Source organism: Bacteroides sp. 41_26 (assembly GCF_949740115.1).
GTDB classification, from domain to species: domain Bacteria; phylum Bacteroidota; class Bacteroidia; order Bacteroidales; family Bacteroidaceae; genus Bacteroides; species Bacteroides nordii.
Genome location: NZ_CATJGZ010000098.1, coordinates 1 through 42,975 on the forward strand (window position 1 = coordinate 1; position 42,975 = coordinate 42,975).

Consider the following 42,975-nt stretch of genomic DNA (forward strand, 5'->3'; position numbering starts at 1 on the left):
GAAACGCAGATGAACGCAGATTTTCGCAAAGGGAAATAACGATAAAATAAAGAACTACAGTTTTTTAATCTGCGTTCATCTGCGATCATCCGCGTTTCAATAAAGATTTAAAACTCTGAGCCCTCCGTGTCCTCTGTGGTGAACTGATTCATATCGGATCAGTTTTAAATCAATTCCACTAACAGGTATAGTAAATAGTTAAATCCTCACACACAATAACCACTTTATGAACCTAAAATCTTACTTTTGCGGACTAAACAACATAACCAGACTATGGCAGGTATCTACATTCATATTCCTTTTTGTAAAACCCGTTGTATCTACTGTGATTTCTATTCTACCACACGCAGTGAACTCAAAGAGAGATACATCCACGCCCTTTGCCGCGAATTGGAGATACGCCGGCAATACCTGCAAGGGGAACCCATAGAGACAATCTACTTTGGAGGCGGTACTCCATCGCAGCTTTCCGGAGAAGATTTTCAACAAGTTTTTGACACCATTGAAAAAACTTACGGAATAAAGCAGGTGCAAGAAATCACTTTAGAGGCCAATCCGGACGATCTCACTCCGCAATATGTGCAAACGCTTACCAAGTTGCCTTTCAACCGTATCAGTATGGGGTTGCAGACTTTCGACGAAGCGACCCTGCGCTTGCTCAACCGCCGGCACACAGCGGCACAAGCAATCACTGCCATAGAGCGTTGCCGGGAAGCTGGATTCCGGAATATCAGCATCGACCTCATCTACGGACTGCCCGGAGAAACGGCAGAACGCTGGGAACACGATCTGACACAGGCTATCGCACTGAACCCGGAACATATCTCTGCCTACCACCTGATCTATGAAGAGGGTACACCTATATATAAGATGTTGCAACAACACCGCGTCAGCGAAGTAGATGAGGAAAGCAGCGTATACTTCTTCTCCAGCCTCATTGACCGGCTCACGACAGCCGGGTATGAGCATTATGAGATATCCAACTTCTGCCGTCCGGGATACCATTCACGGCACAACACCTCGTATTGGCAGGGAATTCCTTATCTGGGTTGCGGCCCTTCGGCGCACTCATTCAACCGTCGTGAACGAGAATGGAACATAGCTTCCCTCAATAAATATCTCCAGGGAATTGAAAGCGGAGAACGGGCTTGCGAAACAGAGATTCTGGATACTACCACACGATACAATGAATGTATCATCACTTCCATACGTACCAGCCAGGGGCTTTCACTGACAAAGTTAAAAGAAGAGTTCGGTACAGAACTGTGGCAATATTGCCTCAACATGGCCGCCCATTCTATTAAAAACGGCATGCTGGAAGAGAGAGGAGACAATCTACGCCTCACCCGCAAAGGGATATTTATATCCGACAGTATCATGAGCGACTTACTTAAAGTAGAAGAATAAAACAAATACTCTCATCATGACCGAATCAGAAGTACGAAAACTACTACGGCAGATGAAGGAATGGAGTTCTCAAACTGCCTTCCGCCGTTTTTATGACCTGACGTACGACCGCCTGTTCCGCATTGCCTATTATTATGTGAAACGGGAAGAGTGGGCACAGGAGATTGTACTCGATGTGTTTCTAAAACTTTGGGAGCAACGCAGCACACTCCCTGAAGTGAGAAACATTGAAGACTATTGCTTTATCCTTGTCAAAAATGCATCCCTCAATTATCTGGAGAAGGAGATGAGACGGGATACCCTCACAAGCCATGAACTACCCGATGAAACAGAGGACTCTTCCCGTTCGCCAGAAGAAGAATTGATCAGCGAAGAGCTTTTTGCCCGTTATGTGAAAGCACTGGACCGCCTGCCTCAACGTTGCCGGGAAGTGTTTATACGCATACGCGAAGAGAAACAAAGTTATGCTCAGGTGGCAGAAGAATTGGGCATCAGCACCAAAACTGTAGACGCCCAGCTACAGAAAGCAACCGGACGCCTGAAAGAGATGATCATACGTGCCGAGATAGATTAACATTTATTTACCAGAACGGCATAGGGAATCCGTCAAAGACGCCTGTCTTTATGAGTGAATAATGTTTTTAATCAAAAATAGACTGACGTATGAAAAGATTCTATTCTCAGGCAGCCATGACACTGTTGGCAAGCCTCTTGTTGCTGGCATGCGACAACAAGAAAAAAGACTATCCTACAAACTATGTAGGGTTTGAGCGCTCAACACAAACCTACTATTACGACCCGGCCAATCAGGAAGAAACGTTGGAAGTAAAAGTAATTGCCGTTGACAAAAAGAAAGAAGACAGAGAAGTTAAACTAAACATTCACCAGTCCAACATACCAGGGATAGGTACGATTTATAAGCTGACCAACGACCGGCTGACTATAAAAGCCGGGAAGAAAGAAGCAAAGACAACCATCGTACTCTCTCCGAAGAAGGCTATCAGAGGGCAAGTCATCCAGATAAGCTGTACACCACTGTGGAAAGGTGGGCAAACATCCAAACTGGCTATTGAACTGATGCCCAAATAAAGGTGCTTCCCGCACGGGGAGGTGCGACAGGCGATGTTTAGGCATTGGCATATTATTCAAAAACAGAATGAAATATACAGAAACAGAAGCAGAGAAAATACTCGAAAAGCTCATAGCCTCTACCCGTTCTCCAAGAGGACGGTTTTCGGCAGAAGAGAGTTACAAATTGTTGGAAAGACGGCTGCCTGCCCTTAATAAACGCACCTTCGGGATGAGGGGCATGCAAATATTCTCAGCAGCGGCAGCAGTTATCTTACTTTGCGTGATGAGCTGGCTGGCATATGACTATATGGGTCCGGTGGACATGCAAACCGTCTCCACTTTTGCCGAATGCAGGAGCATACAGCTCCCGGACGGAACGAAGGTGACGCTCAACCACTTCTCTTCACTGACCTATCCGGAACGTTTTCGCGGAAAACGACGCGAGGTAACGCTAAATGGCGAAGGCTATTTTGAGGTAAGCAAGAATGCAAAACATCCGTTCATCGTACGGGCCGAAGCCATCAGAGTGCAGGTGTTGGGTACTCACTTCAACATAGAATCCTACCCCAATGATCCGGAAGTAAAAACAACTCTGTTTGAAGGGTCTGTAGCTGTAACCATTGCCAACAACCCGGAACGTATTATATTACACCCTAATGAAAGTGCTATATATAATAAGGAAAACGGAAGTCTGACCCTTGCAACACCCCAAAATGCTGCCGAAGAAATAGCCTGGCGAAGCGGATCATTCATTTTCAACCATCTGCCTCTACAACAAATCGTCCGGGAACTCAGTAATTCATTCGGAGTAGAAATAAAAATTGAAAATGAAGCATTGTACAACTACCACCTTACAGCACGATTCAGCAACGGAGAAAGCCTCGAAGAAATCCTGTATCTGCTACAGCAAGGAAGAGATTTTGAGTACAAACGAAACGATAAAGGTATAATTATCAATGCAAAGCAATAGCTGGAGTGCTTCCCGCACGGGGAGGTGCGACAAGCGATGATTTATTAAAACGCAGATGAACGCAGATTTTCGCAAAGGGAAACAAATAGATAATAAAGATCCACAGTCTTTTAATCTGCGTTTATGCGATCATCCGCGTTTCATCAAAGATTTAAACTCGGTGGAACTCTGTGTTACTCTGTGGTGAAATACATTCAAAACTGATCAATCATGAAACATATACATATATCTCTTATAAAAAGCCTGATGCTGATAGGCGGAGTGCTTCTTTTCGCATTACAGACACAGGCACAGAAAGCTGAAACAAAACTTTCGTTCAGCATTCGCAATGCCACACTGGAAGAGTTCGTCAAACGAATAGAAAACTCCACCGGTTTCTCTTTCATTTATGGAGAAGAAGTGAAGATTAACCACCGCATCACACTCGATGTCAAACAAAAAACAATACCGGAGATACTCGATCTGGCCTTTGCCAATGAACCCGTAAAATACCAGATAACCGGACGGCACATCCTTTTGCAAAAGAAAAAACAAAAACCTGTAAGCCGCAAGTTCACTATCAGCGGATATGTGACAGACGGAACGTCCTCCGAGACGTTGATTGGCGCTAACATCCTTGAGAGTCGTCAACAGCAAGGCACTACTACCAATCCTTACGGTTTTTATAGCATCACTTTACCCGCAGGAGAGACAGAACTAAGTTTTTCATATCTGGGATACACCACCCGACAGTACAAACTCGAATTGAGTAAAGACACTCTGATCAACGTTCTCATGCAAGACAACAACCAGCTGGAAGAGGTGGTCATTGTATCCGACAAAGCAGAAGCAGGCATAACCGCCACGCAAATGGGAGCCCAGGAAATACCTATTGCACAAATCAAGAATACTCCCAGTATTCTGGGAGAGGCCGATGTGATGAAAACCATTCAACTGATGCCTGGCGTACAGGCAGGTGTAGAAGGATCCGCCGGACTGTATGTACGTGGCGGCGGCCCGGACCAGAATCTTATCCTGCTGGACGGTGTACCGGTATACAATGTAGACCACCTGTTCGGTTTCTTCTCTGTTTTTACGCCGGAAGCAGTGAAAAAAGTAACACTTTTCAAGAGTTCCTTTCCCGCCCGCTTCGGTGGGCGGCTTTCGTCAGTGGTAGATGTGCGTAGCAATGACGGAGATATGAAGAAATATCACGGCACGCTCAGTGTAGGACTTCTTTCCAGCAAAATCCAGTTGGAAGGACCAATCATCCGGGACAAAACATCCTTTAATATTTCGGCACGCCGTTCTTATATAGATTTGATAGCGAAACCTTTCATGCCGAAAGATGATAAAATAAGCTATTACTTCTACGATATAAATGCTAAAATCAACCACCGGTTCTCAGACAGAAGCCGCCTGTTTCTGAACTTCTACAACGGAAAGGACAGTTATTATTTTAAAACAACGGATTCTTCTTCATCAATGTACAAAGACAAGATGTCACTCAACTGGGGAAACACTATCGCTACCGCCCGCTGGAACTATATATTCAACCAGAAACTATTCAGTAACACCACCGTAGCTTACAACAAGTACCGGATGGATGCTAACTCTACAGTATACACAAAAACAGATCTCATTGAAAGCACAAGTGAGAGTAATTACCACTCCAACTACCACTCGGGCATCTGCGACTGGAGTTACCTGATAGATTTCGACTATAACCCCACGCCTGCCCATCATATCAAATTTGGCGCAGGGTATCTCCATCACGATTTCCGCCCGGAAGTAGCTACCTCCAAAATACAGGAAAAGGAAGATGGAATAACCAAACAGGATACCCTCTACAACAGTATCTCCAACAGTACAATCCAGGCACACGAAGTATCTGCCTATATAGAAGATAATTTCGACATAGGTTCACGGCTACGTATGAATGTAGGGCTGCACTTATCGATGTTCCGGGTACAGAAGAGAAACTATTTCTCGGCTCAACCACGTGTTTCAGCCCGGTATCAGCTGACCAGACATACCGCCCTAAAAGCTTCTTATACAAAAATGAGCCAATACATACATCTGCTCTCCTCCACTCCCATCTCTATGCCCACAGATCTTTGGGTGCCTGTAACCAGCAAAATAAAACCGATGCAAGCCCACCAATATTCATTGGGAAGCTACTACACGGGACTTCCAGGCTGGGAATTTTCTGTAGAAGGATATTATAAACAGATGCGTAACGTACTGGAATACAAAGAAGGAGTCAGTTTCCTTGGCTCTTCTTCCGGATGGGAAAACAAAGTAGAGATGGGTAAAGGACGTTCCATGGGAATAGAGTTCATGGCACAGAAAACTACTGGAAAAACAACCGGCTGGATAGCCTACACACTGGCCAAAAGTGACCGGAAGTTTGCCGTAGGAGGTATCAACAACGGAGAACGGTTTCCCTATAAATACGACCGCCGCCACAACCTGAGCCTGGTGGTAAATCATAAGTTCAACAACCGGATTGATATAGGCGCTTCATGGATATTCTCTACAGGAGGCACAGCTACGATTGCCGAAGAAGTTACTGCCATCATCCGCCCGGGAGAGGATGCCATACAGCAAAAAGATTACATAGAGAAACGCAATAACTACAGATTGCCTGCCAGCCACCGGTTGAACATAGGAGTAAACTTCAACAAAAAGACCAAACATGGAGTACGCACCTGGAATATAAGCCTTTACAACGCTTACAATGCCATGAATCCAACAATGATATACAGTAATAACTCCGGAGGATATACCTCTTATATCAAAAACCAGGAAGATGGAAAGGTATATCTTCAATACATACCAGCCAAACGAAAGATCACCAAATTAACGTTATTACCCTGTGTTCCTTCAGTAACTTACACCTATAAATTTTGAGCATTATGACAACAAGATACATACTTCCACTTCTTATGCTAATAATATTCATCTGCAGTTGCGAAAACGAAATAGACTTCAATAAAGCCGCCCGTCCACCCAAACTGATAATGAACGCATTGATCAATGCCGACAGCACAAATAACATACTCTACCTGAATAAAACAGGGCAATATGTTATAAGCGACGTCACCAATGCCAGTGTAGAAGTGCGGGTAAACGATGTATTGGTGGAAACACCCCAAGCAATACCTATCCCCACCGGAGATTTTGTATCCTTACAGAAACGTTTCCTCATCACCACCAAATTTCATCCGGGAGACAAAGTACGTATTGATGCCCGCACCGGAGACGGAGAATTTCATGCCTGGGCAGAAGTAGTAGTGCCGCAACCACCAATGCCTATAGAAAAAGTAGATACCGCTACTGCTCTTGTCTGTGAATATGGTAACTATTACAACCGGTTGCTTCGCTACCGTATCACCTTCTCAGACCGTCCGGACGAAAAGAACTACTATCGTCTCGTTCTGGAACGTCGTTACACACTGTATGCAACCATGTACAGACGGGGTACAATAAGCGGCAGCCTGGCACTAAAAGATACAGTACTTACACAACAAAATTTCCGAATGCTCCCTCGTGAAGATGTAGTATTGACAGACGGACATCCCACCACCTCTGAAGATGATGAAAACGGCATGTTTGAACAAGCCCAGAACATATATGGAGTATTCGATGACAGCCGCTTCTCCGGACAGTCGTACACAATGACAGTGTATCCATCCGGCTCAGATAGCTGGCCCTATCTCTTTGAATCCCACGATGTCACGCGGAGAACACTAGATACTTACGTCCGGATACTTAGTATCAGTGAAACGGATTTCCAGTATTTAAAAGCACTGAATCTTAGCGAATCGGACTTTGCAGATGACGTAACCATGGAACCTGTCACTTTTGCCAGCAATGTTCATGGAGGACTTGGCATTGTAAGTATCAGTACAGAAACAAGTGTAAAAATCAACATATCCGATGAAGAATATGACCAATATAATCCTTATTAAAAGCCATGAAGACCATCTATCTATTACTCCTGACCAGCCTTCTCCTCTGTTCCTGCCGTAGTAGCCGGAGCATGCAGAAGGAGATAAACCCAATGAAGTCCGATCTGTTTTACGAACTTACCTCTCCCGCTTATCAGGGAGAAGCCAAACGAACCGTATATCTGGACTTTATTGACTACTCCAATCTGGACTACTATACCACAGTGAAAAAAAGAGGAGGATTTGCCGTTCCTCTACTCCTCTATATCTACGAAACCAACCGCTTCAACGTCCGCCTGGGTGAAGGCTCGCTGACACAAACTTATCGTGAATTTCTCACCGAAGCTTTGCTGACCGAATGTAATACTCCCGATTTCATCCTGAAACCATCTCCTGTGCGCCCCGTCAGGAAAAATGCACGCCGAATGCCCAGAGAGCTATTAGGAGACAGTATTCCAACTGCCCTACCCGACTCTGCATTAAGCCTGAAAGTGAAAATACTTCATAATGAAACCTACTCCGGAGTAAAACTGAAAGAAAGCAGTTACCTGTGGTTCGGTGGTGAATACATCACTTTCCCCAATCATCGTGCCAATGATGCCAATACCGACTTATCCATTGTTGTACGTTTATCAAGAGGAGACGATTGCCTGCTGGACAAAACCTATACCGTCCATTACCGGCAACAAGCCCCCGACCGTGGATACGAAAATTCCGTTCAGGCCAACGAAATTTGTCTGCGTACCATGACCGAATGTCTTTCAATAGCAACCAAAGAAATAGTAGAAAATATCTGTCAGGAATTAAACTTGATACTGGCTGCATCCTGAGAAAATAGTATCTTTGCAGCCTAATAATGTAAAAGATATGTTCACTATCATAGGAATAATGCTCACCGGGATGCTCACCGGCTATCTGCTACGCAGTAAAAAGCTTTCATGGATTCATAAAGTTATCACACTATTGATATGGTTACTGCTTTTTCTACTGGGCATTGATGTAGGAGGAAATGAAACCATCATCAAAGGATTGCATACCATCGGGCTGGAAGCCATCATTATCACACTGGGTGCTGTTGCAGGAAGTGTATTGGCGGCATGGGCATTGTGGTACTTTATATATATAAGGTATAGAAAGGAGATAAAACAATGAAAGGTAGTCTCATCATAGTCTCATTCTTCGTTGTGGGCACCCTTTGTGGCTTATACCACCTGATTCCATCTGATTTCATACATAGCAAACTAAGTTATTACGCCTTGTGCGCACTCATGTTTTGTGTAGGCGTCAGCATTGGCAATGATCCTAATACACTGAAAAGCTTCCGTTCGCTCAACCCACGACTGGTGTTTCTTCCCATCATGACCATATTAGGAACATTAGCTGGCTGTGCTGTAGTCAGTCTGTTCCTGAGCCATCGTTCACCGGCCGATTGTATGGCAGTAGGTGCAGGATTTGGTTATTACTCTCTTTCCAGTATCTTTATCACTGAATATAAAGGCCCGGAGTTAGGTACTATCGCACTCTTATCAAACATCATACGCGAAATTATCGCTCTGCTTTGTGCCCCATTATTAGTCAGATACTTTGGACGCCTCGCACCCATTTCTGCAGGTGGTGCCACAACAATGGATACTACCCTTCCGATCATAACCCGCTGCTGCGGAAAAGAATTTGTGATCGTTTCCATATTTCATGGTTTTATAGTAGACTTCAGCGTGCCCTTTCTCGTAACATTATTCTGTTCCGTGTAGGCAAACATATTACAATTAGATTACAAAATCTCCTCTATTTCACTCTTTTTATTAGCATATTCTTGATCTACATCAAGAAATGATGTTATATAGCATACTTTACTCCTCAACTTCTTTTATGTTCTAAAACATATCCTTATATTTGCATAGGTAAAAAGAAAGACTAAGCGCTTAAGTCGGTTTTCAATAGGTATTAGATTTAGTTTTAGGATTAGTTTTTAGGTATAACAATTAAAAAGTAGGTATTATGAAAAGATTAGGATTAACATTAGTGGCAGTACTCTGCCTGGCTGCGACTACTTTTGCAGCAGGAAACCAACCTACTACTGCAAAATGGGAAGGTAACATCAATGTAAATAAGTTAAGTCAATATTTGAATCTGAATTCAATGCAGAGCGAAGAGGTCTCTAATATCTGTGAATATTTCACAGAACAAATGAGCCGGGCTGCCTCAGCTAAAAAGAATAAGGAAGCAAAATTGCACAATGCAATTTACGGAAACTTGAAATTGATGAAAAGAACGCTCACAAATGAACAGTATAGCAAATATGCAGCATTACTGAACATTACCTTGAAAAATAAAGGTATCGAGCTGAACAAGTAAAATGATTATTATATAAATGTAAAAAGAGTGTCAACAGTTTTATCTGTCGGCACTCTTTTTTTTATCTATCTTCAGGTGCTGTTACCTTCATCACCGGATAGTCACCAATGTCGCCCCGAAACCATATTCCTGAAAGGAAGCATCCTGATAACGGCAGGTACTGTATTTACGTTTCAATTCGTCAAGCAAAGCTTTCCGGAGCACTCCATCACCCTTACCGTGAATGAAAACGATTTTCTGTTCGCGTTTACCCTTATACCTCTCCATTACCTCACGGAATTTATCCAGCTGATAATTCAAGATTTCACTGTTACTCATACCATGTGCATCATCCAACAATTCATTAATATGGAGATCTATTTCTATAATACCATTCGAGCTGCTACGTTTGACTATCGGTTGTGATCTGGGTTTCTCCACCTCTTTTTTCTGCAATAAAGCCACTTGAATATCTTCTGCAGAAACATAGACCTGTTTGACAGGCACATCATTCGTTACGATATCATACACCAGAGCCGGTTCTTCAAAGAAATCTGACTCGCGGAAAGTATGCAGTTTATAGAATTTCACCGTATCAATACGTAATTCCACACTAACGGCGGGTTTCATTGCAAAAGTCTTACCATCTTTAAAAGCAATGAATTGTACGGCAACACGTTCCATCTCATTCAACACATCTTTAGCAAAATCTTCCAGAAAGAGCTTTGTATTAGGATCTACTAACCCGTGTGAACGAACTTTCCATGCCTTTCCTTCGGCACTGAGGTATGTATAATAGAGATAGTAATTGCTATCATTCACCAGATAAGCCTCAAAAGAAGTACTGCTGATAGCTTTCACATCTTCGGGCACAAAAGCCAGCATCACATTAAGCATATCACCACCACGCGTTTCGGGTTGACGTTGCACCGCGGGCATCTCCGGTTTCATTGGCTTAGCCGGTTCTTCGGCTTTTGAGGGAGCAGGAGCTGCTTTTCTTTTCATATTATAATCGTCCGTATCAATCACCACACATTCACGCATCGGCATCGGGATATCAAACCCGTCTGCATCTTCTACCAAAACGATGTCTTTTCCCTGGAAACCTTTCACAATTCCTCCGCCTACTTCGCTGAGGAAACGTACTTTATCACCTATTTTCATCTTTATATTTACAATTTACCATTTACAATCTACAAATTAGGGCAAATATAGTTACTTTTGCGGTCGCAATGAAAGAAAAGATGAAAGAAAACCCAAAACATATCCGTATTAGCGAATACAACTATCCCTTGCCGGATGAACGTATTGCCAAATTCCCTCTCCCGGTGCGCGATCAATCCAAGCTACTTGTTTACCGTCGTGGCGAGGTTACAGAAGATGTCTTTACATCCCTTCCTGAATATCTGACAGAAGGTAGTCTGATGATATTCAATAATACGAAAGTCATCCAGGCCCGCCTGCATTTTCGTAAAGAAACAGGAGCACTGATAGAAGTATTTTGCCTTGAACCGATCCAGCCGAATGACTACGTATTAAACTTCCAGCAGACCCGGCATGCCGCATGGCTCTGCATGATTGGTAATCTGAAGAAATGGAAAGAGGGTGCATTACGTCGGGAAATGACTGTAAAAGGACATACACTTATGCTTACCGCTACACGTGGCGAATGTCATGGTACAAGCCATTGGATAAACTTCTCATGGGACAATCCGGAAGTTACTTTTGCTGATATTCTGGAAGTGTTCGGAGAATTACCGATCCCCCCATATCTGAACAGAGAGACACAGGAGAGTGATAAAGAGACTTACCAAACGGTATATTCAAAGATTAAAGGTTCTGTGGCCGCCCCAACAGCCGGGCTCCACTTCACACCGCGGGTACTGGATGCCCTTTGCGAAAAGGGTATAGACCTTGAAGAACTGACATTGCATGTGGGTGCCGGGACTTTCAAGCCGGTGAAAAGTGAAGAAATCGAGGGGCACGAGATGCATACGGAATACATATCCGTGTCACGCTCAACCATCAAAAAACTTATCGATCATAACGGTTGTGCCATCGCTGTAGGAACCACTTCTGTGCGAACTTTAGAAAGTCTATACCACATCGGAGTGACATTGGCTGCCAACCCACGAGCTACGGAAGAAGAACTGCACGTGCGACAGTGGCAACCTTATGAAAAGTATGATGAGATTCCGTCAACAGTTGCCCTGCAAAAGATTTTAGGATATTTAGATCGCAACGGTATGGAAGCTCTGCACACCAGTACTCAAATCATTATTGCACCCGGATACAACTATAAGATAGTAAAAGCAATGGTCACCAACTTCCACCAACCACAAAGCACACTGTTGTTGTTGGTTTCGGCTTTTGTAAAAGGAAACTGGCGGACGATTTATGACTATGCCCTGGATCATGACTTCCGTTTCCTTAGTTACGGAGATTCATCGTTACTGATACCCTGAAAAAGTTAATTCATTTAATCATGCAAAACGATAATAATGAAGAGATGTTTCCCATCGTTGATGAGGAAGGAAATATCACCGGAGCCGCTACCCGCGGCGAGTGCCACAGTGGAAGTAAACTGCTTCATCCGGTAGTGCACCTGCACGTATTCAATAGTAAAGGAGATTTGTACTTACAGAAACGCCCCAAATGGAAGGATATCCAACCGGGCAAGTGGGATACGGCCGTAGGTGGCCATGTAGATTTGGGCGAAAGCGTAGAAATAGCACTGAAACGCGAGGTTCGGGAAGAGTTAGGCATTACAGATTTTATACCGGAACACCTGACCTGTTATGTTTTTGAATCCGCCCGCGAACGCGAACTGGTTTTTGTGTACAAAACGGTATACGACGGAGACATCCACCCCAGCGATGAGCTGGATGGCGGACGCTTCTGGACCTTAGAAGAGATAAAAGAGCATATAGGAAAAGGGATATTTACTCCTAACTTTGAAGGAGAATTCAAGCGCGTCTCTTTCGACAAGTTATGATCGTTATTTCTTTTCTATCCACTGAACGATAGTTTCTGAGAACGGACTTTTTTTAGGAGGCACCATTCCTACCCAATTTCCGTTCTCATCAATCATAAACTTCTGAAAATTCCATTGCACGGGGGCATCTTGCACTCCGTTCAGTTTCTTTTCTGTCAACCATTGATAGAGGGGAGCTATGTTTTTACCTTTCACTGAGATCTTCGCCATCATCGGAAAGGTGACATCATAGTTCAGCGTACAGAATGTAGCAATCTCTTCATTAGTTCCCGGTTCCTGCCCCATAAAGTTATTGGCAGGAAAGCCGATGATAACAAAGCCATCGTCTTTATATTGATCGTATAACTCCTGTAGCTCTGCATATTGCGGGGTGAGTCCGCACTTTGAAGCAACATTTACGACCAGAACTTTTTTCCCTTTCAGTTGAGAGAGATTATAGGGTTTACCATCAATAGTGGTTACGGCGAAGTCATAGAAAGAGTTGCTCTGCGCAGCGGCAGCGATTGAAAGTACAAGAGCTACGATGAGGGAAGAAATGGTTTTCATACTTGTTTCTATTTGTGCTTTCCACACCGGAAGTTATGCTAAACGACAATAACGACTATCAGTGGAAAGCGAATGTTAGGACTTAGTTGATAATACTGTGAATCGGTTCACCACAGAGGACGCAAAGGGCACAGAGTTATTATCTGATTGATTTAAAAACAATTAAAGTTCTGTGCTCTCTACTTCCTCTATGGCGAACCAATTCACAGTAATAACAAATAACATAGGTACAAAGTTGCAACAATTCGCTATTTAGAATGCATAAGAAAGTCCTAAAGAGAGTTTTAACAGGCTACCTCCGTCACCTTCGATTACTACAACATTTCCTCCATAAGAGCATTGGAATTCAAGTAGGAACTTTTTCAGCTGCACATTGCAACCGACCTCTCCAAGCAATGACAATTGACCACAATAGTAATCAAGGCTCCCTGTGGAGCCACCAGAGTAACCACTTGTGAAACTCATTTCATCATAATTAAGCCCTATTCCTGCCGAAAGGTTAAAGATTTTACTGGCGCGCCAGTTCAAATGAGCAGGAACATAAAAGGCATGTTGGTCTGCTTCACCCGACATAAGATTAACTCCTGTAGAGTATTCATAAAAGGCACCAGTATATAGTCCTAATTTTGATTTACCAAAGTTCGTTCGTGCCCGTACACCAACCTGACACCCTATTGTACTAAAATCGACTAAATTCTTATATACGGCCGCTGCCGATATTCCTATAACCCACTTTCTATCTACATTATTCCAATAGTGTTTTTGCCCCAAAGAACTATCCGCTGTATGCAGCTCTTTACTTCTCTTTGCTTTTGTCACTCCATCAGGCAATTCAATAGAGCAGATAGAAGATGTCCTATCTCCTACTTTAAACCTCTTACTATTAGACCGCCCCATATAAGACACACTAATATCGTGCATTCCATAAGGAAGATTCACCGTATAAGGGGTTTTGCAGTTATCCAGCCGTTCGTTATTAATGTCGATGTCTGCTTCTACATTTTCTCCACCATATTTGGCAAAGATAGCTACCGCTTTCTTCTCTTTCATGGAGAAATTATGAGACATACGGCTATGCTCGTTAACATTCAGTTGCAACGTATCCCGGATATTTCCTTGTACAGCTACCAGTGTATGCGGTCCGTAGGAAAGAATGACACTGGCACGCGGTAATCTTCCATAAGGCTTGCCATCTACTTCAAGCAAAGTTCCTTCCAGTTCACTGCTTAGGCTCATAGAGTGTGTTTTACGCATATCGTAATCAAAATAAGCACGTTCGTCGGAAACATTGATCTCTTCTTCTTTTGTCAACCCATCCAGCGTTAACGTTACTGTGTGTTTTCCATAAGTCGCTTGTTTCTTTTCGCAGGGGGTTACTCCCACATATTCGCCATCGAGCATCACCGTAGCCCCTCCGGGTATACTATTGAATGAGATGTCCTGCATCTTTTCATTCTCTAACACAATCTCGTATATCTTCTTCTCTTCCAATTTGAAAGGTCCTACTTTGCAGGCACCATGCCCGGGATTGTTGAAAGTGATTTCAATCAGATCGCCGGCTGTGACGTATAGCCAATAGGCTTCGGGATGTTTGTCTGCCGCAGGAAATTCCTCCGCAGCTTTATTGCATCCTGCACTGAAGTAGGTGACAAATTTCCGGCTCTCTTCAGGGAGCATATTGCGGAATTTCACAATGAGCAGGGCAGCCGGAGAGCCGTTGTCGTCCATCGGCCATTGAGCCTTTAGATACTCATAGGTTACATCTCCTTTACCCATATCCCCGTTTTTTGCCTGAAAGCTCAAGCAACGGAAAGAACCGGGCACATACTTCAACTGTGCGGATGCACTCACTGCTGCAATCATCAGCAACAACCCCATTATTAACTTCTTCATATTCTTCTATGTTTGTTTATATTCTTACTACGGTACATTTCTCTTCTTTGAATTGTGGCATGGCCTCTCCTACGCGTGCATTGATATACGTCGGATCACACACCACATATTTGGTTCCGTCAACCGTCAGATAGTCTCCTTTCACATCCGATTTGAACCGGACAGCCGTAGCCAAATGCCCCGGATAATGCAGCAGAACGACATCAAGTCCCATCAATTCACTCACTAAAATTGAAAAGAGGATGGCTCTGTCCTCACAGTCACTGGATGGATAAAAGATCGTTTCATCTCCAAAAAGAGGGCGTTCATATCCAAACTGCTCTTCGTCCGTTGCGTATTTAAAAGCTGTCTGCACCAGATTCAGGATCCGGTTCGCTATTTCAGACTCTGATCTTCCTGAAAACTCTTTCTTCAAGGCCGGATACAGATCCTTTTTCACCTCTTCGCTCAACGAGGCCCGCGCATACGTATCCCAGTTGCTATTGAGCGGATAGGTGTTATAGAAGTCTATCAGGTTTTTATTGGTTCGTACATCTACCTTTATCATCGGATAGGCCTCGGAGGTCAGCATACGCTGTCCGGTAAGGTGAACTGCCAACCGGGGTTTCTCATTGATGGCAACAGAGAACAGTTGCTCTTTTGGAAAAGCATGGTCGAAGACAAAGACATCTTCTTTCACAGACGAGTCAATAAGGTAATACTTCACTCCTCCCATACGCAGGAAACCATACCGGTAAATATCAGATTCGGAAGGTAACAGCAATACTAACTTCTTATCCATAGAACGTGCTATGCGCACTTTATATCCCGATTGCGTAAGAATGAACATCTGCATGACAACTGCTTCATTGGATTTTGCCGAACCAAAATAGCTCTCCGTCAATTGCTGTAACAGTTTCACGTATGCCCAATCACACAAAGCGAGTTGTTGCCGAAGCTCGAGACAGTCATTTACAAGCACATTATAATCGCTTGCCGACAAGCGTTTCCAGGCATTGGCTACCGCTTTCTCGTCCGCTGACGACAACGTATACTTTTGCCCGGCAGACAGGTGTACTTTGCAGGGTGTATGATAGAAAGCGAATGAAAACAGTTCTCCCGTTAACTTTTCGGGCAGGGGAATGGGCTCTACCGGTTCAGGAGCAGGGCGCGGAGCGGGCAATGACACTACCTCCGCATAAGGCAATTCCCGAGGCGGAATAGTACCGGTTTCGGGTTTCTTCACCTGAGGCTTTGGCGGCTCCGGCCTCACCGGAACCGGATCGGGAGGCAGCACTTCCGCCGCTTGCCAGGGTTCCTGCATGAATTTCCCGTATTCGGCATTTGCCCGGTCACGGAAGTTTGTATATTCTTCCCGGGCCTCCCGGGCAAATCCCTGATATTCGCTTTGGACCTGCTTCCGGTATTCATCGAGTGAATCCTGGGCACAGGCAGCAGTAGCCATGCAAAACACAATCAAAAGTTGCGACAATCGTTTTATTTTTATCATCCTTCTATAAACGGTTCGGCGGTTTATCATCAGTTTCCTCCCAGACGGAAGCGGTTAAGAAATTTATCGAGCGATGCATCATCACTTTTCTCCGGAATCCAGGCACGGACACGTATCATGGGGTATTCTCCCCGCATATCGAGCATTAACATCAGATAGCCCGTATCGGCATAGTTGTCCGAGAAATAGCTCTGTTTTATCTGAATACCGTAGGACTCTCCGTCAATCACCCCATTGGTATTTATCTTCTTGATGGCATTGTCTTCAAACACGAGATGGATAAAGTCTTTACTGGCAAAACTCCGTTGCAGTTTGTCAATATATTCTCCTTTGGTATAGCGATTGTAGCGCACAGTGGGAGCTTTACCGCCCGGCAAGGGATCGGCTCCTTCCTGAAAGAATCCCTTACCTACCGCCTGGCATACCACACCGGTGATGATAATGGCATCGTCCGAGAAGATGCTTTTTATGTAATCAATCCGCTTCAGGGCATAAGCCGTCTGATAATCTTCCATAAAGCTCATAATGGCATACCGGGAGGCTTCGCCCCATTTGGAGGCAGCTTTGAAGATGTCGTCTTCGGCGCGTTTGGTAAGTGTGAAGGCTACAGAAGCAATCTTATGTTCTTTGTTGAACCGGAAGGCGACATCTTCCATAAAGGAGTTGCCACGCCCTTTGAACTTGAAGTTCAGTGGCAGCGACTTACCTATTATATAAGGGCCGCCACTATCATAAAAGGTATATACAGGTTCTCCCACTACGGATACGTTGCCGATACTCAACATCTGGTCAAACAGTTCATAGCCTTCGGAAGTAAAAAGCGCCCGTACTTCGCCGAGGGTCCCGTTCCGTACAGCCGTTTCTACCTGTTTCATGATACCTGCAAAGTCGGCACTGTTTGCCAATGGTTTCAGTTTGAGGCGCACCACGTCCGGTGCCACGATGGGAGGGGCAATGGAGGCTACAGCAGCTTTGGAGGCGGCATTCACCCGGGCCTCCAACATTCTGACCTGTGCCGAAACAACCGGCTTGTTCTTATCGTCTTTCACCGGCAGGCTGACGGAGGCATTAGGGAAGTTCTGCGGATCGACCGTCTCCAACACTGCCCGCAGTTCGGGGTCGAAGTTCTTTGCCTGGTTCTCGAACTTATAGTCGTAACGCAAACGCAGTTCGCGTTGGGGCAGACGTTCGAAGTTGAGTATCGCCATGCCTTTGTGAACTTTGCACGGACCTACGTAGCGTTCGCCGTTGAAGTAGTGGAAGTCCAGATCGGACACTTCCTGATCCATGTATGAGAAGTGCAGGCAGAGGTCATACCGGTCAATGGGATTATCGGTTTCCGTACACTCCCCTATCCCGACTTTGAGCGTATTGAAGATATTGTTTATTTTAGTATCCAGCCACACTTTCAGATTGGTACGTTTCCCATCTATCTCTTGATACACAGATTTAGGATGGGCTATGAGCAGGGTCAGTGCCCAGTTATAATAACGCAAGGCCACATCAATCTGCAACCTCTTCTCTCCCTCCATGCCCGATGCAATGAAGTCGAGTATCTTGTTTTCGCGTTCCTTGAAGATCCCTTCGAGTTCGGCCACCTTTACATAACGAAGCACACAGACTTCATCGGGATTGCTTTCGTCGATAATCTGCCCTACGTTGGGTAAAGTCCCAAAAGAGAAGGAACGCACCCGGCTGTCAATGTTGCGTTGGTAATCGGTTTGGTCTCCGCTGTCAATCTGTGATTCGCTCTCGGAGAACGAGGCACTGACGGATACGGAGATCTGGCTGACCAGGTTTTCGAGTGCTGCACGGTCTGCCTCTTCGTAGGAAGAAGCACAGGCTTTGCCGCACTTGTAAGACGAATCGTCCTGATAGCGCTTCATCTTTTCGGAAACACTCTGCCCTTTCACTGCTACAGGTAGCCAGCAAATGATCAGTACATAGAGAAGATACTTCATGAATAGGGGCTTTGAGTTAGTTGGCAGGAGTCTCTTTCTTGAATCCGTCTTTGATAAACTTTGACATGCTGTCCGCCACCTCCTGTGACAGTTTGGCTTCGGCCGCCGCATGCTGCAAAGCTTTGATGCGTGCCTGAGAAGCCCTGTCTGCATCCAGCCAGAAGTAAACACGTACTTCATACTTTCCGTCTTTCATGGGGCGGTAGATGGTATATGACTGACGCAGATCGCCGTCAAACTCCTGCATCACCATGGTTTCATAGGTGGCCACAAAAGCTTCTGCCTGTTCATCGGAGATGGACTTTGAAGAGTCGTTGATACGTCCTTTTACAATGGCTTTGTTCATGTCGGCATATTGGGTACGTGCATCCGAACGTGCCATACGCCCTCCCAATGTGATGTTTTTCACGGCTTGTGCGTTTCCTACATATTCTTCGCCTGTGCCACCATAATTATCAGTTTTCAGCAGATGATGCATGATAATGATCTCCAGCGGTTCTGCACTGTCCGTCATCCATCCTTCTTTCTTTAAAGCCTTGGCTCTTGCTTTTCCGGCTTTCTCCGCTGCTTTGGTTTGTGCTTTGGTGGGCACCTGGGTTTGTGCCTGGGCTTGTGCATAGGCAGGCATCGCGCCACATGTGACAATAGCAAACATCCATGTTGCCAACAAAAACTGAATCTTCCTCATAGGTCTTTTGTCTGTTTTTATCCTCCGTGAATTTCCCGGAAAAGAGGTAATCCTTAACTATAAGCGGGGAAACTATATACCCTCAAAAAGAGGTATATCGCTCTGTTTTGCATGTATTATATACTTACAGCAAAAGTACTACATAAGACCTGAAAAGAGAAAGGGATTGATAACGTTTTTTAGCGTCTGTTTAAATTGGTGTTTATTTGGTAGAAAAAGGTGTTTATTTGGTAAAATAAGGCACATGAAAATAATACGGCCATTATCTGATCCTGGGTCATATTATTCTGCTTCCCCCTTCAGCAGCTCTATTTTATATTCAAGCTTGCCTATTTCACGAGACAACTCCATGATCATTTCGTCTTTGCGACGCACTTCTTCCCTCAGGCGGGCGCACTCTGCTGCCTCCGGGCTGACAGGGTTGGGCTCGCATTCCTTATAATAAGAACCGGCATCTTCGGCAATCCGGTTCGTTGGCTCTGCTTCGAGTTCGATTTTCTCCGGATCGGGAGACGTTACAACTTCATCGCTCTTTGAGTACGCCTTCCAGATAGTTTTGCCCAACAGAGCTGCACCGGTCAGGCCAAGAAAACCCGGGACCAAAGCTGCGCCCCCTACTACCGCCGCTGCCATCCCTCCGGCAAGAGCGCCACCAAGACCGCCCAGTGCCATGCCAGCTGTAGAATGCCCAGTCTTAGCAGCTTGCCGTATCACCTCTACCTTCATGTCATGCAGTGCAGCCAGCACCTCAGGAGTCAATTTGGTATAAAGCAACAAGTCTGCAGGGATGTGAAATACTCCTGTCAGTTTTTGCACGGTATCCAGATCGGGCATACTGTTTCCGTTCTCATAATTGGAGATCGTATTGGGCTTTACCCCTAACTCTCCGGCCAAGTCCGCCTGCGTCATTTGGTTCTTCTTTCGGAGAAGCACAAGATTCTGAGCTAAGAAAATCAAGTTTTCCGACATTTTCCTTGTTTTAATCAATTAACTTGTGTTACTTTGTAAACCAGAAGGGTTTTCAGCCTATTAGCTCTCCCTTCCAAACGACAAAGATAACCATTAATTCCTAAAGCACAAACATCATGAAGAAAAAAGTCAAGCAGCAAGAACTTCTCCCCCTCCCCTCGAAAGGCTGGAAAGAACGCGTGGCCCAAGAAGCCGGAGTGTCCGTAAAGACCGTTTACAACACCCTGAGCGGGCGTATCATCGGCCCTAAATCTCACTTAGTCATAGATGCCTACCGCAAAATATGCAAAGAAAGAGACACCATGAACTAACTAAAACACAACCCATTATGGAAATAAGAAGATATCTCAACACCCGCATCTGGGGTGAAAGCTGGTTTGAACCACTCACAGCCACCGAAAAGCTCATCTGGATCTATCTACTCACCAATCCCGCTACAAACATGTTAGGGATTTACGGACTCACCGTACGCCGCATCGGTTACGATTGCAACACCAGTGCCCAAATTGTACGCCGTTGCATCAAGAATCTTGAAGAGCTCAAACTAATCATCATGATCCATGAACACATCATCATCACCCACTGGCTTACACAAAATGCCATGAACCCCTCCATGAAACTCTCCGCACTGAAAGATTTCGACAACCTGCCCGACAAAGTGCGTGCAGCACTGCCGGTTACAGTACTAAACAACATTCAGAAAATGAGAACCGACACCGGACAGCCTGTCCCACACACTCCCCCTCATTCACCCTCCCCGACACCGGAAAAGGAAGAGGAAACCCAAAAAGAACAGGAACAGGCAAGCAAAACAAGAACAGTAAACGAAAACATCCCCCAACCACTCGCTCTGGCTTATAAACAGTCCGTCGGTAATCAGTCGTGGATGGAGCTCCTCTGCATGAATCACCACCTGGACCCGGATAGATTGCATGAGTGGCTGGAAAAATTCTGCCGTAAGCTCCAAAACGAAGGCAACAACGACAAGTCCGTCTGTGACTTCCGCCAACACTTTGCCAACTGGCTACGCCAACAACTGGAAAAACAAAACAAATACCCCCAAAGCCATGAAACCCCTGCTACAACAAACCGTGAAGAAAGCCGACAGCGAAGGCTTGATACAATTACTGCACTCGGCACTACCGTCAGCAACGATGCCCGCCGACGAATCGAACAGCTCAAGGCTACAGGCATTCTACCTGAAATACCCGAAACCTGAGCAGTTCTTTACTGCTTACAATCCCGACCTGCAAACCCGCCTGTTATCCGGAGGACTCACCCCTGCCGATCTTGCCGTACGCCCTGCCAACCCTACACTGGTATTACTGACACGGCTATACACACGTACAGCTCCGCTGGAGTGGTTAAAAATACAACTCGGAAGCCTCAACGACTTCACTGAAGTACGCACCAAACTCACCACCGGACAGCTGCACGAAACTGCCCAACTCATCCTCGCCGCCTACCCCATGCTTACCGCCGGAGATATCTGCCTCTACATAGCCCGTTTCAAGATCGGACAATACGGACAATTTTACGGTGCCATCGATCCTATGAAAATCATGTCCGGGCTTCGTCAGTACACAGACCAGCGAAACCAGGAGATAGAACGCAGCAAAAGGAACGAAACGCGGACAATCCTAAGAAATAACCCAACAAAAGGCATCACTTACGAAGCCTATCTCGAAGTGCAGCGGCGTGCCCAAGAAGGAGACGAAGACGCCCTACAAGCCCTCAGGAGGCCCTCACCTGAATAGCGTTTCCTCCCCGGAGCCGGACACCCTCCTCCCCGGAGCCGAGAACATTCCTCCCCGGAGCCGAGCAAAGCCCTCCCCGGAGCCGGGCAAAGCACACGTATCGACAGAAAAACGATCATATACATAAAACTTAACACCACACACGTATGTACTACACCATCCGATTTCAACTCAAACCCTTTCTGGCGGAATACCTGTACGGACACTTCGCCAACGTCACCGACAAAGGCGTCATCCACCTGCCACCCCGTAGTTACCTCAGCAACAGCCTGCACGAATTGCTCGGCAAACGCCCCTGTAACGCGCCGGCACGAGAGGCCGGAAATCTTTGCCTGCGCCTTCCCAATCCACACCGGGGAAAGTCGCCCACAAGTTATAATTATCTCACCCAAAGCAATATCCGTATCTTTGAAAGCCGCGTACAACACCTTTTTCACGCCGAGCTCTTTGACCGCATGCTCACCGACCGCCGCCAACAAGGCATCTCGTACGCCGAATCCGTACGATGCTTCATAGAGCGTTATCACATAGAGTCCATCAGCGAGGAAGGGCTGCTCAAAGCCTTCTGGCGCTGGCGGAAAGAAGTACAACGCAACCCATACGCATAGCACAGCACATTATTCAAATCAGTATGATAATGAGCTAATATGCCAATGTGCCAATTGGCTGCGCTGTATACCGCATGGCATTGGCATATTGGCACATTGGCATATTGGCTAATTATTCATACCTGATAAGACATGAGCAAAACTTACCACAGAGTTTAAATCTTTATTGAAACGCATAAACGCAGATTTTCGCAAAGGGAAACAAATCTAAGATAAAGAAATACAGTCTTTTAATCTGGGGTCATCTGTGTTAATCCGCGTTTCATCAGATAAATAATACTCGGTGGAACTCTGTGCGACTCTATGGTGAAAACACATTGGCTTATTAACAAATTATTTATCAACAAAGAAATGCGTCCGGTCCGCATTGTTTTTCAAAGTAAAAGCCATACCTTTGTTTTGCTCTAAATAAAGAAGGAAGGAGAATCATTATGGAAAGTTATTTGGAAGATAGATACATACGCTTTGACTGGGCCATTAAACGCCTACTACGTCAAAAGGCAAACTTTGGTGTTCTCGAAGGTTTCCTCACCGTATTCCTAAAGGAAAAAGTGACTATCATGGAAATACTCGAAAGCGAAAGTAACCAACTGACTGCTGACGATAAATTCAACCGCGTAGACATCAAAGCGCGCAACAGTAAAGACGAAATCATCATCATCGAGATACAAAACACGCGCGAACTTTACTATCTGGAACGCATTCTGTACGGAGTGGCCAAAGCCATCACCGAGCATATCTCGCTGGGCGAGGCATACTATCATGTAAAGAAGATCTATTCCATCAGCATTCTGTACTTCGACATAGGCATCGGCAGTGACTATCTGTATTACGGACAAAATAACTTTATCGGTGTACACACCGGCGACAAGCTGCAAGTCAACGTCAAGGAAAAGAATGCGATTGTGACACGTATGCCTGCCGATATTTTCCCGGAATATGTTCTTATCCGCGTCAATGAGTTCGACCAGGCAGCCGTTACGCCTCTGGAGGAATGGATGAGCTACCTGAAAAGCGGAGTGATACGTCCTGATACCAAAGCTCCCGGCCTGGAAGAAGCACGTGAGAAATTGAAATACTACTCCATGACGCCACAGGAACGCTTGGCTTATGACGAACATCTGAATGCAGTGATGATTCAGAATGATGTCATCGATTCAGCCAAATTGGAAGGTAGAATGGAAGGAAGAATGGAAGGAAGACAGGAAGGAAGACAGGAAGGAAGACAGGAAGGAAGACAGGAAGGCTTGGAAGAAGGGGCAGAAAAAGAGCGTCTTTCTAATGCCCGAAAGATGAAAAATAAAGGATTGGATTACGCAACGATTACTGATATCACCGGTTTGACTTCCGAAGAGATAGCCAATCTATAAAGACGGGAAAAAGACCTGTTTTATCATAAGCCCTGCAAACTGCGAGAATATCAACCCGTAGCTTGCAAGGCTTTTAAGTTCATTCATATTTGCCTCATTTCCGCACAATTTAATAAACCAAAACGCATACCACATTATCACACAGCTTCCCCTGCCAACGAGGAAAGCCGATGTATCACCCTACGCAGCCAGCCACCAATCCTCAACTGTCAACAAAATAATCGGTCCGAATATCTCTTTACTTTACTATATATTTATATCTTTGCAGACAGGAATACGAAGCGTCACATTCCTACCTTATTAAAAAACATTATTGAAGCGTTATGCTCTTTCTTGCAATCGGAAACCTAGGAAATTTTCAAATGCATACAAAGAATGGCATAGTAGTTTCTCACGTTCATGCGTGGGTCTGCTGTCTGTTTATGTATGTATGCATGGGTTTTCCTAGGACCTCCGATTACTATAAATAGCACGCAGTTCCACGCTTTATTTATTTTAACGCTTTTATAGGAACTGGAGAAGCACAAACAATACTTTATATTATGAAACGAAGCTTACTATTAGTGGGCCTGATGTGCCTGGTAACCGTCTGTACGTGGGCCAAAGACATGACCGTACTAATTACAGACAGCAAAGACCTGCCCATTCCAGGGCTGCAAGCAACCATCGGCGGAATCGGTTCCGACGGAGCAGGAGATTACACCACAGACGCAAACGGCAAGTTTGTAGTCAAGCGTAGCAGTTTGAACTTCCTGCAAATGCAGATACAAGGGGTGAATGAAAACCTGGAACTCGTATGGAATGGCGACAATGCCCCCGTTGTTGTAAAACTCGAAGGCTATTACTGGCTCACTCTGGCATTGAAAGGACTGGAACCCGAACAGTATTCCCTGTTCACAGGCATAGACCTCTTTCCCGACAAAAACTCCCTTTACGAAAAGACGCATATTGATGTAAAATGGACGGACAGCGGTACCTTCAGCTTTCTCTACAAGGGCGAACAGCTGTATTGGGAACTTACCGGGAACGTTTCGGGAGTGACCTCCGTCAGCACAATAGACGTAAAAGAGCTGACTGACGGCCGAATGGAAGTAAACAACCCGCTGGCCGGAAAACAAAAAATGACAGTAGCCATCAAAGACGAAGCCAATGCGTTATGCCCCGGACTAATAACCATCTCATCCGGCTCACAGCAATCCTACGAACAGGCCATCACCGCCCAGGCAACCGATATCTATCTGCCCAAAGGCAGCTATAAAATCAGCGCAAGAGTAACAGGCAAAGATGTCTACTACATCCCCATCTACCGGGAACTTATCTTAGCAGATATTCCTATCGAGCAAACGTTCAGCTACGAAACGGGCAAGAAAGTCACCGTCCGCGTACTCGATATGGACGGGCTTCCGGCAAAAGAGGCAATCGTGAGCCAACTGATTCCCTCCGACAACTACTGGAACGGGCAAAAGACGAATGCAAAGGGAGAAGTGGCGTATATAGCAACAGCCGGCACTTATACTTACCGCGTATTGGCAGTGATCGGGACAGACGAACAGGGTTATAGCCCTCTCGAAGGAGAAATGGTAGTAGGTAACCAGGATATGATACAGGAGATCTCTTACAAAGATAGGTACTTCCGCATCAGTCTGAACATTACCCCCGGCAGTTTCATGACAGCCCCCGACCAACTGAGTGTAATGATAGCAGGCAATACTGTAACGTACAATGAACAGACCAAACTCTATTCCACCGTTTTAAGAAAATCGGACGACGATTCATTTTATACATATGAAGTCCATTATCCGGACATGTTTATCAGAGAGGGAAAAATACACGTCAGTCAACACGAAACGATCTCCATCTCCTTTGACGATTATCGTAAAGTGACGTTTACATCGAGTGACATCGAAAAATATGCACTGTCGGATATTTCCGTCAATGCGATCGAACAAGGGATGGTATACGGTTACGAAGCAGATCACGGATATTACCTGCCGGATGGTACATATGAAATATCGGCAACAATCATCGACCGGGCCACGCAAGAGTCGTTCCCCGGTATCAGCAAACAACAGTTTACGGTAGCCGGAGAAGATATGACTATGATCTACATACTCAACGAAAACGATTACCATCAGGTCACCATCAACGTGATCGACAGAACCGGTAACCCGATGGCGGGAGCAGGCGTTGCAATAAGTACGAGAGACAATACGAATATGTATACGGCAGACGAGCAAGGAGTAATCAAGCTGCATCTACCCGATGGTGCGTATACATGCAAAGTGAATCTCACAGATTACGTAACACAGCAACGCTCGTTTGAGGTAGCCGGAGCAAATATACAGTTCGACCTCTCTTTTGAAAACTACAAGAAACTGGCATTCAAAGTAAACGGTGACCTGTTGGAGAAATTCAGAGGAGAATATGGATATGGTATCCCAAAACTCACCTTAGTTAACCATGCAATAGCAGACCAATATACGCTTACCTTATTCAACGGAAATCCCACAGACGGATTCACCGGATCTTATTATCTGCCCGCCGGCGATTACACTTATAGCCTTGAGATGGTACAGAACCAACGTATTAATACATCCGCAACGTTAGTGAAACTGGATACGGATAAAACTGAAACAATCACATTATCGACTGCGGACTACCAGAAAGTGGCGTTGAACGTAGTTGATGAAAACGGCACAACATGGCCACTGATAGCAGACAACTCCTCCATTCGCATCTGCCACAGCACGCATAAGGACAAAGACGCATACATCTATTTGCTTTATGCAAATACAGATGGTAACTTTATCAATATTTATCTGCCTCACGGAGAGTATATTGCCAAATTCAAAGACGATTATTCTTACACTGCAAGCATATCAACTGCAGAATTCATCGTTGCAGACCAACCGCAAACTGTAACTTTAACACACAAAGAGGCGAAAGAAGCGTCACTCACCATTAAGGTAAAAGAGATGCCCGGACGCAACAGATATTGTGAGGTAATATTTTATAATGGCGGAATCTCCGCCGGGAGATACGGAATTGAGACGGAAGGCAGCGCAGGCGAAACAACGGTTAAACTTCCCGAAGGAACCTATACTTATCGCACAGACGTACCCGAAGGCAAAGAAATATCCGGCACCATCACACTCCCTGCCAGCAAGGAATTGGTGCTCGACTACAGCACCTACCAACGCCTATACGTGGATGTTCAGGACGAAAACAGGCAACACATAGACGAGAGCATTGAAATTGTCGTATACCAGGACGACAAGCTCATTTACTCTGACAACAGTAGTAACATATCCGCCTTCTTCCCGGCAGGAGTCTATCAGGTACGAGCCTGGTGTGAGGGATACAAAGCCGTCAGCCAATCCGTAACAATAGGCGAAGAGAGTCAGAGCATCATCCTGACGCTCCCCAAAGAGACAGCCAACACCTACACCGTTTATTTCCAGTTAGGTGATTGCTATGATTATCAATACATGCCGGAAGGCGCCACCGTCAACCTCGAAGGTTACGGAAAACTACCAACATTAGACGATGGGCAGGTTACCTTTACGGATGTCATAGCAGGAGATGTTTCTTACACCATTTCCGCCCCGGGATATACACCATTGAAAGGTGTGGTGAACGTCTCCGCCGAAAAGGCAAAAGACTATGGTTATGTACCGGTATTTGCACTCCTGCAGCCTGTACCCACCGGAATCGGAGAAACGCCGATAGCAACAAAAGATTTCAACATATGGATGGCCAACGATTATCTGCATATCAACGCTAACAGCACCTCCACCGATCTGTGGACTCTGCAATTAGTATCTTTGAATGGTAGCCTTGTCTACACAAACAAGCAACGCCTGGAAACAGAAAACAGCATTTATATCGGAAATAACCCTAAAGGCATCTATCTGTTCGTACTCAGCAACGGTAAGCAACGAATAGCTTACAAAGTGATAAAGAACTAAGTATTAAAGGGAGAGTTGAGAAAGGAGAAGGGGCTGCGCTGTGGCAGTACACCTCCCTTCTAAATTCTCAATTTTCCCTTCTCCATTCTTCCCTCCTCTCCCTCTTTAATGCCATTCAATACCTCCCTTCTTATTCAGTTGAGAGTTAGCTGCTCTATTATCTGCATAGTACTTCTCCCTTTAATTATCACCGCCCTTATGATCCATTCTGTCCGACTCGTTACCCGCACGGGGAAACGCAGTGTGCCTCAGCAACAATTAATCCACACAACAATCTAAATATCAACAAGTTACATGCAAACAAATGGTATCATCACCCGTCCTTCTTACTCCCCTCAAACATGCTTATATTTGTAGTGTTATTAATAACAGAGAACACAAAGTATCACGATTGTATCACTAAAAAAGAAAGGAGCTTATCATGGCTATCTTATTCAAAAAAGTAACAAGACTATCCGATCTCAGTGACAAGAACTCGCCTAAAAAGACGTATCCGCAGATCACCTATCAGTACAGCAACTCGGCTACGCTGAACGAAATCGCCAAAGAAATCAGCAGCAATGCCGGTGTCAGTGAAGGAGAAACAATCAGTGTGTTGAAAGACTTCCGCACACTGCTGAAAAAACTGCTGCTGACAGGCCGCACAGTGAACATCGACGGATTGGGCTACTTCTTCCTCGCCGCACAAAGCAAGGGAACAGACCTCCCGGAAGACTTCACAGCTGCCGACATCAGAGGGCTACGTATCTGTTTTCGCGCCGATAGCGAAATCCGCCTGAGTACTTCGACCAGCACACGTACCGACGGGCTGGTATTGAAAGATGTAGACCGTATCAACGCCGAAAAACCCGACGGTGACAGCGGTGGTGGCGAAGGCGAAGGTGAAGATCCCAGCGTATAGCCCATTATGACCAGTTCTGACATTCTGGCTTTCATCTCCGCCCTGGGCGGGATGGAAGCCATCAAATGGGGCTTGAATTGGTTGGTGAACCGAAAGACGGAAGCACGCAGAAGCGAGGCTGGAGTAAACAGCCTTGAAAATGAAAACCACCGTCAACAGGTGAACTGGCTCGAAGAGCGGATAGTGCAACGGGATACGCGCATAGATACCCTGTACAACGAATTGCACAAAGAACAAACCGAAAAGCAAGAGTGGATAAACCGCTGTCACGAAGCAGAAATAACTTGCAAGGAACTGGAAGCAAAACGCTGCTTTATCCGGGGATGCCCCAACCGGCAACCACCATCGGAATATTAACCCTCCCCATTCTTTAGTACAAACCTTTTAATAGCACAAAACGCATGAGAACAATAGACTCTATCATCATCCACTGCTCCGCTACACGTAGCGGAGTGGACTTTACAGCAGCCGACATAGGCCAATGGCACTGCCGACGCGGATTCAAAGAGATAGGTTACCACTGTGTCATCCGCCTGGATGGAACCATTGAAAAGGGCCGTTCCATAGAAAAAGAGGGTGCTCACTGCTACGGTTGGAACCGGCAAAGTATCGGAATATGCTACGTAGGTGGTCTGAACACCAACGGACAACCCACAGACACAAGAACACCGACACAAAAACAAGCCATGAAGCAACTCATCACCGAACTGCAACAGCAGTATCCTGCCATACGCTACGTCATCGGGCATCGCGATACATCGCCCGATCTGAATGGAAACGGACACATCGAACCTGAAGAGTACATCAAAGCCTGTCCGTGTTTTGACGTACGAAAGTGGCTGAAGGAAACGGAGGTAATGGTATGAAAACGGCACAACGTATCGGTGTGTTATTGCTACTCGCAGCAGTATCGGGATGTGGCAGTCGGAAAGCGCTTACCCGGACGCATTACGCAGAGCGTGACTCCATCATGGCAATCACACAGAAAGAGGTGAGAAACCCCCGCCAATGCACCGACAAACAGACCGAAGTCATCGAGACGTTCAGCGAGGCGACAACACTAATGATACGAAAAGACACGACAGGCTTAAAACTCACCCGCACAGTGACCTCCCGAAAAAAGCAGCACACGAAAAGCAGCCGGCAACAAGAACAATGGCAACAGACGGACACTACACAGTACCTCCGGAAACAAATCCGGACAGAAGAGAACGAAAAGGAAACTCAAAAGCGTAGCGGGTCTGTAGTACCGTACGTCATCGTCCTGGCAGGAATTCTGGTGCTGCTATTACTATTCAGGAGAAGATATCGCTACTTCTGACAAGCCGAAACGACACGAGCACAAAGAAAGAGAGGCTGCTGCAAATATTACTTTGCAACAGCCTCCGCTTATTTACACTTCAAGTTATAATCTTAGAAAAGAATTATCATTTAGCCAGTTCGTTGATTACATCCATAATCTTTTGTCCGATTTCCTCGGCAGCTTCCATCGTTGAAGCCTCGCTATACACACGGATTATCGGCTCTGTATTGCTCTTACGCAAATGTACCCACTTATCGGCAAAATCAATCTTTACACCGTCGATGTCATTGATTTCTTCATTCTTATAGATCTCTTTCACTTTGGAAAGGATGGCATCTACATCAATTTCCGGGGTAAGATCCACACGGTTCTTTGCTATAAAATAAGGAGGATAAGTAGCACGCAACTCACTCACCTTCTTTCCTTCATGAGCCAGATGACTCAGGAAAAGGGCAATACCTACCAAAGCATCGCGCCCATAATGGCTGGCAGGATAAATCACTCCACCGTTACCTTCACCACCAATCACGGCATTGGTAGCTTTCATCTTAGTCACCACATTTACTTCGCCCACAGCCGAAGCACTGTATTCCATTCCATATTTGCGAGTCACATCGCGCAATGCACGGGTAGAACTCAAATTAGAAACTGTATTACCCGGAGTATGTTTCAATACATAATCGGCTACAGTCACCAGCGTATATTCTTCACCATACATCACACCGTTCTCACAAATCATAGCCAGGCGGTCAACATCAGGGTCTACCACAAAAGCCACGTCTGCCTTACCACCTTTCATAAGGTTCATTATATCACCCAGATTTTTCTCAAGCGGTTCGGGGTTATGGGCAAAATTACCAGTAGGTTCACAATAAAGCTTCTCTACATGCTTTACGCCAAGGCGTTCGAGCAATTCGGGAAGAATAATACCTCCGACAGAATTCACACAATCAATAGCCACGCGGAAATCAGCTTTCCTGATAGCTTCCACGTCCACCAGATCAAGTGCTAAAACACTGTCAATATGTTTTTGATTGTAAGTAAGATCTTTACGATAAGAACCAAGATGATCTACATCTGCAAAGTCAAACTCTTCAGCTTCGGCAATACGAAGCACTTCGTTGCCTTCGGCTGCATTCAGAAATTCACCATGTTCGTTAAGCAATTTCAGCGCATTCCATTGCTTGGGATTGTGCGAAGCTGTCAGAATGATACCACCACAAGCACCTTCCATCGTCACAGCCAGCTCTGTTGTAGGAGTAGAAGCAAGATCAATATCCACTACATCCCAGCCCATACCCATAAGGGTGCCGACTACCACGTTCTTCACCATTTCGCCAGAGATACGTGCATCACGGCCTACTACAATTTTATTACTTGTAGATTTGCATGTTCTACGAATCAGCGTAGCATACGCCGATGTGAATTTCACAATGTCAAGCGGGTTCAATCCCTCGCCTGCACCTCCGCCGATCGTTCCGCGGATTCCAGAGATAGATTTGATTAGAGTCATAAGGATTTAAATATCGGTAATTAAAGTTAGTTCTATCAGTGTAGTATCAATAGATAGAGAATCTATGTATATCATAGAAATAAGGAAATACTTTCTGCTGTGCATAAGAGTGTCCACTCTTCGACGGCACAATCAGTCTGACATGTGCTCCATCTTTAATATACTGTAAAGCCATCAACCAGCCGGCAGGAACTGAGGTTCCATACTGACCGCCAATCGTTACGTCCCAATAATATTCGGAATCAAGCCCCGGCTCCTGAATAAACTGCCCGTATATACTTGTTCCGCTTATCGTATAACGAAACCCTGTAGGATAATTATTCATAGGCGGATAATATTGATTATCCACATTAGAAACAGAAGTTGGTTCTCCGGTTAAAATATCGACTTCTTTAAAGCGGGTAAGGATCAGGTTACCGGTTTCAAACGGAAGAGCAGCTTCAAGACTGGGATAAGGTTCAGATGCAGCACGCGGAGTCCCGTAACGTTGTACAATCTGCATATAAATACCATTAGAGAAGGCAACATACTGATTCTTGCCCGGATACTGAACCGGATACCCGTCTTCACATTCTGTAATCGTATCCTTTTCGAATTCCTCTACGGTAATTACTTCAATATTATTCTTTTTAATAAAGTCATTGACACCGTCTCTCTCTTCTTCGAGCATCTCAGCATAGGTTTTCGTGTCATCACATGCCTGAAAAAAGGCTCCAAGAGCCAACAAGGAAATAAATAATAATATAAGTTTCTTCATTCGTCTGTATCTTAACTATATGTCCGTACAAATGTACCGTAATTTAGTTGAAAATTGAGAGTTAAAAGTTGAAAGTTCAAGTCTTTTAACTTATTTAGTTATTTAATTGACAGTTGACGGTTAACAATTGACAGTGGACAGTTGACAATTGACAATTGACAATTAGCTGCGCTATCACACTACATAGTAGCTATCAACTGTCAATTGTCAATTGTCAACTGTTAACTGTCAACTGCTCTGAGTATTTTTCCAAAGCCCGTTCAAATACTTCCTTTGCCTCATCTATCGTACCATAGAATTCACCACCCGAAGCATTCAGATGGCCACCGCCATTAAAGAATTCGGCAGCCACTTTGTTACAGGGAAACGTTCCTACAGAGCGTAAAGATATCTTAATCATCCTGGTTTCCGTATCTTCACGCAGAAAACAAGAAAAGCAGACATTCTTAATGGAAAGAGGTATATTGACAAAGCCTTCGCTATCACCTTTAATATAATCAAACTGGCTTTGTTCATCTCTTGTCAAAGAAATCAATGCCGAATTATACTCACGATAAACTTTCATATTCGACAAAACATACCCCATCAGCCTCAGACGGCTCTCCGAGTAAGTGTTGTATACTTTTCTATAGATATCATCCTTATCAATCCCTTTCGACAGAAGCTCACTAATAATGAAGTATATTTCACGATTATTGGAATTATAAGTGAACCCTCCGGTATCTGTCATCATACCGGTATAAATACATTCGGCTCCTTCCAGAGAGATATCACTGAAGTATCCCATACGACAGATTAACCGGAATATAAGTTCGGAGGTAGAAGATATTTCCGGATGTGAGATAATAATCTGACAGAATTCTTCGGGGTACAGATGATGATCGATCATTATTTTACGGGCAGGTGAAGCGGCTACAGCATCTCCCATTTTCTCGATCCGTTTCAAAGCATTAAAGTCCAGACAGCAAATCACATCTGCCTCAGCTATCAGCTTATCAGCAAATTCCTTGTAACGGTCGTACAACAAGATATCCTTGCTACCCGGCATCCATCTCAGAAAATCGGGAAAGGCATTGGGTACAATCACGTTTACAGTCTTATCCTGTGAATCCAGAAAATGGGCAAGCCCCAAAGAAGATCCTATTGCATCGCCATCAGGAGATACATGGGATACAATCACTATTTTATCAGCACGTTCAAACCATTTTGTGAAATGATCTATCTTAGCTTGTTCTATTACTTTAGTCAGCATAATAATGTATGTGTCAATACGCCAATGGGCAATGTGCCGATGACCAGACACGCTTGTTTATGGATTAATATTCTATTTGCTTATCATTCTTAAATTTGGCACATGGCATATCAGCACAATTGCCATATTACCGTCCGGCAAAATTACGATAATTCTTCGTACTTAAAGCAAAAACTCAGTAGAACCTTCATCTGAGAGTGATATAAAATGAACTCCTTGCTGCTGACACTCCATTTTATATGCCTGTAAACGACGGTAAGAAAGAGAGGCATCAAGAATCACATTATGAATGACAAACAAGTCGGTCAATTCACGCAAATGTCCGTCATAGCCTTTGCATACGTAAAGATAATCAATAGATAACGGCTGTAGGGTCGTTTTGTTTCGCCAGTAATTATCATTCAACACACAAACCCTGCAACCGGAAAAGGAAAGAAGGTGATGATCGTAAACCAATGCAGGGCAGGTATAATCGGCAGTAACAGGTTGAGGAGGCTTCAATCCCTGGCGGCTCCATCGCTTTGAAACAGCCTTGTGCAACCGGGACTCATCCGGCAAACTATCGGCATAAGCCAGCCAGGAAGATCCGTTGGACGCAACACAATGAACCACCGGACAATTGCGGACATTATAAAATACAATGCTTTGCCGGGGACGGTCGATGACTCTCATCGACACATGATAAATACAAACAAGAAATATACAGGAAAGACAGACAGCAAGACGCTTTCCCGTACGTGAAAACAGATACCATCCTCCCAAAATCAAAACCAGATAGAATCCGAAAACCTCCGGAATATATACCCATACCCCATCAACAGATGCCCATGGGAGCTGCTCTATCCAACGGACACAATTGTTCAACGCCCCAACCAGCCCTCTCAATGCTGCCGCCACAAGTTCCTGCAGGAAAGGCAGAGGATTCAGCAGCAACATAATGACGGCTACATACATTATGAGCGACACCAACGGTATCACCAATAAGTTGGTCAGCAGAAAATGGGTAGAGAAGCGGGAAAAGTAGAGGAGCACCAGTGGAGCTGTGCCAATCTGCGCAGCAATAGAAACGCTCATCAATCCCCAAATGTACCGCCCGATGCGGGAACCCGCCACAGGAATCAATCTGTATATGCAAGGTTGTATCAGCAAAATAGCGGCCACTGCACAAAATGAGAGTTGGAAACCAACATCAAACAACCAGGATGGCCGACAAAGCAACATAAAGAAAGCTGCTATCAGAAGAGTATTCAGCGAAAAATTAGTTCGCCCGGACAACCCCGCCAAAGTAAACAGAGAAAACATAACTACTGACCGGACTACTGAAGCAGACAGCCCTGTAAAAAAGGCAAAGGCCCAAAGAGACAAAAGGATCAGTAAAGTACGTAGCAAAACCACCATCCGCCATCGCTCAGGTAACCATCGCAGACAGAAACAAAGCAGCAAATATAGAAAACCGATATGCAAACCAGACAAAGCAAGCACATGACTTGCACCGGATATGGAATAAGTTTCGCGGATATCTTCACTTAACTCCTCCTTACAACCGATGGTAAGAGCCGAAAGCACAGCTAAATCATCTCCCCGAAACCCAAGGCGACGATAAACAGACAAAACAGACTCCCGGCAATCCATTGCTTGCTGACGAAAAGAGCGCATGGTACCCCGTGAAATCACTTTCCAGTTATCTGCGTAAGCAAATCCAATAGCAGCCACCTGTCTGCGGAACAAGAAACGGGCATAATCAAACTCATCCGGATTGCCATTATTCACCGGAGGAGAAAGTTTGGTATAAACCAATAGTTCATCCCCACTACGCAAGTGCTCGCTCAAGGAATCTTTAGTGAAATAAAGGAGAGCTTTATGATCCAAAGCAAGTCGCCCGGAAACAGAATCAATCTGTTCTATCAACAGTACGCGGCAAAGTACACTTTTCTCTTTCACCTGCGGTTGCTCCGTAACAATCAGCCTATAGGTCGTCTCCTTTTGTGGAAACACAGATTCAGCCTGGCGTAATTCCCGGTTCATCAATCCGGTACCCAAAGTAAAACAAAAGAGAAGGAGGCAGCTCCCAAAGAGCCAACGTCCGGAGTAATGCTTCCGGTTAAAGAAGAAAATCAGCCCTCCGAAAGACAGAAAGAGAAGTAAAATAACGCCAAAGGCAATCCTTCCGGACTGCCTCTGGAAAAAAAGTTCGTCGCCACAATAAATACCCACAACTAAAGGGCATAACAGGCGTAAAAAAGGATAGCGATGCAGCCAGGCAAAGAGCATTAATTATAGCTCTTTCAGCCGGTGGATCATCTCTTCAGGGTTTTCGGCGGCAAATACTGCGTTTCCTGCCACCAATACATCGGCACCGGCAGCCACCAGACGTGCACCGGTTTCAAGGTTTACCCCACCATCTACTTCAATCAAAGCTTTTGAGCCCGTACGTTCTATCAATGCACGTAGCTCACGAACCTTCTCTACGGAATGTTCAATAAATTTCTGCCCCCCGAAACCAGGGTTAACACTCATGATGAGCACCATATATACATCACGAATAATATCCTGAAGCATTGCGACGGGCGTGGCCGGATTTATGGTCACTGCCGGCTGCATACCTGCTTCCCGGATTTGCTGCACCACCCTGTGGAGGTGCGGACATGCTTCATAATGCACATTCATCACATGAGCTCCTAACGCTTTCACCTCCTGAATAAACTTCTCCGGTTGTACAATCATCAGATGTACATCAAGTGGTTTCTCACTTAGCTTAGCCACATACTTCAATACCGGAAATCCAAAAGAGATATTAGGCACAAATACGCCATCCATAATATCAATATGAACCCAGTCGGCTTCGCTACGGTTTAACATTTCAACATCTTTCGCCAAATAAGCAAAATCTGCAGAGAGAATAGAAGGAGATATCATTGGTTTCATGAGCTTGTTTTTATTACAAATTTAATACAATGATACAAAAGTAGAGGGAATAAACGGAAGTAACAAATTTATCCCAAAATAATCCCTTGTAACCCTTGTGGCAATTGTTGTTCCACATAATAGTTACCGGCAAAAGAACGTAGAAAAGCCAGCGTTTGTTCACTGACCCGGGGCCTCTTACTTTCCACCGAGTTCTTTTCTTTGGGACACTGTTGATGAGAGGGAGTAGTTTTTTTATTCATAGGCCTTATACACTAAAAGGTTTGTTTCCTTTAGAACGTAGGAAACAAACCTTTTAGTATATAACAAGTTAGTTAAATTTAATCAACGGTAAGAACGACTCCGTTCTTTTCGGCCATGCGACGAAGGTTAAGGATAGCATAACGCATACGCCCCAGTGAAGTATTGATACTTACCCCTGTCTGTTCTGCTATCTCCTTGAAACTGAGGTCCTGATAGAAACGCATATATACCACTTCGCGTTGTTCATCCGGCAAGAATTCCATCAAACGACGTACGTCAGACAATATCTGCCGATTTACGATCGCATTCTCTATCGTCCCTTCTGCCAGACCGATATTATTCAGAATATTCACTTCCGGCTCATCACAGGACACTAAATTCTCTGATTTCTCCTGACGGAAAGAGTCTATAATCAAGTTATGGGCAATACGCCGCAACCAGGCAGAGAACTTACCATTTTCATTGTAACGTCCCTGACGGATAGTTATAATTGCCTTCATAAAAGTTTCTTGAAAGATGTCTTCTGTCATCTCGGAGTTGCGTACAATATAATAAATATAAGAGTACAACTTATCCTTATACCTATTTAGAAGTACATTAAATGCCTGATTCTCTCCTTCGGCATAGAGAGAGACTAACGTTTCGTCAGCCTTGTTGTTCCATGTGTTCATTACGTATGCGATTAGATATAATTAGCGTAACGTGTTTCTATAGGCATTCACATTTAAAGAGTTAATAATGGGCAAAGAAAAGGAATCTTAGTGAAAGAGCCAAAAGAAAAGAGAAATATTTTTAATGGGAGCCATATTATTAACTCATTGACGTGCAGTTTCTACTGCGGAAGACTAATTAATGAAGGGATTTACGATTAGACGATTAGATGATTTACGATTAGACGATTTACGATGTACGATTGAAGTTACCTTTTAATAGCCTGTTTCAGTGATGTTAAGCAGACTAATCCCAATCGTACATCGTAAATCGTCTAATCGTAAATCCCTTCATTATTGTTCCATTACGAATCACTTCATCCTCATATCCCCGGTAATTTTGTAACCACGCAACAGTTCTTCTGTCCTAAGCCGTTTCTTACCGGGGAACTGCAAAGCAAGAATGCCTATAAAACCATCCGTAACAGCTACTTTGAGAGATTTCTTTCCGTCTGTCACAATCGTACCCGGAAGCAATTGATGAGTTTCGATTCGCTTTTCGCTCTCGAAGATCTTCACTACAACAGGTTCTCCCGAAGGATTTATGAGTTCGGTCCATGCTGCCGGATAGGGAGAAAGGCCACGAATGAAATCATAGATACGTTTTACAGGCTGATTCCAGTCGATCCTACAGGTTTCTTTAAAGATTTTAGGAGCTGGACGTAATTCTCCTACTACAGCCATTTCTTCCTGTGGAATAGGTTTCACAGTACCTGCTAAAATGGCATCTACTGTCTCTACTATAAGCTTGCCACCTAACATCATCAGTTTATCATGTACGACTTCTACATTATCCGTATCTGCAATCGGAACGCGAACTTGCTGAATGACTTCTCCCGTGTCGATTTCGTGCTTCAGGAAGAAAGTGGTAATACCTGTTTCCGTATCACCGTTGATAACCGCCCAATTGATAGGGGCAGCACCACGATATTGGGGAAGCAGAGAAGCATGCAGGTTAAATGTTCCCAAACGGGGCATATTCCAGACAACTTCCGGCAGCATGCGGAAAGCAACTACGATTTGCAGGTCGGCTTTCCATTCACGCAAAGCTTGCACAAAGCTTTCATCCTTCAGTTTCTCCGGCTGCAACAAAGGCAGATTATGGTCTAATGCAAACTGTTTGACAGGGGAGAACTGGATTTTATGACCACGACCTGCCGGTTTATCGGGCATAGTAATCACACCAACCACATTGTAACCACCTTCGACGAGGCAACGCAAACCCTCCACTGCAAAATCGGGAGTTCCCATATAAACGATTCTTAAATCTTCTTTCTTCATAAATAATAATGTGACAATACAACAATGTGACAATAGCCCAGTTATATTACAACTCTATTATAACGCAGCCAATTGGCACATTGGCATATTGGCACATTGAATAATTATTCTAATCTTCCGAGAAATGTACCAACACCTGCCGGTACGAATTAAATATCTTTGATTTCGAGACGAAGCCCAGATACTTGCCTTCTTCGTTCACCACAGGCAGATTCCAGGCCTTTGTATCATCAAAGGTTTGCATCACCTGCTCCATACCATCCGTGTCAAACAGTTTGGCAGGGGCCGATGTCATCAGTTTATTCACCGTGAAACGATGATAAAGTTCTTGCCGGAACATGATGTTACGGATATCGTCCAGCAAAACAATGCCGAGCAATATACCGTTCTTATCTGTCACAGGAAAGATATTACGATGTGAAGCAGCAATGGCTTTAACCAGTTCACCCAAATCCATCTCCGGATGGACGGTTACGAAATCATTCTCCACCACATTCTCCATCTTCATCAGCGTCAGTACAGCTCTGTCCTTATGATGGGTTAATAGCTGCCCCCTCTTTGCCAAACGCATGGAATAGATACTGTGCGGTTCGAAAACAATGATAGTCAGATAGGAACTGACGGAGACAATCATCAATGGCAGAAAGAGGTCATATCCACCCGTCAGCTCGGCGATGAGGAATACCCCCGTCAACGGGGCATGCATCACTCCGCTCATCACGCCAGCCATCCCCATAAGTGCAAAGTTCTTCTCGGGCAGATAGGCTGAGAATGCAAAGTCATTGCTGAAGTGTGAAAAGACAAATCCTGCAATACAACCTAAGTAGAGCGAAGGTGCGAAGATACCACCGCAGCCCCCGCCTCCGTTCGTTGCACTGGAGGCAAAGACTTTCAACAGGATAATCAGTATCAGATAGACTTGCAGCAGATTGCCGTATCCATAAAACAGGGAGTTGTTCATCACCGTATCCCAGTCGGCATTGCTCGTGCCGTTCAGCAAGAGGTTGATCGTATCGTAACCTTCGCCATAAAGCGGTGGGAAAAGAAAGATGAGTACGCTCAGCATCACCCCTCCCAAGGCCAGCTTCTTATAAGGATTGTTGAGTTTGCCAAAGACGCCTTCCACCGAATTCATGGCACGGGTGAAATACAACGAGATTAACCCACAGAAGATGCCCAGCAGAATAACAAAAGGGATACGTTCCAGTTCAAACGCCTGATCGAGGTGGAATTTGAACATCGCTTCCGTGCCGGTGGTGATATAAGAGACCGTAGCAGCCGTCACTGCGGAGATGAGCAGGGGTAGCAGTGAGGACATCGTCAGATCGATCATGAGTACCTCCAGCGTGAATACCAACCCGGCAATAGGCGCTTTGAAGATACCGGCAATGGCACCGGCAGCACCACATCCCACAAGCAGCATCAGCGTGCGGTGTTCCATCTTAAACACGCTTCCCAGATTGGAACCGATGGCCGATCCTGTCAGCACAATAGGTGCTTCCGCTCCAACCGACCCGCCAAAGCCGATGGTGATGGCGCTGGCAATGGTGGACGACCACACGTTGTGCCGTTTGATGCGTCCCTGCCTCCGGGAGATGGCATAGAGTATCTTGGTAACTCCATGGCTGATATCATCTTTCACAATGTTCCGCACAAACCATCCGGCCAGAAAGATACCTACTACCGGATATACCAGATAGAGGTAATTCACCCCCGTTGCACTAAAGTTGTCGGTAAGGAAATTCTGTATCGAGTGAATCAGGAACTTCAATATCAATGCAGCAATCGCTGTGAAAATGCCCACCAGAAAACTAAGGATAAGAATGAATTGCTTTTCCTTAATATTGTTTTCACGCCAATGAATAAAATGCTGTAGCAGACTAATCTTTTCTTTTTCCATATTTCTGTCTAAATGCCTTTGCCGATCCACACTTCTCTGACGGTTGCCAGTAGAATTTTCACGTCGAGCCAAAAGCTATAGTGTTCTAAATAATAAAGGTCGTAACGGGAACGTTCAATCATTTTCTCTATCGTGTTAGCATACCCGAATTTCACCATTCCTAAAGAGGTAATCCCTGGTTTCAGGTTAAATATCCGTTTATAGTCCGGGGTCTTCTCCAATATTTGTTGTACAAACCAGGCGCGTTCGGGGCGTGGTCCGACAATGGACATATCTCCCTTCAAAACATTCCAGAACTGCGGCAGTTCATCCAAATGATGTTTACGCAGTGTCCGGCCAAAAGCTGTCACCCGCTGATCATCAGAAACAGCAAGCAACGGCGTCCCATCTTCCGCACCTGTCACCATGGTACGAAATTTCACCATCCGAAAGGGGACACCTCCCTTTCCCAACCGCTCTTGCTGGTAAAAAACGCTACCCGCTCCCTGCATGCGAATGCGGATAGCAATATAGAGCAGTAATGGGCAACATAGCAACAGCACCAACGCTGCCACCATATAATCCACCAACTGCTTCATCTATTCACGGATAATCTTTATCACTCCGCCTTTATCAAGTTTAATAATGCTCGATGGTTTGGGACGACTGATGTCATCCTGGCGAAAGCCTACAATATAATCTACCTGTGATTTAACGTCATCACTTATTTCACTGAAATTGGCCGGCGAAGGCTGTCCGCTGATGTTGGCCGATGTCGACACAATTGCCTTGCGGAATTGCTGGCAAAGACGACGGGAAAAGTCCTCACTGGTCACACGGATACCTACGCTGCCATCTTCGGCAAGCAGGTTCGGAGCCAGATTGCGGGCCCCCGAATAAATTATAGTAAGTGGTTTGTCGGCCAGTTCTATTAAGTCCCATGCCACTTCGGGCACATCCTGCACATAAAAATCCACCTTTACGGATGAGTCAACCAGAACCAACATCGCCTTACTGTCTGCACGTTTCTTGATTTCGTACACACGGCGCACTGCATCAGGATTGGTCGCATCGCAGCCCAGTCCCCAAATCGTATCGGTAGGATAAAGGATAACCCCCCCCTCCTGCATCACCTGACAGGCTTTTTTAATATCTTCTATCATTTCTTGATTTATATCTGATAAGAGTAACGCGCAAAAATACTACTTTTGCATGGTAATAACAAAGTTTAAGAGAAAACAAATGGAAGAAATTAAGTTTCGCCACACCCTGCCTATACAACTACGATTCAATGACGTAGATAAATTCGGTCATGTCAACAACACGGTTTACTTCTCATTCTATGATCTTGGCAAAACAGAATATTTTGCCTCTGTCTGCCCCGGAGTGGACTGGGAAAAGGATGGAATTGTCGTTGTACATATAGAGGCCGACTTCCTGGCTCAGATCTTTGCATCGGACCACATTGCCGTACAAACGGCTGTTTCGGAGATCGGGACAAAAAGTTTTCACCTCATTCAGCGGGTGATCGATGTAGAAACCGGAGAGGTAAAGTGCATCTGCACATCCGTGATGGTAGCATTCGATTTAGATAAGCACGAATCGAAAGCGCTCACCGAAGAGTGGATAGATGCGATTTGCAAATATGAGGGCAGAGATGTGAGGAAAAGGAGACAGGAAAACAAGGATTAAAGGGCAGCATTTGTCAGTATTTTAATACACTAATTTCTGATAAGCAAGAGATAGGCAGAGTAAAAACGTGGAAATAGAGGTGGAAAGCATCCTTTTCAACCCACTGTTTATCAATACATTGCAAAGTATATTCCTCGGCTCCGGGGAGGAGACTGCTCCCCGGAGCCGAAGGGTGCGCTCCCCGGAGCCGAGGACGTTGCTCCCCGGAGCCGGGACAACCAAAAGTTTGCCGGGGGTTAGAAAAGCAGAGTTGGCAACGGAAGGCGTTTACTCTGATGTAATAAATATTCAACTAACGCACCTTTATCATAGGATGTCTATTCTTGTATGGTAATGAATATGTTTCACCACAGAGTAACACAGAATTCCACAGAGTAATATTTATCTGATGAAACGCGGATTAACACAGATGAACCCAGATTAAAAGACTGTAGTTCTTTATCATACATTTATTTCCCTTTGCGAAAATCTGCGTTTATCCTTTAGATTTGCATCATAATAAATAGAGGTTGAAATATTATCTTTGTAGTTAAAACAAGTTAACCAAGGAAAGCAGGTGAC

42 protein-coding genes are annotated in these 42,975 nt (G+C 44.9%); 23 read left to right on the top strand and 19 right to left on the bottom strand.

Translation table 11 applies throughout. The features are described from left to right. Positions 1-273 precede the first annotated feature (273 nt). The 10 genes from hemW to QX565_RS15095 all read left to right on the top strand — a co-directional run bounded on the left by hemW (position 274) and on the right by QX565_RS15095 (position 9,735). Positions 274-1,407 (top strand): radical SAM family heme chaperone HemW, encoded by a 1,134-nt coding sequence (gene hemW / locus QX565_RS15050; protein WP_289293342.1) that lies wholly within the window; start codon positions 274-276, stop codon positions 1,405-1,407. A gap of 16 nt (positions 1,408-1,423) precedes the next feature. Further along, positions 1,424-1,981: an RNA polymerase sigma-70 factor gene (locus QX565_RS15055; RefSeq protein WP_289293319.1), complete on the top strand. Its 558-nt coding sequence runs from the start codon at positions 1,424-1,426 to the stop codon at positions 1,979-1,981. Between the two features lie 89 nt (positions 1,982-2,070). After that, positions 2,071-2,496 carry a hypothetical protein gene (locus QX565_RS15060; RefSeq protein WP_221649510.1) on the top strand — a complete coding sequence of 142 codons (426 nt, stop codon included), beginning with the start codon at positions 2,071-2,073 and terminating at the stop codon, positions 2,494-2,496. A gap of 67 nt (positions 2,497-2,563) precedes the next feature. Beyond that, positions 2,564-3,448 (top strand): FecR family protein, encoded by an 885-nt coding sequence (locus QX565_RS15065; RefSeq protein WP_289293320.1) that lies wholly within the window; start codon positions 2,564-2,566, stop codon positions 3,446-3,448. 210 nt (positions 3,449-3,658) lie between these two features. Next, positions 3,659-6,340, top strand: a complete 2,682-nt coding sequence (locus QX565_RS15070) for a TonB-dependent receptor (protein WP_289293321.1) — start codon at positions 3,659-3,661, stop codon at positions 6,338-6,340. Between the two features lie 5 nt (positions 6,341-6,345). Next, complete coding sequence (locus QX565_RS15075) at positions 6,346-7,401, top strand: DUF4249 domain-containing protein (protein WP_289293323.1); 1,056 nt, start codon at positions 6,346-6,348, stop codon at positions 7,399-7,401. A gap of 5 nt (positions 7,402-7,406) precedes the next feature. Beyond that, positions 7,407-8,210, top strand: a complete 804-nt coding sequence (locus tag QX565_RS15080) for a hypothetical protein (RefSeq protein WP_278598987.1) — start codon at positions 7,407-7,409, stop codon at positions 8,208-8,210. 37 nt (positions 8,211-8,247) lie between these two features. Next, the gene (locus QX565_RS15085) at positions 8,248-8,532 is read left to right on the top strand and encodes a LysO family transporter (protein WP_002562550.1); all 285 of its coding nucleotides are present in this window, start codon (positions 8,248-8,250) and stop codon (positions 8,530-8,532) included. Then, the gene (locus QX565_RS15090) at positions 8,529-9,131 is read left to right on the top strand and encodes a LysO family transporter (protein WP_221649504.1); all 603 of its coding nucleotides are present in this window, start codon (positions 8,529-8,531) and stop codon (positions 9,129-9,131) included. Before QX565_RS15085 ends, QX565_RS15090 begins: the two co-directional genes overlap by 4 nt. A 247-nt stretch (positions 9,132-9,378) precedes the next feature. Continuing rightward, positions 9,379-9,735, top strand: coding sequence for a hypothetical protein (locus tag QX565_RS15095; protein WP_221649503.1), 357 nt, complete (start codon positions 9,379-9,381; stop codon positions 9,733-9,735). A gap of 90 nt (positions 9,736-9,825) precedes the next feature. On the opposite strand, the gene QX565_RS15100 is transcribed toward QX565_RS15095, so the two are convergent. Beyond that, complete coding sequence (locus QX565_RS15100; RefSeq protein ID WP_289293324.1) at positions 9,826-10,878, bottom strand: DUF2027 domain-containing protein; 1,053 nt, start codon at positions 10,876-10,878, stop codon at positions 9,826-9,828. A gap of 80 nt (positions 10,879-10,958) precedes the next feature. Here QX565_RS15100 and QX565_RS15105 point away from each other — a divergent pair, with 80 nt between their 5' ends. Then, positions 10,959-12,179: an S-adenosylmethionine:tRNA ribosyltransferase-isomerase gene (locus QX565_RS15105; protein WP_289293325.1), complete on the top strand. Its 1,221-nt coding sequence runs from the start codon at positions 10,959-10,961 to the stop codon at positions 12,177-12,179. Between the two features lie 20 nt (positions 12,180-12,199). Continuing rightward, on the top strand, positions 12,200-12,709 hold the full coding sequence (locus QX565_RS15110; protein ID WP_221649500.1) for an NUDIX hydrolase: 510 nt from the start codon (positions 12,200-12,202) through the stop codon (positions 12,707-12,709). A gap of 3 nt (positions 12,710-12,712) precedes the next feature. Here the strand turns inward: QX565_RS15110 and QX565_RS15115 are convergent, their stop codons facing one another. The 6 genes from QX565_RS15115 to QX565_RS15140 form a co-directional block, all read right to left on the bottom strand. Further along, the gene (locus QX565_RS15115) at positions 12,713-13,255 is read right to left on the bottom strand and encodes a glutathione peroxidase (RefSeq protein WP_025868051.1); all 543 of its coding nucleotides are present in this window, start codon (positions 13,253-13,255) and stop codon (positions 12,713-12,715) included. 252 nt (positions 13,256-13,507) lie between these two features. Continuing rightward, positions 13,508-15,148 (bottom strand): PEGA domain-containing protein, encoded by a 1,641-nt coding sequence (locus QX565_RS15120; protein WP_221649499.1) that lies wholly within the window; start codon positions 15,146-15,148, stop codon positions 13,508-13,510. Between the two features lie 16 nt (positions 15,149-15,164). Next, positions 15,165-16,637 carry a hypothetical protein gene (locus QX565_RS15125; RefSeq protein ID WP_289293326.1) on the bottom strand — a complete coding sequence of 491 codons (1,473 nt, stop codon included), beginning with the start codon at positions 16,635-16,637 and terminating at the stop codon, positions 15,165-15,167. Between the two features lie 29 nt (positions 16,638-16,666). Further along, positions 16,667-18,598, bottom strand: coding sequence for a hypothetical protein (locus tag QX565_RS15130; RefSeq protein WP_289293327.1), 1,932 nt, complete (start codon positions 18,596-18,598; stop codon positions 16,667-16,669). Between the two features lie 16 nt (positions 18,599-18,614). Beyond that, positions 18,615-19,286, bottom strand: coding sequence for a hypothetical protein (locus tag QX565_RS15135; protein ID WP_007486928.1), 672 nt, complete (start codon positions 19,284-19,286; stop codon positions 18,615-18,617). A 282-nt stretch (positions 19,287-19,568) separates the two neighbouring features. After that, positions 19,569-20,255: a helix-turn-helix domain-containing protein gene (locus QX565_RS15140; protein ID WP_289293329.1), complete on the bottom strand. Its 687-nt coding sequence runs from the start codon at positions 20,253-20,255 to the stop codon at positions 19,569-19,571. Positions 20,256-20,371: 116 nt separating this feature from the next. Between QX565_RS15140 and QX565_RS15145 the strand changes: the two genes are divergently transcribed. Together QX565_RS15145 and QX565_RS15150 are read left to right on the top strand one after the other, a co-directional pair. Next, complete coding sequence (locus QX565_RS15145) at positions 20,372-20,566, top strand: hypothetical protein (protein ID WP_221651278.1); 195 nt, start codon at positions 20,372-20,374, stop codon at positions 20,564-20,566. 17 nt (positions 20,567-20,583) lie between these two features. Next, positions 20,584-21,474: a DUF7833 domain-containing protein gene (locus QX565_RS15150; protein ID WP_221651277.1), complete on the top strand. Its 891-nt coding sequence runs from the start codon at positions 20,584-20,586 to the stop codon at positions 21,472-21,474. A 15-nt stretch (positions 21,475-21,489) separates the two neighbouring features. Here QX565_RS15150 and QX565_RS15155 read toward each other — a convergent pair whose 3' ends face one another. After that, positions 21,490-21,708 (bottom strand): hypothetical protein, encoded by a 219-nt coding sequence (locus QX565_RS15155; protein ID WP_289293332.1) that lies wholly within the window; start codon positions 21,706-21,708, stop codon positions 21,490-21,492. A 16-nt stretch (positions 21,709-21,724) separates the two neighbouring features. On the opposite strand from QX565_RS15155, the gene QX565_RS15160 reads away from it, so the two are divergent. From QX565_RS15160 to QX565_RS15195, 8 genes are all read left to right on the top strand, one after another. Then, a complete protein-coding gene (locus QX565_RS15160; RefSeq protein ID WP_289293333.1) occupies positions 21,725-22,012 on the top strand; it encodes a DUF6633 family protein in 288 nt (95 codons plus the stop codon). A 146-nt stretch (positions 22,013-22,158) separates the two neighbouring features. Then, complete coding sequence (locus QX565_RS15165) at positions 22,159-22,620, top strand: hypothetical protein (RefSeq protein ID WP_289293334.1); 462 nt, start codon at positions 22,159-22,161, stop codon at positions 22,618-22,620. A 431-nt stretch (positions 22,621-23,051) separates the two neighbouring features. After that, on the top strand, positions 23,052-23,990 hold the full coding sequence (locus QX565_RS15170; RefSeq protein ID WP_289293336.1) for a PD-(D/E)XK nuclease family transposase: 939 nt from the start codon (positions 23,052-23,054) through the stop codon (positions 23,988-23,990). Positions 23,991-24,532: 542 nt separating this feature from the next. Then, the gene (locus tag QX565_RS15175; protein WP_289293337.1) at positions 24,533-27,958 is read left to right on the top strand and encodes a T9SS type A sorting domain-containing protein; all 3,426 of its coding nucleotides are present in this window, start codon (positions 24,533-24,535) and stop codon (positions 27,956-27,958) included. Between the two features lie 421 nt (positions 27,959-28,379). Beyond that, positions 28,380-28,859, top strand: a complete 480-nt coding sequence (locus tag QX565_RS15180) for an HU family DNA-binding protein (protein WP_221651272.1) — start codon at positions 28,380-28,382, stop codon at positions 28,857-28,859. Positions 28,860-28,865: 6 nt separating this feature from the next. Further along, a complete protein-coding gene (locus QX565_RS15185) occupies positions 28,866-29,216 on the top strand; it encodes a hypothetical protein (RefSeq protein WP_221651271.1) in 351 nt (116 codons plus the stop codon). 44 nt (positions 29,217-29,260) lie between these two features. After that, complete coding sequence (locus QX565_RS15190; protein WP_221651270.1) at positions 29,261-29,725, top strand: N-acetylmuramoyl-L-alanine amidase; 465 nt, start codon at positions 29,261-29,263, stop codon at positions 29,723-29,725. After that, positions 29,695-30,180 carry a hypothetical protein gene (locus tag QX565_RS15195; RefSeq protein ID WP_289293338.1) on the top strand — a complete coding sequence of 162 codons (486 nt, stop codon included), beginning with the start codon at positions 29,695-29,697 and terminating at the stop codon, positions 30,178-30,180. Before QX565_RS15190 ends, QX565_RS15195 begins: the two co-directional genes overlap by 31 nt. A 106-nt stretch (positions 30,181-30,286) precedes the next feature. On the opposite strand, the gene glmM is transcribed toward QX565_RS15195, so the two are convergent. The 11 genes from glmM to QX565_RS15250 form a co-directional block, all read right to left on the bottom strand. Further along, on the bottom strand, positions 30,287-31,675 hold the full coding sequence (glmM, locus tag QX565_RS15200; RefSeq protein ID WP_221651268.1) for a phosphoglucosamine mutase: 1,389 nt from the start codon (positions 31,673-31,675) through the stop codon (positions 30,287-30,289). Between the two features lie 46 nt (positions 31,676-31,721). Beyond that, on the bottom strand, positions 31,722-32,432 hold the full coding sequence (gene bamK / locus QX565_RS15205; RefSeq protein ID WP_221651267.1) for a BamK family beta-barrel-assembly machinery protein: 711 nt from the start codon (positions 32,430-32,432) through the stop codon (positions 31,722-31,724). Positions 32,433-32,646: 214 nt separating this feature from the next. Next, positions 32,647-33,684 carry a DHH family phosphoesterase gene (locus QX565_RS15210; RefSeq protein ID WP_221651266.1) on the bottom strand — a complete coding sequence of 346 codons (1,038 nt, stop codon included), beginning with the start codon at positions 33,682-33,684 and terminating at the stop codon, positions 32,647-32,649. A 162-nt stretch (positions 33,685-33,846) separates the two neighbouring features. Next, the gene (locus QX565_RS15215) at positions 33,847-35,955 is read right to left on the bottom strand and encodes a ComEC/Rec2 family competence protein (RefSeq protein ID WP_289293341.1); all 2,109 of its coding nucleotides are present in this window, start codon (positions 35,953-35,955) and stop codon (positions 33,847-33,849) included. Positions 35,956-35,958: 3 nt separating this feature from the next. Next, complete coding sequence (gene rpe / locus QX565_RS15220) at positions 35,959-36,609, bottom strand: ribulose-phosphate 3-epimerase (RefSeq protein ID WP_002562561.1); 651 nt, start codon at positions 36,607-36,609, stop codon at positions 35,959-35,961. Between the two features lie 68 nt (positions 36,610-36,677). Then, a complete protein-coding gene (locus QX565_RS15225) occupies positions 36,678-36,851 on the bottom strand; it encodes a hypothetical protein (RefSeq protein WP_002562562.1) in 174 nt (57 codons plus the stop codon). Positions 36,852-36,929: 78 nt separating this feature from the next. After that, positions 36,930-37,523 carry an RNA polymerase sigma factor gene (locus tag QX565_RS15230; RefSeq protein ID WP_007486906.1) on the bottom strand — a complete coding sequence of 198 codons (594 nt, stop codon included), beginning with the start codon at positions 37,521-37,523 and terminating at the stop codon, positions 36,930-36,932. A gap of 351 nt (positions 37,524-37,874) precedes the next feature. Continuing rightward, on the bottom strand, positions 37,875-38,843 hold the full coding sequence (gene fmt, locus QX565_RS15235) for a methionyl-tRNA formyltransferase (protein WP_195449999.1): 969 nt from the start codon (positions 38,841-38,843) through the stop codon (positions 37,875-37,877). 109 nt (positions 38,844-38,952) lie between these two features. After that, the gene (locus tag QX565_RS15240; RefSeq protein WP_002562566.1) at positions 38,953-40,743 is read right to left on the bottom strand and encodes a chloride channel protein; all 1,791 of its coding nucleotides are present in this window, start codon (positions 40,741-40,743) and stop codon (positions 38,953-38,955) included. Between the two features lie 8 nt (positions 40,744-40,751). Continuing rightward, entirely contained in the window at positions 40,752-41,321 is a 570-nt protein-coding gene (locus QX565_RS15245) for a sugar transferase (RefSeq protein WP_002562567.1), read from the bottom strand. Continuing rightward, entirely contained in the window at positions 41,322-41,885 is a 564-nt protein-coding gene (locus tag QX565_RS15250) for an L-threonylcarbamoyladenylate synthase (RefSeq protein ID WP_002562568.1), read from the bottom strand. Positions 41,886-41,964: 79 nt separating this feature from the next. On the opposite strand from QX565_RS15250, the gene QX565_RS15255 reads away from it, so the two are divergent. After that, complete coding sequence (locus tag QX565_RS15255; protein ID WP_221651259.1) at positions 41,965-42,414, top strand: acyl-CoA thioesterase; 450 nt, start codon at positions 41,965-41,967, stop codon at positions 42,412-42,414. The last annotated feature ends 561 nt before the right edge of the window (positions 42,415-42,975 follow it).

Bases quoted from the DNA above. Each gene is read 5' to 3' on its own strand.
- hemW (WP_289293342.1), top strand. From the start codon at position 274: ATGGCAGGTATCTACATTCATATTCCTTTTTGTAAAACCCGTTGTATC.
- QX565_RS15055 (WP_289293319.1), top strand. From the start codon at position 1,424: ATGACCGAATCAGAAGTACGAAAACTACTACGGCAGATGAAGGAATGG.
- QX565_RS15060 (WP_221649510.1), top strand. From the start codon at position 2,071: ATGAAAAGATTCTATTCTCAGGCAGCCATGACACTGTTGGCAAGCCTC.
- QX565_RS15065 (WP_289293320.1), top strand. From the start codon at position 2,564: ATGAAATATACAGAAACAGAAGCAGAGAAAATACTCGAAAAGCTCATA.
- QX565_RS15070 (WP_289293321.1), top strand. From the start codon at position 3,659: ATGAAACATATACATATATCTCTTATAAAAAGCCTGATGCTGATAGGC.
- QX565_RS15075 (WP_289293323.1), top strand. From the start codon at position 6,346: ATGACAACAAGATACATACTTCCACTTCTTATGCTAATAATATTCATC.
- QX565_RS15080 (WP_278598987.1), top strand. From the start codon at position 7,407: ATGAAGACCATCTATCTATTACTCCTGACCAGCCTTCTCCTCTGTTCC.
- QX565_RS15085 (WP_002562550.1), top strand. From the start codon at position 8,248: ATGTTCACTATCATAGGAATAATGCTCACCGGGATGCTCACCGGCTAT.
- QX565_RS15090 (WP_221649504.1), top strand. From the start codon at position 8,529: ATGAAAGGTAGTCTCATCATAGTCTCATTCTTCGTTGTGGGCACCCTT.
- QX565_RS15095 (WP_221649503.1), top strand. From the start codon at position 9,379: ATGAAAAGATTAGGATTAACATTAGTGGCAGTACTCTGCCTGGCTGCG.
- QX565_RS15100 (WP_289293324.1), bottom strand. From the start codon at position 10,878: ATGAAAATAGGTGATAAAGTACGTTTCCTCAGCGAAGTAGGCGGAGGA.
- QX565_RS15105 (WP_289293325.1), top strand. From the start codon at position 10,959: ATGAAAGAAAACCCAAAACATATCCGTATTAGCGAATACAACTATCCC.
- QX565_RS15110 (WP_221649500.1), top strand. From the start codon at position 12,200: ATGCAAAACGATAATAATGAAGAGATGTTTCCCATCGTTGATGAGGAA.
- QX565_RS15115 (WP_025868051.1), bottom strand. From the start codon at position 13,255: ATGAAAACCATTTCTTCCCTCATCGTAGCTCTTGTACTTTCAATCGCT.
- QX565_RS15120 (WP_221649499.1), bottom strand. From the start codon at position 15,148: ATGAAGAAGTTAATAATGGGGTTGTTGCTGATGATTGCAGCAGTGAGT.
- QX565_RS15125 (WP_289293326.1), bottom strand. From the start codon at position 16,637: ATGATAAAAATAAAACGATTGTCGCAACTTTTGATTGTGTTTTGCATG.
- QX565_RS15130 (WP_289293327.1), bottom strand. From the start codon at position 18,598: ATGAAGTATCTTCTCTATGTACTGATCATTTGCTGGCTACCTGTAGCA.
- QX565_RS15135 (WP_007486928.1), bottom strand. From the start codon at position 19,286: ATGAGGAAGATTCAGTTTTTGTTGGCAACATGGATGTTTGCTATTGTC.
- QX565_RS15140 (WP_289293329.1), bottom strand. From the start codon at position 20,255: ATGTCGGAAAACTTGATTTTCTTAGCTCAGAATCTTGTGCTTCTCCGA.
- QX565_RS15145 (WP_221651278.1), top strand. From the start codon at position 20,372: ATGAAGAAAAAAGTCAAGCAGCAAGAACTTCTCCCCCTCCCCTCGAAA.
- QX565_RS15150 (WP_221651277.1), top strand. From the start codon at position 20,584: ATGGAAATAAGAAGATATCTCAACACCCGCATCTGGGGTGAAAGCTGG.
- QX565_RS15155 (WP_289293332.1), bottom strand. From the start codon at position 21,708: ATGAGTTGGGCAGTTTCGTGCAGCTGTCCGGTGGTGAGTTTGGTGCGT.
- QX565_RS15160 (WP_289293333.1), top strand. From the start codon at position 21,725: ATGCTTACCGCCGGAGATATCTGCCTCTACATAGCCCGTTTCAAGATC.
- QX565_RS15165 (WP_289293334.1), top strand. From the start codon at position 22,159: ATGTACTACACCATCCGATTTCAACTCAAACCCTTTCTGGCGGAATAC.
- QX565_RS15170 (WP_289293336.1), top strand. From the start codon at position 23,052: ATGGAAAGTTATTTGGAAGATAGATACATACGCTTTGACTGGGCCATT.
- QX565_RS15175 (WP_289293337.1), top strand. From the start codon at position 24,533: ATGAAACGAAGCTTACTATTAGTGGGCCTGATGTGCCTGGTAACCGTC.
- QX565_RS15180 (WP_221651272.1), top strand. From the start codon at position 28,380: ATGGCTATCTTATTCAAAAAAGTAACAAGACTATCCGATCTCAGTGAC.
- QX565_RS15185 (WP_221651271.1), top strand. From the start codon at position 28,866: ATGACCAGTTCTGACATTCTGGCTTTCATCTCCGCCCTGGGCGGGATG.
- QX565_RS15190 (WP_221651270.1), top strand. From the start codon at position 29,261: ATGAGAACAATAGACTCTATCATCATCCACTGCTCCGCTACACGTAGC.
- glmM (WP_221651268.1), bottom strand. From the start codon at position 31,675: ATGACTCTAATCAAATCTATCTCTGGAATCCGCGGAACGATCGGCGGA.
- bamK (WP_221651267.1), bottom strand. From the start codon at position 32,432: ATGAAGAAACTTATATTATTATTTATTTCCTTGTTGGCTCTTGGAGCC.
- QX565_RS15210 (WP_221651266.1), bottom strand. From the start codon at position 33,684: ATGCTGACTAAAGTAATAGAACAAGCTAAGATAGATCATTTCACAAAA.
- QX565_RS15215 (WP_289293341.1), bottom strand. From the start codon at position 35,955: ATGCTCTTTGCCTGGCTGCATCGCTATCCTTTTTTACGCCTGTTATGC.
- rpe (WP_002562561.1), bottom strand. From the start codon at position 36,609: ATGAAACCAATGATATCTCCTTCTATTCTCTCTGCAGATTTTGCTTAT.
- QX565_RS15225 (WP_002562562.1), bottom strand. From the start codon at position 36,851: ATGAATAAAAAAACTACTCCCTCTCATCAACAGTGTCCCAAAGAAAAG.
- QX565_RS15230 (WP_007486906.1), bottom strand. From the start codon at position 37,523: ATGAACACATGGAACAACAAGGCTGACGAAACGTTAGTCTCTCTCTAT.
- fmt (WP_195449999.1), bottom strand. From the start codon at position 38,843: ATGAAGAAAGAAGATTTAAGAATCGTTTATATGGGAACTCCCGATTTT.
- QX565_RS15240 (WP_002562566.1), bottom strand. From the start codon at position 40,743: ATGGAAAAAGAAAAGATTAGTCTGCTACAGCATTTTATTCATTGGCGT.
- QX565_RS15245 (WP_002562567.1), bottom strand. From the start codon at position 41,321: ATGAAGCAGTTGGTGGATTATATGGTGGCAGCGTTGGTGCTGTTGCTA.
- QX565_RS15250 (WP_002562568.1), bottom strand. From the start codon at position 41,885: ATGATAGAAGATATTAAAAAAGCCTGTCAGGTGATGCAGGAGGGGGGG.
- QX565_RS15255 (WP_221651259.1), top strand. From the start codon at position 41,965: ATGGAAGAAATTAAGTTTCGCCACACCCTGCCTATACAACTACGATTC.